At 67.4% G+C, this 57274-nt stretch carries 56 protein-coding genes (2 of these 56 cut by a window edge); 37 read left to right on the forward strand and 19 right to left on the reverse strand.

Translation table 11 applies throughout. The features are described from left to right. From murG to AA983_RS06560, 13 genes are all read left to right on the forward strand, one after another. Positions 1-150: the end of an undecaprenyldiphospho-muramoylpentapeptide beta-N-acetylglucosaminyltransferase gene (murG, locus tag AA983_RS06500; RefSeq protein ID WP_047311438.1), read on the forward strand. It extends 954 nt beyond the left edge of the window; the window shows 150 of its 1104 coding nt (coding positions 955-1104); its start codon lies off the left edge, out of view; its stop codon occupies positions 148-150. Between the two features lie 2 nt (positions 151-152). After that, entirely contained in the window at positions 153-1589 is a 1437-nt protein-coding gene (murC, locus tag AA983_RS06505; protein ID WP_047311439.1) for a UDP-N-acetylmuramate--L-alanine ligase, read from the forward strand. Between the two features lie 232 nt (positions 1590-1821). Next, positions 1822-3153: a cell division protein FtsZ gene (gene ftsZ, locus AA983_RS06510; RefSeq protein ID WP_047311440.1), complete on the forward strand. Its 1332-nt coding sequence runs from the start codon at positions 1822-1824 to the stop codon at positions 3151-3153. A 15-nt stretch (positions 3154-3168) separates the two neighbouring features. After that, the gene (pgeF, locus tag AA983_RS06515; protein ID WP_047311441.1) at positions 3169-3909 is read left to right on the forward strand and encodes a peptidoglycan editing factor PgeF; all 741 of its coding nucleotides are present in this window, start codon (positions 3169-3171) and stop codon (positions 3907-3909) included. Beyond that, the gene (locus AA983_RS06520) at positions 3906-4631 is read left to right on the forward strand and encodes a YggS family pyridoxal phosphate-dependent enzyme (protein WP_197078977.1); all 726 of its coding nucleotides are present in this window, start codon (positions 3906-3908) and stop codon (positions 4629-4631) included. Before pgeF ends, AA983_RS06520 begins: the two co-directional genes overlap by 4 nt. 72 nt (positions 4632-4703) lie before the next feature. After that, positions 4704-5207 (forward strand): cell division protein SepF, encoded by a 504-nt coding sequence (locus AA983_RS06525; protein WP_047311443.1) that lies wholly within the window; start codon positions 4704-4706, stop codon positions 5205-5207. A 103-nt stretch (positions 5208-5310) separates the two neighbouring features. Continuing rightward, positions 5311-5589 (forward strand): YggT family protein, encoded by a 279-nt coding sequence (locus AA983_RS06530; protein ID WP_047311444.1) that lies wholly within the window; start codon positions 5311-5313, stop codon positions 5587-5589. Between the two features lie 94 nt (positions 5590-5683). Then, the gene (locus tag AA983_RS06535; RefSeq protein ID WP_047311445.1) at positions 5684-6808 is read left to right on the forward strand and encodes a DivIVA domain-containing protein; all 1125 of its coding nucleotides are present in this window, start codon (positions 5684-5686) and stop codon (positions 6806-6808) included. Positions 6809-7047: 239 nt separating this feature from the next. Beyond that, positions 7048-7470 (forward strand): TraR/DksA family transcriptional regulator, encoded by a 423-nt coding sequence (locus tag AA983_RS06540; protein ID WP_047311446.1) that lies wholly within the window; start codon positions 7048-7050, stop codon positions 7468-7470. Next, entirely contained in the window at positions 7443-8042 is a 600-nt protein-coding gene (gene lspA, locus AA983_RS06545) for a signal peptidase II (RefSeq protein WP_197078978.1), read from the forward strand. The genes AA983_RS06540 and lspA overlap by 28 nt, the downstream gene beginning before the upstream one ends. Beyond that, positions 8039-8968 carry an RluA family pseudouridine synthase gene (locus AA983_RS06550; RefSeq protein WP_047311447.1) on the forward strand — a complete coding sequence of 310 codons (930 nt, stop codon included), beginning with the start codon at positions 8039-8041 and terminating at the stop codon, positions 8966-8968. Before lspA ends, AA983_RS06550 begins: the two co-directional genes overlap by 4 nt. Before the next feature lie 127 nt (positions 8969-9095). Beyond that, the gene (dnaE, locus tag AA983_RS06555; RefSeq protein ID WP_047311448.1) at positions 9096-12644 is read left to right on the forward strand and encodes a DNA polymerase III subunit alpha; all 3549 of its coding nucleotides are present in this window, start codon (positions 9096-9098) and stop codon (positions 12642-12644) included. A 23-nt stretch (positions 12645-12667) separates the two neighbouring features. Further along, positions 12668-14794, forward strand: coding sequence for a S9 family peptidase (locus AA983_RS06560; protein WP_047311449.1), 2127 nt, complete (start codon positions 12668-12670; stop codon positions 14792-14794). Between the two features lie 9 nt (positions 14795-14803). On the opposite strand, the gene AA983_RS06565 is transcribed toward AA983_RS06560, so the two are convergent. From AA983_RS06565 to glnA, 4 genes are all read right to left on the reverse strand, one after another. Further along, the gene (locus AA983_RS06565; RefSeq protein ID WP_047311450.1) at positions 14804-15607 is read right to left on the reverse strand and encodes an alpha/beta hydrolase; all 804 of its coding nucleotides are present in this window, start codon (positions 15605-15607) and stop codon (positions 14804-14806) included. Continuing rightward, entirely contained in the window at positions 15604-16077 is a 474-nt protein-coding gene (locus tag AA983_RS06570; RefSeq protein WP_047311690.1) for an SRPBCC family protein, read from the reverse strand. The genes AA983_RS06565 and AA983_RS06570 overlap by 4 nt, the downstream gene beginning before the upstream one ends. Positions 16078-16121: 44 nt before the next feature. Further along, positions 16122-16955, reverse strand: a complete 834-nt coding sequence (locus tag AA983_RS06575) for an alpha/beta fold hydrolase (protein WP_231579553.1) — start codon at positions 16953-16955, stop codon at positions 16122-16124. Positions 16956-17224: 269 nt separating this feature from the next. Continuing rightward, positions 17225-18649: a type I glutamate--ammonia ligase gene (gene glnA, locus AA983_RS06580; RefSeq protein ID WP_047311452.1), complete on the reverse strand. Its 1425-nt coding sequence runs from the start codon at positions 18647-18649 to the stop codon at positions 17225-17227. 251 nt (positions 18650-18900) lie between these two features. Here glnA and AA983_RS06585 point away from each other — a divergent pair, with 251 nt between their 5' ends. Then, positions 18901-19317, forward strand: a complete 417-nt coding sequence (locus AA983_RS06585) for an RDD family protein (RefSeq protein ID WP_052946949.1) — start codon at positions 18901-18903, stop codon at positions 19315-19317. A 78-nt stretch (positions 19318-19395) separates the two neighbouring features. On the opposite strand, the gene AA983_RS06590 is transcribed toward AA983_RS06585, so the two are convergent. From AA983_RS06590 to lipB, 3 genes are all read right to left on the reverse strand, one after another. Then, the gene (locus tag AA983_RS06590) at positions 19396-20172 is read right to left on the reverse strand and encodes a DUF4191 domain-containing protein (RefSeq protein WP_047311454.1); all 777 of its coding nucleotides are present in this window, start codon (positions 20170-20172) and stop codon (positions 19396-19398) included. A gap of 5 nt (positions 20173-20177) precedes the next feature. Beyond that, positions 20178-21203 carry a lipoyl synthase gene (lipA, locus tag AA983_RS06595; protein WP_047311455.1) on the reverse strand — a complete coding sequence of 342 codons (1026 nt, stop codon included), beginning with the start codon at positions 21201-21203 and terminating at the stop codon, positions 20178-20180. 88 nt (positions 21204-21291) lie between these two features. Next, positions 21292-21933, reverse strand: a complete 642-nt coding sequence (gene lipB, locus AA983_RS06600; protein ID WP_047311456.1) for a lipoyl(octanoyl) transferase LipB — start codon at positions 21931-21933, stop codon at positions 21292-21294. Between the two features lie 140 nt (positions 21934-22073). On the opposite strand from lipB, the gene AA983_RS14760 reads away from it, so the two are divergent. Further along, complete coding sequence (locus tag AA983_RS14760) at positions 22074-23606, forward strand: serine/threonine-protein kinase (RefSeq protein WP_052946950.1); 1533 nt, start codon at positions 22074-22076, stop codon at positions 23604-23606. Here AA983_RS14760 and AA983_RS06610 read toward each other — a convergent pair. The 3 genes from AA983_RS06610 to AA983_RS06620 form a co-directional block, all read right to left on the reverse strand. Beyond that, on the reverse strand, positions 23584-24507 hold the full coding sequence (locus tag AA983_RS06610) for a TIGR01777 family oxidoreductase (RefSeq protein ID WP_047311457.1): 924 nt from the start codon (positions 24505-24507) through the stop codon (positions 23584-23586). The genes AA983_RS14760 and AA983_RS06610 overlap by 23 nt on opposite strands. Positions 24508-24540: 33 nt before the next feature. After that, on the reverse strand, positions 24541-26409 hold the full coding sequence (gene sucB, locus AA983_RS06615; protein WP_047311458.1) for a 2-oxoglutarate dehydrogenase, E2 component, dihydrolipoamide succinyltransferase: 1869 nt from the start codon (positions 26407-26409) through the stop codon (positions 24541-24543). Between the two features lie 201 nt (positions 26410-26610). Beyond that, a complete protein-coding gene (locus AA983_RS06620; protein WP_047311459.1) occupies positions 26611-28095 on the reverse strand; it encodes a leucyl aminopeptidase in 1485 nt (494 codons plus the stop codon). A 117-nt stretch (positions 28096-28212) separates the two neighbouring features. Between AA983_RS06620 and gcvT the strand changes: the two genes are divergently transcribed. After that, entirely contained in the window at positions 28213-29316 is a 1104-nt protein-coding gene (gcvT, locus tag AA983_RS06625; protein WP_047311460.1) for a glycine cleavage system aminomethyltransferase GcvT, read from the forward strand. A 90-nt stretch (positions 29317-29406) separates the two neighbouring features. On the opposite strand, the gene AA983_RS06630 is transcribed toward gcvT, so the two are convergent. Continuing rightward, on the reverse strand, positions 29407-29994 hold the full coding sequence (locus tag AA983_RS06630) for a DUF937 domain-containing protein (protein WP_047311461.1): 588 nt from the start codon (positions 29992-29994) through the stop codon (positions 29407-29409). 78 nt (positions 29995-30072) lie between these two features. Between AA983_RS06630 and AA983_RS06635 the strand changes: the two genes are divergently transcribed. After that, positions 30073-30255 (forward strand): hypothetical protein, encoded by a 183-nt coding sequence (locus AA983_RS06635; protein ID WP_047311462.1) that lies wholly within the window; start codon positions 30073-30075, stop codon positions 30253-30255. Between the two features lie 4 nt (positions 30256-30259). Here the strand turns inward: AA983_RS06635 and AA983_RS06640 are convergent, their stop codons facing one another. Beyond that, positions 30260-30862, reverse strand: a complete 603-nt coding sequence (locus AA983_RS06640; RefSeq protein ID WP_082128768.1) for a DUF3043 domain-containing protein — start codon at positions 30860-30862, stop codon at positions 30260-30262. A 72-nt stretch (positions 30863-30934) separates the two neighbouring features. On the opposite strand from AA983_RS06640, the gene AA983_RS06645 reads away from it, so the two are divergent. The 10 genes from AA983_RS06645 to AA983_RS06695 all read left to right on the forward strand — a co-directional run bounded on the left by AA983_RS06645 (position 30935) and on the right by AA983_RS06695 (position 40542). After that, positions 30935-32302, forward strand: coding sequence for a dipeptidase (locus tag AA983_RS06645; protein WP_255352617.1), 1368 nt, complete (start codon positions 30935-30937; stop codon positions 32300-32302). Positions 32303-32316: 14 nt separating this feature from the next. Then, positions 32317-33012 (forward strand): M50 family metallopeptidase, encoded by a 696-nt coding sequence (locus AA983_RS06650; protein WP_047311693.1) that lies wholly within the window; start codon positions 32317-32319, stop codon positions 33010-33012. Positions 33013-33127: 115 nt separating this feature from the next. Continuing rightward, complete coding sequence (gene erpA, locus AA983_RS06655) at positions 33128-33490, forward strand: iron-sulfur cluster insertion protein ErpA (RefSeq protein WP_047311464.1); 363 nt, start codon at positions 33128-33130, stop codon at positions 33488-33490. A 329-nt stretch (positions 33491-33819) separates the two neighbouring features. Beyond that, positions 33820-34806 (forward strand): carbohydrate kinase family protein, encoded by a 987-nt coding sequence (locus AA983_RS06660; protein WP_047311465.1) that lies wholly within the window; start codon positions 33820-33822, stop codon positions 34804-34806. Continuing rightward, positions 34803-35495, forward strand: a complete 693-nt coding sequence (aat, locus tag AA983_RS06665) for a leucyl/phenylalanyl-tRNA--protein transferase (RefSeq protein ID WP_047311466.1) — start codon at positions 34803-34805, stop codon at positions 35493-35495. Before AA983_RS06660 ends, aat begins: the two co-directional genes overlap by 4 nt. A gap of 76 nt (positions 35496-35571) precedes the next feature. Beyond that, on the forward strand, positions 35572-36501 hold the full coding sequence (gene coxB, locus AA983_RS06670; RefSeq protein ID WP_082128770.1) for a cytochrome c oxidase subunit II: 930 nt from the start codon (positions 35572-35574) through the stop codon (positions 36499-36501). Next, complete coding sequence (gene ctaD / locus AA983_RS06675; protein ID WP_047311467.1) at positions 36501-38225, forward strand: cytochrome c oxidase subunit I; 1725 nt, start codon at positions 36501-36503, stop codon at positions 38223-38225. Before coxB ends, ctaD begins: the two co-directional genes overlap by 1 nt. Then, positions 38222-38623, forward strand: coding sequence for a cytochrome c oxidase subunit 4 (locus AA983_RS06680; protein WP_047311468.1), 402 nt, complete (start codon positions 38222-38224; stop codon positions 38621-38623). The genes ctaD and AA983_RS06680 overlap by 4 nt, the downstream gene beginning before the upstream one ends. A 469-nt stretch (positions 38624-39092) precedes the next feature. Beyond that, positions 39093-39602: a DUF6318 family protein gene (locus tag AA983_RS15990; protein ID WP_369798766.1), complete on the forward strand. Its 510-nt coding sequence runs from the start codon at positions 39093-39095 to the stop codon at positions 39600-39602. Between the two features lie 385 nt (positions 39603-39987). Beyond that, positions 39988-40542, forward strand: a complete 555-nt coding sequence (locus AA983_RS06695; RefSeq protein ID WP_047311471.1) for a hypothetical protein — start codon at positions 39988-39990, stop codon at positions 40540-40542. Between the two features lie 76 nt (positions 40543-40618). Here the strand turns inward: AA983_RS06695 and AA983_RS06700 are convergent, their stop codons facing one another. The 4 genes from AA983_RS06700 to AA983_RS06715 are packed head-to-tail and all read right to left on the reverse strand — an operon-like array spanning position 40619 to position 44991. Beyond that, positions 40619-42349: a cytochrome bc complex cytochrome b subunit gene (locus tag AA983_RS06700; protein ID WP_047311472.1), complete on the reverse strand. Its 1731-nt coding sequence runs from the start codon at positions 42347-42349 to the stop codon at positions 40619-40621. Beyond that, the gene (locus tag AA983_RS06705; RefSeq protein ID WP_047311473.1) at positions 42346-43455 is read right to left on the reverse strand and encodes a ubiquinol-cytochrome c reductase iron-sulfur subunit; all 1110 of its coding nucleotides are present in this window, start codon (positions 43453-43455) and stop codon (positions 42346-42348) included. The genes AA983_RS06700 and AA983_RS06705 overlap by 4 nt, the downstream gene beginning before the upstream one ends. Before the next feature lie 50 nt (positions 43456-43505). Continuing rightward, positions 43506-44285, reverse strand: a complete 780-nt coding sequence (locus AA983_RS06710) for a c-type cytochrome (protein ID WP_047311474.1) — start codon at positions 44283-44285, stop codon at positions 43506-43508. A 52-nt stretch (positions 44286-44337) separates the two neighbouring features. Beyond that, positions 44338-44991 (reverse strand): heme-copper oxidase subunit III, encoded by a 654-nt coding sequence (locus AA983_RS06715; RefSeq protein WP_082128771.1) that lies wholly within the window; start codon positions 44989-44991, stop codon positions 44338-44340. A gap of 216 nt (positions 44992-45207) precedes the next feature. Here AA983_RS06715 and trpD point away from each other — a divergent pair, with 216 nt between their 5' ends. Both trpD and AA983_RS06725 read left to right on the forward strand, forming a co-directional pair. Further along, positions 45208-46263 (forward strand): anthranilate phosphoribosyltransferase, encoded by a 1056-nt coding sequence (gene trpD, locus AA983_RS06720; RefSeq protein WP_047311476.1) that lies wholly within the window; start codon positions 45208-45210, stop codon positions 46261-46263. A 19-nt stretch (positions 46264-46282) separates the two neighbouring features. Continuing rightward, on the forward strand, positions 46283-46564 hold the full coding sequence (locus AA983_RS06725; protein WP_047311477.1) for an Lrp/AsnC family transcriptional regulator: 282 nt from the start codon (positions 46283-46285) through the stop codon (positions 46562-46564). Positions 46565-46571: 7 nt separating this feature from the next. Here the strand turns inward: AA983_RS06725 and AA983_RS06730 are convergent, their stop codons facing one another. Next, positions 46572-48299, reverse strand: a complete 1728-nt coding sequence (locus AA983_RS06730; protein WP_052946987.1) for a DEDD exonuclease domain-containing protein — start codon at positions 48297-48299, stop codon at positions 46572-46574. 227 nt (positions 48300-48526) lie between these two features. Between AA983_RS06730 and AA983_RS15170 the strand changes: the two genes are divergently transcribed. Together AA983_RS15170 and AA983_RS14765 are read left to right on the forward strand one after the other, a co-directional pair. Continuing rightward, positions 48527-48697 carry a hypothetical protein gene (locus AA983_RS15170; RefSeq protein WP_182434805.1) on the forward strand — a complete coding sequence of 57 codons (171 nt, stop codon included), beginning with the start codon at positions 48527-48529 and terminating at the stop codon, positions 48695-48697. A 23-nt stretch (positions 48698-48720) separates the two neighbouring features. After that, positions 48721-49530: a hypothetical protein gene (locus AA983_RS14765; RefSeq protein ID WP_052946952.1), complete on the forward strand. Its 810-nt coding sequence runs from the start codon at positions 48721-48723 to the stop codon at positions 49528-49530. 22 nt (positions 49531-49552) lie between these two features. Here the strand turns inward: AA983_RS14765 and AA983_RS06740 are convergent, their stop codons facing one another. Continuing rightward, positions 49553-51343: a long-chain fatty acid--CoA ligase gene (locus AA983_RS06740; protein ID WP_047311478.1), complete on the reverse strand. Its 1791-nt coding sequence runs from the start codon at positions 51341-51343 to the stop codon at positions 49553-49555. Between the two features lie 111 nt (positions 51344-51454). Here AA983_RS06740 and AA983_RS06745 point away from each other — a divergent pair, with 111 nt between their 5' ends. The 4 genes from AA983_RS06745 to AA983_RS06760 all read left to right on the forward strand — a co-directional run bounded on the left by AA983_RS06745 (position 51455) and on the right by AA983_RS06760 (position 54633). Continuing rightward, a complete protein-coding gene (locus AA983_RS06745) occupies positions 51455-51922 on the forward strand; it encodes an SRPBCC family protein (RefSeq protein WP_047311697.1) in 468 nt (155 codons plus the stop codon). Positions 51923-52013: 91 nt separating this feature from the next. Further along, on the forward strand, positions 52014-52979 hold the full coding sequence (locus tag AA983_RS06750; RefSeq protein ID WP_047311479.1) for an ROK family glucokinase: 966 nt from the start codon (positions 52014-52016) through the stop codon (positions 52977-52979). Then, complete coding sequence (locus tag AA983_RS06755; protein WP_047311480.1) at positions 52976-53962, forward strand: ROK family glucokinase; 987 nt, start codon at positions 52976-52978, stop codon at positions 53960-53962. The genes AA983_RS06750 and AA983_RS06755 overlap by 4 nt, the downstream gene beginning before the upstream one ends. Further along, entirely contained in the window at positions 53959-54633 is a 675-nt protein-coding gene (locus AA983_RS06760; protein ID WP_052946954.1) for an endonuclease/exonuclease/phosphatase family protein, read from the forward strand. The genes AA983_RS06755 and AA983_RS06760 overlap by 4 nt, the downstream gene beginning before the upstream one ends. Before the next feature lie 6 nt (positions 54634-54639). On the opposite strand, the gene AA983_RS14770 is transcribed toward AA983_RS06760, so the two are convergent. Then, positions 54640-55203: a hypothetical protein gene (locus tag AA983_RS14770; RefSeq protein ID WP_052946955.1), complete on the reverse strand. Its 564-nt coding sequence runs from the start codon at positions 55201-55203 to the stop codon at positions 54640-54642. Positions 55204-55370: 167 nt separating this feature from the next. On the opposite strand from AA983_RS14770, the gene AA983_RS06770 reads away from it, so the two are divergent. Both AA983_RS06770 and AA983_RS06775 read left to right on the forward strand, forming a co-directional pair. Next, positions 55371-56288, forward strand: a complete 918-nt coding sequence (locus AA983_RS06770; protein ID WP_082128773.1) for a 1-acyl-sn-glycerol-3-phosphate acyltransferase — start codon at positions 55371-55373, stop codon at positions 56286-56288. A 61-nt stretch (positions 56289-56349) separates the two neighbouring features. Then, positions 56350-57274, forward strand: partial view of a class II 3-deoxy-7-phosphoheptulonate synthase gene (locus tag AA983_RS06775; RefSeq protein ID WP_082128774.1) — the 5' portion only. Its footprint extends 449 nt past the window's final position; the window shows 925 of its 1374 coding nt (coding positions 1-925); its start codon is at positions 56350-56352; the stop codon falls past the right edge of the window.

Genomic DNA, 57274 nt, shown 5'->3' on the forward strand with positions numbered 1-57274 from the left:
TGGATCGACGAGAACCTCGTGCCGCTCGTGCGTGACGAGGAGCGCCTCGCGGCAATGCGCCGCGCAGCCGCCGGTCAGGGCCACGCCGATGCCGCGGGCAAGCTCGTCGACCTCGTTGAGGACGCCGCCTCGACGTCGAAGGGGGCATGAGCATGGGCAACGGTGTGAACGAGAGGTTCGACTTCTCCGAGTCCCTGCCCAACCTCGCCGACGTCCCGCACGTGCACATGATCGCCGTGGGCGGCTCAGGTATGTCCGGCGTTGCGAGGCTCTTCCTGGCTGATGGTGTGCAGCTCAGCGGATCCGACAACGTGGAGCTCCCGGTGCTCGACGACCTGCGTGCCCAGGGTGCTCGTATCGCTGTCGGGTACGCGGCAGCGAACGTCGCCGAGGTGCCGGACGGCGCCGTGGTCGTCGTCTCGAGCGCGATCAACGAATTGAACCCCGAACTCGTCGAGGTGCGCCGCCGCGGCCTGCGTGTCCTCCACCGTTCGCAGGGTCTGGCCATGCTCATGCAGGGCCGCCGCGGTCTCGCCGTCGCCGGCGCGAACGGCAAGACGACGACGAGTGGCATGGCCACCGCAGCGCTCACCGCGCTGGGGGAGAAGCCGTCGTTCGCAATCGGCGCCAACGTGGCCGGCCTCGGCGTCAACGCGGCACCGGGGGAGGGCGACGTGTTCGTCGTCGAGGCCGACGAGAGCGATGGTTCCTTCGTCGTCTATCACCCGGACGTCGCGATCGTGACGAACATCAAGGACGATCACCTCGACTTCTACGGCACGTCCGCGAACCTCGCGAAGGCGTACGAGATCTTCGCGGCAACCATCGCGACCGACGGTCTTCTCGTGGCCTGCGCCGACGACGACGGCAGCCGCGCGCTGGCGGACGAGCGTCGCGAGGCGGGAGCGCGCGTGCTCACGTACGGGCGCAGCGACGACGCGGATGTGCGCATCGTGAGTGAACACGGTGCCGGATTTGCCTGGGGTGCTCGTGTGGCACTTCCCGGCGGGCGGGAGGTCGATCTTGCTCTCGAGGTGCCCGGCGCACACAACGTCCTCAACGCCACCGGCGTCCTCACGGCCCTCGTCGAGGGGCTGGGCATCGATGCCGAGCGCGCGGCGCACTCGCTCAGTGCCTTCCGCGGAACGTCGCGCCGCTTCGAGCCCCGCGGCGAGGCCGCGGGCGTGCGGGTCGTCGACGACTATGCCCACAATCCCGGCAAGCTCGAAGCGCTCGTGCGCACCGCTGACGCCCTCAAGGAGTCGGGCCGGCTCTTCGTCGTGTTCCAACCGCACCTGTACTCGCGGACGCAGAACGCCGCTCTCGGTCTCGCGGAGGCGCTCGACGGTGCCGACCGTGCTCTCGTCCTCGACGTGTACGGGGCTCGTGAGCAGCCGGTCGAGGGTGTCTCGGGTCGCCTCATCACCGATGCGATGACGTCGGGTGTCGCGACGTTCACGCCGACGGCCGACGATGCGCTCGCCGTGCTTCTGGAGGAAGTTCGCTCGGGTGACCTCGTCGTGACCGTCGGCGCCGGGGACATCACGCACTTGGGCCCACGCATCCTCGAGAGCCTGGAGCGGCGCTAACCCTCAACTTGATGATGAGACCCTCTTTCCCCGTCGTGACGGGGAAAGAGGGTGTTTTCATCACGAATGTCCGGGGGAGTGGGCCACGGCGGCGGATCGCATTGTCGTGCGCGGGCGAACCCGGAATCCGCAGGTAACGTTCAACGGGATGTTGAAGTGTTCGCCAAGTGGTCGACGGTTCGCGTAGCATCGAGTTCGCATACCCGCACCCGCGTTCGAAAGGCCCCTCCCCGTGGCAACTCCCCAGAACTACCTGGCCGTCATCAAGGTCGTCGGTATCGGCGGCGGTGGCGTCAACGCCATCAACCGGATGATCGAAGTCGGGCTCAAGGGAGTCGAGTTCATCGCGATCAACACCGACGCCCAGGCGCTGCTCATGAGCGATGCAGACGTGAAGCTCGACGTGGGCCGCGAGCTCACGCGCGGTCTGGGCGCCGGCGCCGACCCGGAGGTCGGCCGCAAGGCCGCCGAGGACCACGCCGAGGAGATCGAAGAGGTCCTCAAGGGCGCCGACATGGTCTTCGTCACTGCGGGTGAGGGTGGCGGTACCGGTACCGGTGGCGCCCCCGTCGTCGCGAAGATCGCCAAGGGCCTCGGTGCGCTGACCATCGGTGTCGTCACGCGTCCGTTCACGTTCGAGGGCCGTCGCCGCGCCAACCAGGCCGAGCTCGGCATCAACGCGCTGCGCGAAGAGGTCGACACCCTCATCGTCATCCCGAACGATCGCCTCCTGTCGATATCCGACCGCGCCGTGTCGATGCTCGACGCGTTCCGTTCGGCCGACCAGGTTCTCCTCTCGGGTGTTCAGGGCATCACCGACCTCATCACGACGCCGGGTCTGATCAACCTCGACTTCGCCGACGTCAAGTCCGTCATGCAAGGCGCCGGTTCGGCCCTCATGGGCATCGGTTCGGCTCGCGGCGAGGACCGTGCGGTCCAGGCCGCGGAGCTCGCGATCTCCAGCCCGCTGCTCGAGGCGAGCATCGACGGTGCGCACGGTGTGCTCCTGTCGGTCCAGGGTGGCTCCGACCTCGGTCTGTTCGAGATCAACGAGGCCGCGCGCCTCGTGCAGGAGGCCGCCCACCCGGAGGCCAACATCATCTTCGGTGCCGTCATCGACGACGCCCTCGGCGACGAGGTCCGCGTCACCGTCATCGCGGCGGGCTTCGACGGCGGCGCTCCGCAGAAGCGCTCGGACGAGTCGCAGCGCTCCGGTGGCAACGCCGGTGGCGGCGCTCAGCGTCAGCAGCAGTCGTCGATGACGCAGGCGCCGTCCGCGGCCCCGGCTCAGCAGACGCAGCAGCCGGCGGCCCCCCAGACGATCCAGCCGGCCACGGTGCCGGGTACGACGTCGGGCCCGACGCGCGTGTCGGCTCCGCCGGCGCGTCAGCAGCACGGCCAGGAGGCCGGTCAGGACAACTCGCGTCAGTCCGGCTCCGAGCAGCGTCAGGGCAGCTCCGCAGCGGGCACCCAGACGCAGGGTCAGCAGCAGGTCGCGCGTCCTCCCAAGGAGGTCACCTTCGAGGACCGTGACGACCTGGACGTCCCCGACTTCCTCAAGTGAGAAAGGCCCCGGTCGATGTTCTACTGGCACGACCGGCGTGACCTGCCGCAAGGCAACCTGGAACGGTGCTTCACCGACTCCCTCTCGGGAGTCAGCGAGGCGCCGTTCTCGGCGTTGAACCTCGGCCTTCACGTCGGTGACGATGAAGCGCACGTTCGCGCGAACCGTGACCTCCTGTCCGCGGAACTCGGGGGCGATCCCATCGCCTGGATGAACCAGGTCCACGGACGCGATGTCGTCGAGGTGACACCCGATTCGCTCGGGGAGGTCCACGCCGTCGATGCCATGGTCACCAACTCGTCGGATCTCGCGCTCGCGGTCATGGTGGCGGACTGCGTCCCGGTTCTCCTCGAAGATGCCGAGGCAGGTGTGCTCGGCGTTGCTCATGCCGGGCGCCCCGGCATGCTCGCGGGCGTCGTGCCCGCGGCTGTTGCTGCTATGCGTGACCTGGGGGCCACATCGGTGCGCGCCACGCTCGGCCCGTCCGTGTGCGGACGCTGCTACGAGGTGCCGCAGGAGATGTACGACGGTGCTCGGACGCAGTACCCCACGAGCGCTGCGATCACGCGTTGGGGCACCCCGGCCATCGACGTCGCCTCCGGTGTGGCGTCACAACTCGCCGAGCTCGACGTGCCGTTCGAGTGGATCGCCGGGTGCACCGTCGAGGACGAGCGGCTCTTCTCCTACCGCCGTGACGGTCGGACGGGCCGCTTCGCCGGTGTCATCGTCCGCCGAGACGGATCGGAGGCGGCGTGATCGAGGTTGACGACGAGCGTCGGGCGGAACTCGCCACCCGGCTCGAGCAGGTGCGTGAGCGCATCACGTCGGCCACCCGGGATGCGGGGCGCGACGAAGAGCCGACCCTTGTCGTGGTGACGAAGTTCTTCCCGGTCTCGGATCTCGTCGCGCTCGCCGAGTTGGGCGTCACCGACGTCGGGGAGAGCCGCGAGCAGGAACTGCACGAGAAGGTCGACTCGCTGCGTGAAGAGCGCCCCGATCTTCTCAAGGCTCCGACCCGGCACTTCATCGGCCAGTTGCAGAGCAAGAAGGCCAAGCGCGTCGCCTCGCTCGTCGACGTCGTGCAGTCCCTCGACCGGCCCAAGCTCGTCCCGCTGCTCGACGCTGCGGGTGGGGAGCGCGACACGCCGCTCGAGGTTCTCCTCCAGGTTGATCTCGAGGAGCACTCGCAAGGACGTGGGGGCGTGGCGCCCGCTGAGCTCGCTGCTCTGGCCGACGAGGTGGCTCAGGCGTCAGGGGTGACGTTGAGCGGCCTCATGGCCGTTGCTCCGCGCGGTGAGGAGCCTGAGCGCGCTTTCGAGCGGCTTGCCGCCGTGCGCGAGAGCTTCCTCGCAGACCACCCCGCGGCGCGCGTGTTGTCGGCGGGGATGTCGGGCGATCTGGAGGCCGCGGTGAAAATCGGCGCGACACACCTGCGTGTCGGTAGCGCAATACTCGGTTCACGCCCTGCTGCCAGGTAACTTCGAACGCGACACCGACGAGCACGTGGTGCCCTTCCGCAGGGGCCAGGGCGGACCAAGGAGCAAGAAGTTATGAGTGGCGCACTGCGCAAGACGATGGAATACCTCGGCCTGTCCGACACCGACCCTCATGTAGCCCGGAACGTCGACGCCTATGGCGACGAGTACGACGCCGCCTACGACGAGCGTGACCCGGAGACGTACGAGGCGTACGAGCGTCGCACTCCCGCCGAGGTCACGCCGCTGCGGCCCGAGGTGGCCCACCACGACATCCCGGACATGGAGGCCTCGAGCATGAGCCGCATCACGACGATCCACCCTCGCACCTACAACGAGGCGAAGGAGATCGGCGAGGCCTTCCGCGACAACGTTCCGGTCATCATGAACCTCTCGGACATGGACGACACGGACGCCAAGCGACTCGTCGACTTCGCCGCCGGCCTCGTCTTCGGCCTGCACGGCTCGATCGAGCGCGTCACGAGCAAGGTCTTCCTCCTGTCCCCGGAGAACGTCGAGGTCTCGACCTCCGGCCCCGAGGTCGCCAAGGCGACGCGAGGCCTGTTCAACCAGAGCTGACACCCGGCGTCCGACGTCGGTGGGGCCGCGTCTTCCCGAACCGGGAAGGCGCGGCCCTGCTCGTACGTTGACCCAATCGACCCGATGACCATGCGGAGGAAACATGGACGTTGTTCGCCACTCCGTGGCCACGTTGCTCGATCTGTACTTCGTCGTGCTCATCGCACGACTGGTCTTCGACTGGATCCAGCTCTTCGCGCGCGAATGGCGCCCGAAGGGACCGGTTCTCGTCGTCGCGGAGTTCGTCTACACGTTGACGGACCCGCCCCTGAAGGCCATCCGGAAGGTGGTTCCGCCCCTGCGTTTGGGAGGCATCGCCCTCGATCTGGCCTTCATCATCCTGGCCCTGGCTGTGCAAGTGGCCGCGAATCTCATAGGGTGAGCGTAGGAGTATTGTCGATTGCCCGGCTTCCGTGCCGGGCATGATCCGTAGCCACAGGGCGTGCCCGTGGCTCGAGCGTTACTGAGGTGAACACATGGCGCTGACGCCAGAAGACGTCGTGAAGAAGGAGTTCTCGAAACCCAAGGGCTTCGGGCGCAGCGGTTACGACGAGATTCAGGTCGACGACTTTCTCGACGAGATCGTCGTCGAGTTGCGCCGACTGAACGCTGAGAACGACACCCTGAGCGACAAGCTCGACGACTGCCGTCGCGGGCAGGGCGGGGCCGAGTCCGACGCCACGATGGCCGGGCAGCCCGCTACGCGCGGTGCTGCAGCCGTCCCGGCGCTCACGCCGGTTGCCGGGGGGCAGGGCTCGTCAGACGCGGACAAGGCCGAGATCGAGCGCCTCAAGGCCGAACTCGCCAAGGCCCGTGAGACGTCGTCCACGTCGCAGCAGCCCGTCAAGAGCGACACGTCCGGTTCCGACGCCCTGAACAAGCAGGTCGGCGATCTGACGAGCGAGCGCGACGCGGCGAAGGAAGCTGCGGAGACCGCTCGTCGTGAGGCGGCCGCGGCTCAGTCCGAGCTCGAGGCGGCGCGCAAGCGGGTCAGTGAACTCGAGAACGAACTGCGCTCGACGAAGAACCAGCAGCAGAACGACTCGGCCGCCCTGGCGGCCCCGAGCGACAACGGCGCAAAGGCGGGTGCTGGCGACGCCGCGGGCGTCCTCGCCCTCGCCCAGCGTCTGCACGACCAGCACGTCAAGGACGGCGAGAACGAGCGCGACCGCCTGCTGAGCGAGGCGAAGGCCCACCACGAGAAGGTCGTCGGGGAGGCCAACTCGAAGAGCGAAGAGCTCCTCAGCTCGGCCAAGAAGCGCCACGACGAGCTCGTGACGACCGGCCAGAAGCAGCATGACGACCTGGTCAGCAAGGGCCAGAAGCAGCACGACGACCTCGTGAGCAAGGGCCAGAAGCAGCACGATGACCTGGTGCGCACCGGTACCGAGAAGTCGACGAGCCTCGTGTCGGAGGCCGAGGAGCGCCGTAAGGGCATCCTGGCCGACCTCGAGACCCGCCGCACGTCGCTCACCGGCGAGATCGACCGCCTCAAGGGCTTCGAGACGGACTACCGTTCGAACCTCAAGGGTTACCTCAGCGAGCAGCTTCGCAAGCTCGACGAGAAGGGAACGCAGTCGCCCGCCGACAAGCGTCAGTGATCTCGTGACGAGGGGCCCCGACACCACCCGGTGTCGGGGCCCCTCCTCATGTCCGGCACCCGGGTAGCGACGGGCGTGACGGCCAGTTCCCCACGCCGGGGTGGATTACTTGTCGGTTAGGCGAATTCGTCGGCGGATCACGCACGAAGCCTCAACTTGTGCCCTATCCTCTGACCTTAATCAGGCTCGCTCGGAGCATCGTGCGCCGGGCGAGCCACCACCAAGGGGAAGAGAAGACGATGGCAACCAAGGACGCTGCGGCTTCGGCGCAGGATCTGGCCGTGAAGGCCGAGGAAGAGCCCTGGACCGACGCTGAGCTGGCCGAGGTGCGCGAGGAACTCGAGGCTGAGGTCGCGCGCGTGCGAGCCGAACTCGAGAGCCTGGCCAGCGACCTCGAGGGGCTGCTGCGCAACCCGGGTGACGGCGCCGGCGATGACGAGGCCGACGTGGGTAACGCGAACTTCGAGCGCGAGCACGAAATCTCGCTGGCCCGCAAGTCCGCCGAGGTGCTCGAACAGAACGAGAAGGCCCTGGCCCGCATCGACGACGGCACCTACGGCGTGTGCGAATCGTGCGGCGGCGCGATCGGCAAACTTCGACTTCAAGCCTTCCCGCGTGCGACCCTATGCCTGTCATGCAAGCAGAAGCAGGAGCGTCGCTGAGTTCCGCGACCACACCCGACCACCCTCGAACGCCCCGCGGGGCGTCGACGAGGCACCTCGCCGTCCTCGGCCTGGCGGCAGCCACGGCCTACGGCATCGACCAGGCGACGAAGGCGTGGGCGCTCGACGCCCTGGCCGACGGGCACCCGCGTGAAGTGATCGGGTCGTTCCTGCGATTCCAGCTCACGCACAACCCGGGGGCTGCCTTCAGCCTCGGCACGAACTCGACGATCTTCATCACCGCGATCGCGGTAGCCGTCGTCATCGCGGTGCTCGTCACGGCGCGCAAGCTGCGCAGCACGGGCTGGGCTCTCGCGTTCGGTCTCATCGTCGGGGGAGCGGTGGGCAACCTCACCGACCGCTTCTTCCGTCCGCCGGGCGGCGGCAAGGGGTACGTCGTCGACTTCCTCCAGCTGCCGAACTGGCCGATCTTCAACGTGGCCGACATCGCGATCTCCACGGCTGCGGCCCTCGTCGTCGTGCTGACGTTCCGCGGCGTCGGCCTGGACGGCATCCGTGACCGTGATCGAGAGAGCGAAACCGAGAACGACGGGAACGAGGACGCAGCATGAGCGAGGTCAAGGCACTTCCGGTCCCCGAGGGTCTCGAGGGTGAACGCGTCGATGCGGCCATCGCCCGGCTGCTCGGGTTCTCGCGGACTCGGGCGGCGGAGCTGGCTGCCGAGGGCGCCGTGAGCGTCGACGGCAAGGTCGTCGCCAAGTCCGAGCGTGTGAGCGCCGGCTCCTGGCTCGAGGTGACGATGCCCGAGCGCACCGGCCCTCGCGAGGCCAAGCCCCGCGTCGAGGCGATCCCCGGTATGCGCATCGTCCACGACGACTCTGAGATCGTCGTCGTCGACAAGCCTGCGGGCGTCGCAGCCCACCCGAGCGTCGGTTGGGACGGCCCCGACGTCGTGGGCGGTCTCGCCGCCGCCGGTTACCGCATCTCGACGTCCGGTGCGCCCGAGCGTCAGGGCATCGTCCAGCGCCTCGACGTGGGCACGAGCGGCCTCATGGTCGTGGCCAAGAGTGAGCGCGCCTACACGCTGCTCAAGCAGGCGTTCCGCGACCGCACGGTCGACAAGACCTACCACACCCTCGTTCAGGGGCTCCCGGACCCGATCGAGGGCACGATCAGCGCGCCGATCGGGCGTCACCCCGGCCACGACTACAAGTTTGCCGTGATGAACTCCGGCCGAGCTTCGGTCACCCACTACGAGCTTCTCGAGGCCTTCCGCTCGGCGTCGCTGCTCGAGGTTCACCTCGAGACGGGGCGCACGCACCAGATTCGCGTGCACTTCTCCGCGATGCACCACCCGTGCGTCGGCGACCCGCTGTACGGCAGCGACCCCAAGCTCGCCAAGACCCTGCGTCTGGACCGCCAGTGGCTGCACGCCGTCGAGCTCGGTTTCGAGCACCCAGGCAGCGGTGAGCACGTGACGTTCACCTCGCCGTACCCCGAGGATCTGGCGCGCGCGCTCGACCTCATCAGGGGCTGAACAACACACTTGCCCGTGTTCGCGGGGGTCGCCACGAGGGTCGTGCGCTCGTGGTCGATCCGCCGTGAGCGAACGCGGCGCTCAGCGCACAGGCGGTTGTCGGTGGCCGGTCGTAGACTCATCCCCGATGTCCAGTCAGTCGCGCAGCTTCGTCCACCTGCACAACCACACCGAGTACTCGATGCTCGACGGTGCAGCCCGTATCGATGACATGTTCGCCCGTGCCCAGGAGTTCGGCATGCCGGCGATCGCCACCACCGACCACGGGTACCTCTTCGGTGCCTACGAGTTCTGGTCGAAGTCGCGCAAGTACGACGTGAAGCCCATCATCGGGCTCGAGGCCTACCTCACGCCGGGTACGCACCGCACCGACCGCACGCGTACGACCTGGGGCGAGCGCGGCCAGGAGGCCGACGACGTCTCGAACCGTGGTCTCTACACGCACATGACGTTGCTGGCGAAGAACAACGACGGCATGCACAACCTGTTCCGCATGGGTTCGCAGGCCTCACTCGATCAGGTCTACTCGAAGTACCCGCGCCTCGACCGTGAGTTGCTGCAGCAGTACGGCAAGGGTCTCATCGGCACGACGGGCTGCCCCTCGGGCGAGATCCAGACCCGCCTGCGCCTCGGGCAGTACGACAAGGCCGTCGAGGCGGCCGCCGAGTTCCGTGACATCTTCGGCGAGGGCAACTTCTACTGCGAGCTCATGGAGCACGACCTCGACGTCGACATCGAACGTCGGGTGCGCAGCGACCTGCTCAAGCTGGCGAAGGACCTGGGCCTACCGCTGCTCGCGACGAACGACCTGCACTACACGAACAAGGAGGACGCGGTTCACCACGATGCGCTGCTGTGCATCAACTCCGGTTCGCGTCTGACCGACCCCAACCGCTTCAAGTTCGGCTCGCACGAGTTCTACCTCAAGTCGGCCGACGAGATGCGTCACCTCTTCCGCGACCACCCGGACGCGTGCGACAACACGCTGCTCATCGCCGAGCAGTGCGAAGTCTCCTTCACCGAGGGCGAAGGCCGCTACATGCCGCGCTTCCCGTGCCCCGAGGGGGAGGACGAGACGTCGTGGTTCATCAAGGAGGTCGAGAGCGGCCTCAAGCGGCGCTTCCCCGAAGGGGTGCCGGACTACGCGATCAAGCAGGCTCGCTACGAGCAGGACGTCATCGTCGGCAAGGGCTACCCGGGCTACTTCCTCGTCGTCGCCGACTTCATCAACTGGGCCAAGGACAACGGCATCCGCGTGGGGCCGGGGCGTGGTTCGGGTGCAGGTTCGATGTGCGCCTACGCCATGGGCATCACCGACCTCGACCCGATCCCGCACGGTCTGATCTTCGAGCGCTTCCTCAACCCCGAGCGAAAGTCGATGCCCGACTTCGACGTCGACTTCGACGAGCGCCGGCGCTCCGAGGTGATCCGTTACGTCGTCGACAAGTACGGAGACGACCGCGTCTCGTACATCGTCACGTACGGCACGATCAAGGCGAAGCAGGCCGTCAAGGACGCCTCGCGCGTCATGGACTTCCCGTTCACCGTCGGTGAGCAGATGACGAAGGCGATGCCCGCCGACGTCATGGGTAAGGGCGTGCCGCTCGCGAAGATGTACGACACCGAGCACGCGCGCTACGCCGAGGGCGGCGAGTTCCGCGCGCTCATCGAGTCCGACCCGATGTTCAAGAACATCTTCGACGCCGGTGTCGGCCTCGAAGGGCTGAAGCGTCAGTGGGGCGTGCACGCGGCCGGCGTCATCATGTCGAGCGAGCCGCTCATGGACGTCATCCCGATCATGCGGCGCCTTCAGGACGGGGCCGTCATCACGCAGTTCGACTACCCGAGCTGCGAGACGCTCGGCCTGGTCAAGATGGACTTCCTCGGTCTGCGAAACCTCACGATCCTCGACGACGCCCTCAAGAACATCCAGGCCAACCGCGACGAGGAGGTCGACCTCGACGCGCTGAGCAAGGACATGACGGACGCGCGCACGTACGACCTGTTGGCGCGGGGTGACACGCTCGGTGTCTTCCAGCTCGACGGCGGCGGCATGCGCCAGCTGCTGCGTCTCATGCAGCCGGACAACTTCGAAGACATCTCCGCTGCTCTCGCGCTCTATCGTCCGGGCCCGATGGGCGCCAATGCCCACACCAACTTCGCGCTGCGCAAAAACGGGCGCCAGCCGATCGACTACATCCACCCCGAGCTGACGGACGCCCTCGAGCCGATCCTCAACATGACCTACGGCCTGATCATCTATCAGGAGCAGGTCATGGAGATCGCCCAGAAGCTGGCCGGTTACACCCTCGGCAACGCCGACCTGCTGCGTCGAGCCATGGGTAAGAAGAAGAAGGAAGTGCTCGACGCCGAGTACGTCAACTTCGAGAAGGGCATGCTCGACAACGGCTTCTCCGTGGAGTCGGTGCAGACGCTGTGGAGCATCCTCCTGCCGTTCTCCGACTACGCGTTCAACAAGGCGCACACGGCCGCCTACGGGCTCGTGTCGTACTGGACCGGCTACCTCAAGGCCAACTACCCGGCCGAGTACATGGCCGCGCTCCTGACGAGCGTGCGCGACGACAAGGACAAGTCGGCGCTGTACCTCAACGAGTGCCGACACATGGGCATCAAGGTGCTGCCGCCCGACGTCAACGAGTCGATCGGTAACTTCGCCGCTGTGGGTGAGGACATCCGCTTCGGTCTCGAGGCGATCCGTAACGTCGGTTCGAACGTCGTCTCCGCCATCGTCGCGACGCGTGAGGAGAAGGGACGCTTCACCTCCTTCGAGGACTTCTTGCGCAAGTGCCCGGCGACGGTCCTCAACAAGCGCACCGTCGAGTCGCTCGTCAAGGCCGGCGCCTTCGACGACCTCGGCCACCCGCGTCAGGGCCTCGTGCAGATTCACGAGTCGTACGTCGACGCCCTCATCGAGGAGAAGCGCAAGGAGGAACACGGCCAGGATTCGCTGTTCGCCGGCTTCGGTGACGACGCGCCGGGCATCGAGTTCGCGGCCCTACCGCAGATTCCGCCGATCGAGTGGGACAAGCAGACGAAGCTCGCGTTCGAGCGCGAGATGCTCGGCCTGTACGTCTCCGACCACCCGTTGTTCGGCATCGAGGCTGCGCTGTCACAGTTCTCGGACACGTCCGTCGCAAAGCTCCTCGGTGAGGACTCGCTGCCCGACGGGGCCATGGTGACGATTGCCGGTCTCATCACGGGTCTGCAGGTCAAGCGCACGAAGAAGGGCGACCTGTGGGCCATCGCCACGGTCGAGGACATGGACGGAGCCATCGAGTGCCTGTTCTTCCCCTCGACCTATGCCACGGTCTCCACGATGCTCAGTCAGGACGTCGTGTGCGCCGTCAAGGGCCGCGTCAACCGTCGTGACGAGTCGGTCGCGCTCAACGCGATGGAACTCACGCTGCCGGAGCTCACGGACGGCCCACGCGGCCCGGTGACCCTCCACTTGCCCTATGCCCGCGCCACGCAGGGCCTCGCCGAGCGGCTCAAGGAGGTACTCGGCGAGCACCCCGGCATCACAGAGGTGCATCTGCGCCTCACCCGGCCGGGTCGCACGCTCACGGTCAAGCTCGACGACAGTCTGCGCGTCAACGCGACTCCGGCCCTGTTCGGCGACCTCAAGGCGCTGCTGGGCCCCGCCTGCCTCGGCTGAGCCGACGACGAAGAGAAGGAAACATGACGACGAACGGCCCCAGCGCACCCCAGGCGAAGCGGGTGCCGCACGAGCGCATCCACCACGGCGACGTCTTCGTCGACGACTACGAGTGGTTGCGCGACAAGTCCGACCCCGAGGTCATCGCGCACCTCAACGCGGAGAACGGCTACACCGACGCCGTCCTTGCGCCACAGCAGGAGTTGCGCGACCGGATCTTCGCCGAGATCAAGGGGCGTACCAAGGAGACGGATCTGTCGATCCCGGTGCGTGACAAGGACTGGTGGTACTACGCCCGCACGGTGGAGGGCCAGCAGTACGGCATCAGTTGCCGAGCACCGTACCGCGAAGGCGACAGCCGTCCTGTGCCGACGCCCGAGGCGTCGCTTCCGGGTGAGCAGGTGCTCCTCGACGGCAACGTCGAAGCGGAGGGCAAGGACTTCTACTCGGTCGGTGGCCTGGCTCTCAGCCCCGACCAGAACCGTCTCGCGGCGCTCATGGACTTCGAGGGCGACGAGCGCTACAAGATCAGCGTGCGCACGATCCCCACGGGTGAGGTTCTCGAGGAGAGCGTCACCGGGGTCGGCTACGGCCTCGTCTGGGCCGCCGACGGTGAGTCGTACTACTACACGCGCGTCGACGAGGCGTGGCGGCCCTTCCAGGTGTGGCACCACGTCGTCGGTGAGGACCCGAGCGCGGACACGCTCCTGTTCACCGAGGAGGACGCCTCGTACTGGCTCGGCATCGGGGGAACGCACGACGACCGGTGGCTCGTCCTGTCGCTCGGTTCGAAGGACACCGCGGAATTCCACCTGCTCGACCTGCAGGACGTCGAGGCAGGTCTGCGCGTCGTTCAGCCGCGCACTCCGGGGCTCGACTACGACATCGAGATCGACGGTCAGCGCCTCTACATCGTGCACAATCGCGACCGCGTCGACTACGACGTCTCCTGGGCGCCCCTCGCGACGCCGGGAATCGAGCACTGGCAGCTCCTCCTCGAAGGAGGAGAGGGCGAGCGCCTCATGGGCGTCTCCGCGTTCCGCGACTTCGTGCTCGTCGGGCTGCGTTCCGGTGGCCTCGCCACGGTCAAGCTGCTGCCCAAGGAGGGCGACGGTTTCGGCGTCCTACGTGACCTGCCGTTCTCCGGCGAGCTGATGTCCGTGGGCGTCGGCGCCAACCCCACCTACGAGGCGACGACGCTCATGGTGGCCACCGAGTCGTTCGTCGAGCCGCGCTCGGTCTACGACTGGGACACGACGACCGACGAGGTCACGCTGCTCAAGCGCCGTGAGGTGCTCGGTGGCCACGAGCCGTCCGACTATCAGCAGCACCGTCTGTGGGCCACGGCCCCGGACGGGGCGCAGGTGCCGATCTCGCTCGTGGCGCACAAGGACGTCGCGGCCGACGGCACCAACCCTGTACTCCTCTACGGCTACGGCTCCTACGAGTCGTCGATCGATCCGTACTTCTCGGTGCTACGTCTCAGCCTCCTGCAGCGTGGTGTCGTCTTCGCCATCGCCCACGTGCGTGGCGGTGGTGAGATGGGCCGTTCCTGGTACCTCGACGGCCGGTTGGAGCACAAGAAGAACACGTTCGATGACTTCGTCGCGTGTGGGCGTCACCTCGTCGACACGGGTTGGGCTTCGCCGGATCGCCTCGCTGCAGAGGGGGGTTCCGCCGGTGGTCTGCTCATCGGCGCGGTGATCAACGAGGCGCCGGATCTGTTCTGCGCGGTCGTCACGCAGGTGCCGTTCGTCGATGCCCTGACGACGACGCTCGATCCGTCGATGCCGTTGACGCAGGGGGAGTGGGAGGAGTGGGGCAACCCGCTCGCCGACGCCGAGGTGTACGCGTACATGAAGTCCTACGCGCCGTACGAGAACGTGCGTGCCGAGCGCTACCCGGCCGTGCTCGCCACGACGAGCCTCAACGACACGCGCGTGTTCTTCGTCGAACCGGCCAAGTGGGTGCAGCAGCTGCGTCGCACCGTGACGAGTGACCAGAGCGAGCGTCCGATCCTGCTCAAGACGGAGATGGTGGCCGGCCACGGCGGTGTGAGCGGCCGGTACGAGTCGTGGAAGGAAGCCGCGTTCGAAACGGCCTACCTGCTCGATCGCCTCGGCGCGACGCAGATCGTGTACGGCGGCTGACGCGGGGCGTCAGCTCGCCGGAAGGCGGAAGAACACGCGGGCTTCGTCCGCGATGCGCTCGACGAGGTGGCTCTCGCTCACGAGACCGTGACCCACGGCCTCGAACTCGAGGAGCCGGGACGGCACGCGGGCTCGCGTGCAGGCGGCGTGCAAGGTTCTGGCTTCGGGAGCGAGGCTGTCGTCCGTGCCGACCGCGACGAGGGTGCGTGGCAACCGACGAGCGTCCTGGTCGAGGCGAAGCCCGGCGTGTTCGTCGCCCAGCCATTGGGCGAACGCGTGGCTCATGAGGCCGGAGTCGGGTCCGGCCGGCGCGTTCGGAGCGAGCGAGCCGAGCGTGAGGTCGAGGTTGGGGTTGGTGAGCAGCAGACCGTCGACGCACTCGGGCCATTCCTCACCGGCCCGCGCTGTGGCGACAGCGAGTGCGCCACCGGCCGAATCGCCCGCCAGAACGCTCACACCGGTGTTCTCTTCCCTCATTACCGCCTGCACGGCCGCGATGGCGTGAGCAAACGTGTTCTCGGGGGCGAGGGGGTAATCGATGGCGATGACCCCGTGGGCCAACCGCATCGCGAGCAGGCGGCAGTACCCGTCCTGGAGCTCGACGTCCCCGAAGAGGCCGTAGCCGCCGTGGAGGAAGAAGAACGTCGTCGCGGAGGCGTGGATGGTACTGGGCAGGTAGCGACGAACCCGGACGCCGGCGACCGAGTCGTCCGCGATCTGCCCGTCGAAGGCTTGCCCCACCCGTTGTGCGGCCCGCGCCCGCGCTCGGCGACGCAGTTCGCCGATGTCGTACAGGCGCGCACCGTCGTTCATGCGCTCGGATCGGCCTTCGACGTTTCGACACTCGCCTTGATGCGCTTGAGCGTGGCGTTCATTCCGGCGGCGAGGTTGGCCTCGAAGTCGGCTTCGCCACCGAGCACCTTGTCGATGAGGACGCGCGAGATCTGGGTGGTGCCGCGAGTGGGAACGTCACGTCGCTCGACGAGGCGGGTGCGCTCACCCTCGGGAACGAGCGTTAAGCTCCACTCCGTGTTGTTGTCGAGCACGCGGAAGGCGACACGCTGCTGGTGGCTGAAGTCGGTGACCTTGGACCGAGTGGGCCACCACAGCTTGCCGTCACGGTTGACGTTGAGCATGAAGGTACCCTGACGAATCGGTCCGCGCGCGATGACCTTGCGGCACTGGGGCGACCACTGCGGCATCCGGCGTAGGTCGCTGACGACCTCCCAGACACACTCCACAGGAGCATCGATGATCACATCGGATTCAAGATTCTCAGCCATGAGGCCACCGTAGCGCGACGCCAAGAACGCTCGCCTCGGATCGGTTACCGCGGGCTAGTAGGAGTTCCTTCGGCTCGGCGCAAGATGACGTCGGCAACCGCTGCCGGGCACTGGCTCGGGAGCCAGTGATTCGCCCCTTCGAGGACGACGAGCTCGTACGGTGCCTCGACGTGGTTGCCGCAGGCTCGAACGCCCGCCTCGTCGATGAAATCGTCGCCGGTGCTCCACACCATCGTCGTGGGAACCCGGACCGCTGGGCAGCTCTGACTGGAGAAAGGCAATCCGCGGTACCACCCGAGACCGCCGGGCAACGCGCCGTCATCGACGATCTCGGTGCGGAAGCGGGCAACCTCGTCGGGCGTCATGCCACCCGCGCGCATCGCCCGGTCCATGACGCCTCCCGCCCGACGTGCGAGGAGCTCGGGGACCTTCGGGAGCTGGAAGGCTCCCATGTACCAGGAGCGCGCGAGCTGACGCCCGCGCATGGCGCGCAGGAACGCTTCGGGGTGGGGGACGGAGATCGCCGTGAGGGTGCGGATCCTGTCGGGATGGTGCGCGGTCACCGTCCAGGCCACCGCGGAGCCCCAGTCGTGACCGACGAGGTGGACGGGTGCGTCGAGCGTGTCGATGAGCGCCACGACATCCTGGGCGAGCCGCGGCATCGCGTAGTCACGACGCCGCCGCGGGCGAGCGCCGGGGGAGTAGCCACGCTGATCCGGAGCAATCGTCCGATAGCCGGCCTCGTTGAGGCGCGCCGTCACTCCTCGCCACGACGACGCCCGCTCGGGAAATCCGTGAAGCAGCACGACGATCTCGCCGTCCAGCGGCCCCTCGTCGACGACGTCGAACGTCAGAGCGTCGTTAAGGAAACTCGTCACCCGAGAAGAAGACATGGAGCCCAGACTGGCACGGCTCCGAGCCGTCTTGGGCGGGTTCTGTAGACGTTGCGCGGCGTATGTGACGCCGAACGTCTACAGAATGGGGGGCGGCTGCGGGGCATAGGTGGGTTTGCTTGCTGTGGAAAGGTCGACACAGATGACGATGTTTTTTACGACATCTGACCCCGCTCGACTACGGCCGGAGGCCCCGGCGCGGCGCTCGCATTCGCTCGCACCGCATCGGGGCCTCCAACCTTCGTCTCCCAGGATCAGATGTCGTAGTACATCTCGAACTCGTGCGGGTGCGGACGGAACCGGATCGGGTCGACCTCGTTGAGGCGCTTGTACTCGATCCACGTCTGGATGAGGTCCTCCGTGAACACGTCGCCCTCGAGCAGGTACTCGTGGTCGGCCTCGAGCGCGTCGAGAACGGCCGGCAGCGACGCCGGAACCTGCTCGATGGCGTCGTGCTCCTCGGGCGGAAGCTCGTAGAGGTCCTTGTCCACCGGCTCCGGCGGCTCGATGCGGTTCTTGATGCCGTCCAGGCCCGCCATGAGCTGCGCCGCGAAGCACAGGTACGGGTTCGCCGAAGGGTCCGGCACGCGGAACTCGACACGCTTCGCCTTCGGCGACGTACCCGTGATCGGGATACGCACACACGCCGAACGGTTACGCGCGGAGTACACGAGGTTCACGGGAGCCTCGTAACCCGGCACGAGGCGGTGGTAGGAGTTCATCGACGGGTTCGTGAACGCCAGCAGCGACGGAGCGTGCTTGAGCAGACCACCGATGTACCAGCGGGCGATGTCCGACAGGCCGCCGTAGCCGCGCTCGTCGTAGAACAGCGGCTCGCCGTCCTTCCACAGCGACTGGTGCGTGTGCATACCCGAACCGTTGTCACCGAACAGCGGCTTCGGCATGAACGTCGCCGACTTGCCGTTCGCGAACGCCGTGTTCTTGATGACGTACTTGAACTTCATGACGTCGTCGCCCGACTGCAGAAGCTCGTTGAACTTGTAGTTGATCTCCATCTGGCCGGCGGTGCCGACCTCGTGGTGGCTGCGCTCGACCTCGAGGCCCACCTCGGCCAGACGCAGGCACATCTCGTCACGCAGGTCGGCGTAGTGGTCGACCGGGGGAACGGGGAAGTAGCCACCCTTGTAACGGGTCTTGTACCCGAGGTTGCCACCCTCCTCCTCGCGGCCCGTGTTCCAGGCGGCCTCGATGGAGTCGATGTAGTAGTAGCTGGCGTTCTGCTTCGTCTCGAAACGGATGTCGTCGAAGACGTAGAACTCCGCCTCCGCGCCGAAGAACGCCGTGTCGGCGATGCCCGTCGACTTGAGGTAGGCCTCGGCCTTGGCCGCGATGTTGCGCGGGTCGCGCGAGTACTGCTCGCCCGTGAACGGATCCACGATCGAGAAGTTGATGATGAGCGTCTTTTCCTTGCGGTACGGGTCGACGAACGCCGTCTTGAGGTCCGGCACGAGCTTCATGTCCGACTCGTGGATCGCCTGGAAACCGCGGATGGACGAGCCGTCGAACATCTGGCCCTCTTCGATCGCGTCGGCGTCGAAGCTCTCGGCCGGGATGTTGAAGTGCTGCATGACCCCGGGGAGGTCGCAGAATCGGATGTCGATGAACTTGACATCCTCGTCCTTGATGAATTTCAAGGCCTCGTCAGCGGTCTGGAACATTGATCCTCCTGATCGGATGGGCGAGACCGGTCGGCGTCGCACCGCGTGTTCACCACGACAGTAGTCGGGGGGAGTTTCCCTCTCGTGGCTTCAATGTTTCAGCGGTGTTACACACGTGCCGATCTGTCGAAGTGTCCGGGACGCGTCCCGGACACACGGATTAAACCTATCGGTAGGCACGGCCCTAGGGTTGTAGCAACACAGATCGTGCCTCACAGTGCGAGACGATCATGTCCGGAAAAGGAGAGACGATGACGAGCCCCGAGGCCCACACCGACCCCGCCGCAGGGCGCCCCGTCGAGGGGCCGGGTTCACTGGGACGCTTCCTTCCCCGTATCGGCGCACTGCTCATCGACTGGTTCCTGTGCTCCCTGATCGCGGCGGCATTCCTCGACTACCGCTGGGGCGGCTCCGGCGCCGAGGGGTTCAAGCCGCTTTTCGTCTTCGCGATCGAGAACTTCCTGCTCGTGAGCACCATCGGCATGACGATCGGTCACCGCATCTTCGGGCTCGTCGTCCAGCGTCCGGATGCAACGCCTCCCGGTCTGGTCTCCGGCGCGGTGCGCACCGTCCTGCTGTGCCTCGTCGTACCCGCCGTCGTCACCGACGGTTACGGACGAGGACTGCACGACAAGATCGCGGGAACGCTCATCCTGCGCACTCGCTGACGCGTCGCCGCCTGCTGAACGACGAAGGCTCCTTCCCCGAGCGGGGGAAGGAGCCTTCGTCACGTTCGAATCGAGCGGTCAGCGTCCGCGCATGGCCGCACGGTTGACGCGCGCCTTGTTCGGGTCGACGCCGGCGGGCACCCCCGGCCTGAGTCCGCCGAGGGCACGCAGACGCTTCGTCACCTGGCCGGACTCGTCGTCGGTGAGCACCTTGGGGAGCTTCTGCATGTCCTTCGTCAGACGCTCGACGGGGACGGCCTCGTCGTCCGTGCCGACGCGGATCGTGTGCACCGGAACCTCGGGACCGAGCACGCGGCTCGTGCGCTTGCTCTCCTGAGCGAGGAGGCGGGTTGCGCCGCCCTTGGGGCCCTCGGCCACGAGCACGACGCCCGGCTTGCCGACGGCGCGGTACACCATCGCGGCGCTCGAGAGATCCTTGACCTGACGGCTGCGACCCATGTCGGCGCCGACCGGCTCCTGCTCGACGAACCAACCGCGACGAAGCGACGACATCGCCGCCGCGCTCGCACCCGGCTGACCCGAGATCGACTTGTAGATCGCCGTGTTCGCACGGCGCGCCAGCACCACCATCGCCGCGAGCAGACCGAACAGCAGCCCGAGGATGCCGAAGTAGATCGGGTGGCCGAAACCGAAACCGATCGCGAGGAACACGAGGAAGACGAGGGCGAAAGCCCCCACCATCCACGGGATCAGCGCCGGGTCGTTCGCGCGCGTCGTCTCGAAGACCTGCTTGAACTGCGACGAGCGACCGGGAGCCTTGCTCGCTCCCGCCTCACCGCGACCGCGCCGGAAGCGTGACTTCTTGGGCTCGTTCGAGCCGGAGGATGTTGCCATGCCGATCAGGATACGTCGGAGCGCGTGCGCTCGACCAACGACGCCGCCTCCTGGCGGGCCGGGGACGATGCCGCTTCGGCGAGGTGCTGGAGGTTCTCCGGCAGGGCCTGGCCGCGCTTGGCCATGACCTGTGCGTAGAGGCGTCCGGCGCGGTACGACGAACGCACGAGCGGGCCGGCCATGACGCCGGAGAAACCGATCTCCTCCGCGCGGTCACTCCAGTGGACGAACTCCTCGGGCTTGACCCACCGGTCGATCGGGTGGTGCAGCTTCGAAGGACGCAGGTACTGCGTGATCGTGATGATGTCGCAGCCGGCCTCGTGCAGATCCTGCAGGGCCTGGTCGATCTCGTGCTCCTCCTCACCCATGCCGAGGATGAGGTTCGACTTCGTCACGAGTTCCTGCTCGCGCGCCATCGTCAGCACCTTGAGCGACTTCTCGTAGGTGAAGGCCGGGCGGATGCGGCGGAAGATGCGCGGCACCGTCTCGAGGTTGTGTGCGAACACCTCGGGGCGTGCATCGAAGACCTTGCCGACGAGCTCCGGCACGGCGCCGAAGTCGGGAGGGAGGATCTCGACGCCCGTGTTGGGGTTGAGTTCGTGGATGAGACGCACGGTGTCGCCGTAGAGCTGCGCAGCGCCGTCCTTGAGGTCGTCGCGGGCCACACCGGTGACGGTGGCGTAGCGCAGGCCCATCTCGCGCACCGACTCCGCGACACGGCGCGGCTCGTCGAGGTCGAGGGGACCGGGCTTGCCGGTGGCGATGTCGCAGAAGTCGCAACGACGCGTGCAGGTGTCACCACCGATGAGGAACGTGGCCTCGCGGTCTTCCCAACACTCGAAGATGTTCGGACAGCCGGCTTCCTGGCACACGGTGTGCAGGCCCTCGCCCTTGACGAGCTTCTGGAGCGAGTTGTACTCCGGGCCCATCTTGGCGGTGGTACGGATCCAACTCGGCTTGCGTTCGATGGGGGTCTCGGCGTTGCGCGCCTCGACGCGCAACAGACGACGGCCTTCGGGCGCGACGGTCAAGACACTGACTCCTTGCGGTGGTTTGGCATGGCCTTTCCAACACAACAGCCTACGCCTGCCGGAACTTCCCGAGCGACTTCGAGAGTCGTCACGAACGACGCCGGGGCGACAGAAGATCCGGCAGACGCGCCTCGACGAGGGGAAGCACCTCACGCACAGGCACGTCGCGGCCGAGTTCCTTGCTCAGGGTGGTCACGCCCGCGTCGGAAATGCCGCACGGAACGATGGTCTGCGTCCAGCCGAGATCGCAGTTCGCATTGAGGGAGAAACCGTGCATCGTGGCGCGCTTCGAGACGCGCACGCCGATGGCGCCGATCTTGCGGTCGGGACCCTTGTCGTCGGCGAGCACCCAGGTACCTGTGCGGCCCTCGACGGTGGTGGCCTCGACCCCGAGGTCAGCGCACACACCGATCATGAGCTGCTCGATGCGGCGCACGTGCGCCACGACGTCAATGGGGATGGGCAGCGCGAAGATCGGGTACCCGACGAGCTGACCCGGGCCGTGCCACGTGATCTTGCCGCCGCGGTCGACGTCGACGACGGGCGTGCCGTCGAAGGGACGCTCGTGCGCCTCGGTGCGCTTGCCGGCGGTGTAGACGGGGGTGTGTTCGAGCAGGAGAACCGTGTCCTCGCCACCCGCAACGACCTCGGCGTGAATCTCCCGTTGTTTGCTCCAACCGGCCTCGTAATCGACGAAATCAGGATCGAAGCCGAGGTGGATGACGCGCATGAGGGGAGCCTACGCCCGGGCTTATGACAGGGCGCTCGGAGGGGGCTGTGGATAACTTCTGCGCCGCTCGCCGCGATCTTGGCAGGCTGAAAACGGCGACCCGATCGGGCGTCAGATCGCAACGGAGCAGGGAGGCCGTCATGACACAGGAGCCACGGCTCGAGGGTTACACGGTGGAGGAGTTCATCGGTGCGGGCGGCAGTGCAGATGTCTGGCGCGTCATCGCACCCGGTGGTGCGAGCCTCGCGGCGAAGGTGTTCCGCGAGGCCGGTGAGGCCTCCGGACGCGCCGAGTGGCGCAGCATGCGTCGTCATGCCGGGGACCACGTCGTGCCGGTTGTCGACTTCCTCCGCGACGACGACGGGCGCAGCGTTCTGCTCATGCCGTACCTGCCGGGCGGGAGCTTGCACGACGTCGTCGTCGGTCGCGGCGGACTCACGGCGGGGGAGTGCGTGACGGCACTCGCGCCCATTGCAGGAGCGCTCTCGCGCATTCACGACGGAGGGTGCGTCCATGGCGACGTCACCCCGCGCAACGTCTTGTTCGACGATGTCGGGCGACCGTTGTTGAGCGATCTCGGTGCGTCACGCGTGGCGGCTCTGCCCGGCGAGGCCGAATGGGGCAGCGCAGGTTTCGTCGCCCCCGAGGTTCTTGAAGGCCATGCTCCTGCGGCGTCGAGCGACGTGTTCTCCCTGGCTGCGGTGGCGTGGTTCGCGCTCGTCGGCGAGGCGCCCGCGCCCGCGTCGCTTCGGCCGCCGCTGAGCGAACTCGTGCCCGACGTCCCGGAGCCCCTGGAGCGCCTTATCGCGGCCGGTCTGGCGCTCACTCCCTCGGCTCGCCCTTACTCCGACGACATGGCTCGCAAACTTCTCGAGGCTGCCGACCCGGTGGCTGTGCCCGTCGATCGGGCGGTGCCACGAGTGGCCGGGGCGGATGCGCCGGCCGAATCGATCACACGTCGTCTGCGGGAGGAAGCGCAGAAGCGACAGCTCGCCGAAGGTCCCGAAACGCGTCGCGAGGTGAGCCGGAGTCGTCGTTCCGGGGAGCGGGCGCAGGGCAGAACACCGCTGCTCGTCGGCGCCCTGGTGTTGGGCGTGACGCTGGTGGCCGGAGCCGCTCTGTGGCCCACGGATGATGCTCCCGATTCGGTGGAGGCTCCGGCACGAGGCGCCGCGGCGGAACACTCGCCGTACGCCGCGCGGGGCGCAACCTCCGAGCCGAGAGCGACGACGTCGACGGCGCGACCCTCGGCCTCCGGCAAGGCGAGCACCGCCTCGAAGGACTCGTCGAGTGCCATCTCGCGCCCACCGACCCGCGGCGAGGTGGAGGCACTGCTCGCATGTCGCGCCGAGGCATGGAACACCGTCGATCAGCGCCGGCTCGAGCGATGCCTGGCGCCGAAGTCGCCGGCGCTGACGAGCGACAGCGCGGCCCTACGCCAAGCGCAGCGTGACGGCATCGTCTATTCGGGGGTCTCCTACCGCGTCGCGAGCTACACCCCCAAGAGAGGCGCTGCCGGTACGGCCGGAGCCACCGCAACAGTCACGCGCTCGGGCTACACGGTGACCCATGGCAACGACCGGTCGCGCAGGGCGAGTCAATCCACTCAGGTGGAGCTGCGCCTCGTGAGCGATGCCGGGCAGTGGCGGATCAGTGAGTGGAGTGGTCGCTGAGATCGGCCGCGAGGCGGTCGAGGACCTGATCGAGGTTGGAATCCATCCATGTGAAGCCGGACGCCTGCAGGACGGCCGGGCGCACTCTCGTCGAGGCGGTGAGCTGGGTCGACATCTCGCCCAGAACTGCGCGCAGTGCGAACTCCGGCGCCGGCACCACGGCTGGGCGGCGCATCGAGCGACCCAGCGCCTTGGCGACACCGGCCTGGCGGCACGCGAGTGGCGCCGCGAGGTTGACCGGTCCCGTGATGTCCGGGTGGTCGATGAGGTGGGCCAGGGCGCGCACTTCGTCACGCAGGCTGATCCAGCTCCACCACTGACGACCGGAGCCCAACGGGCCGAGCACGCCGAACTTGGCCGGAAGCGCCATCTGGGCGAAGGCCCCGCCCTGTGCGGAGACAACGAGCGTCGTGCGGGCGAACGCGACGCTGTGACCGTCGCTCGTAACCCGCTCGGCACACCCTTCCCAGTCGACGACGAGGTCGGCCAGGAAGTCCGACCCGGCTGACGAGGTCTCGTCGAGGACCTCCTCGCCGCGGTCGCCGTAGAAACCCATCGCCGAGCCGGAGACGAGGCGCTTCGGCGTGCAGTGGGCCAGCGCCTCGACGAGCGTCGTCGTCGTGTCGATGCGAGAGTCCCGTAGGGCTTTCTTGTACGAAGCCGTCCACCGATGGTCCCAGATGCCGGCACCCGCGAGATTGACGACGACATCGACATCGTTCAAGGCGGCGGCCAACTCGTCCACCGGTTCACCGGGGGCGGGCAGCGCGACCTCGTACGGCGGCACGGGGTGCCTGCGCACGAGTCGCACGACAGTGTCCCCGCGTTCGCGCAGAAATGCAGACAGCGCACCGCCGATCAATCCGGAGGAACCGGTGATGGCGATGCGCTGCCTGGTCATGGCTTCAGGTTAAGCCGTCGGACCGCCTGAGGGTCACACCTCGAAGGCGCCCTCTTCCAGACGGGCCTTGACGGCCGAGAGGAAGCGACCGGCGTCCGCGCCGTCGACCACGCGGTGGTCGTAGGTGAGGACGAGGTACATCATCTGGCGGACCGCGATGGAGTCGTTGCCGAACTCGTCCGTGACGACAACCGGGCGCTTCGTCATCGCGCCGGTGCCGAGGATGGCGACCTGCGGCTGGTTGATGATCGGCGTGTCGAGGAGCGAACCGTTCGAGCCGATGTTGGAGATGGTGAACGTGCCACCACCCAGCTCGTCCGGCGTCACCTTGTTGTCACGCGTACGCGCGGCAAGGTCGGCGATCTTCTTCGCGATGCCGGCGATCGACAGGTCACCGGCGTCCTTGACCACCGGCACGAGCAGGCCGCGCGGCGTGTCAACCGCAATGCCGATGTGCTCGGCGTTGTGGTAGACGATGTTCTCGCCGTCGACCGAGGAGTTGACCTGCGGGAACGCCTTGAGTGCCTCGACGACCGCCGTCGTGATGAACGGCAGGTAGGAGAGGTTGACGCCCTCGCGGGACTTGAAGTTCTCCTTGTTGCGCGCACGCGTGGCGGCGACCTTGGTCATGTCGACCTCGACGACGGCCGTGAGCTGCGCCGACGTGGCGAGCGACTCGACCATGCGCTGGGCGATGACCTTACGCAGACGCGACATCTTCTCGGTCGTGCCGCGCTTGGCCTGGGCCTCGGCGGACGCCTGGGGAGCGGCCTGCGGCGTGGCCGAAGCTGCGGGAGCAGCGGCAGCCGACTCCTGTGCGGGGGCGGGTGCCTCTTCCTTGGGCGCCGAAGCGGCCTTGGCGGCGTCGAGGACGTCCTGCTTACGGATACGACCGCCGACACCGGTGCCCTTGATGGACGACAGGTCGATGTTGTTCTCGGCCGCGATCTTGCGCACGAGCGGCGTGACGTACGTGCCGGAGTTGTCGACCTTCGTCGAGGCCTCCTGCTGCTTGTCACCCTGGTCGCCGGAGAAAGACTCCTTGGCGGGAGCCTCCTGCTTCGGCTCTTCCTTCGGCTCGTCCTTGGCCTCGGGAGCCTTCTCGGGTTCGGAGGTCTCGGACTTGTTCTCGGCAGCCTCGACGGCCTCGTCCTGCTTCTCGGAGTCGACGGACTCCTGCGGCTGCTCGGCCTTCTCCTCGGACTCGGCCGAGTCGTCGGACGAACCGGACGACGAACCGCCCGCCTCGCCCCCGATGACGGCGAGGTCGGCGCCGACCGGCACCGTCTCGTCCTCGGAAACCAGGATCTTCGTCAGCTTGCCCGCCACGGGGGAGGGAACCTCGGTGTCGACCTTGTCCGTGGAGACCTCGAGCAGCGGCTCGTCGACGGCGACGTCGTCGCCCTCGGCCTTGAGCCAGCGCGTGATGGTGCCCTCGGTGACGGACTCGCCGAGCGCCGGCATCGTCACCTTCTCGCCACCGGAGACCTCGCCGCCGCCGGAGGAGGCAGCTTCCTGCTTGGGCTCTTCGGACTTCTGCTCGTCGTCGGAGGACTTGGACTCCTTCTCGGAGGAGGTCTCCTCAGCAGCTTCCTCGGTCTTCTCCTCGCCCTTGTCCTCGGCCTCGGCCGAGTCGTCGGAGGAGTCGGAAGCGCCGGAGGCCTCACCGTCGCCGACGACGGCGAGGTCAGCGCCGACCGGCACCGTCTCGTCCTCTTCGACGAGGATCTCCTGCAGCGTGCCGGCAACCGGGGACGGAATCTCGGTGTCGACCTTGTCCGTGGAGACCTCGAGCAGCGGCTCGTCAACGGCAACGGTGTCACCGACGTTCTTCAGCCAACGGGTCACGGTGCCTTCGGTCACCGACTCGCCGAGGGCCGGCATGGTCACGCGGTCAGACATGGGTGGAGGTCTCCTCAATCCAAATTGCACGTTTGGGGTCGCGGATGAAGTTGTCGACTCCGGGGGCGGGTCGCGAAACGGGCTCCCGATCAGACCCCATCTTGTCACTGTCGAGCGAGGTTGCGGAAACCCGGGCCAGTACCCGTCAGTAGGAAGTTGGGCTTCCTCGGAACGGCCCGGGTTCGCGCGGGGAGGGCCGCGTCAGGACGCGGCGACCTCGAGCAGCGTGCGCACGGCAAAGCCGGTGCCGCCCTTGGGGGTGAAGCCGTAGGCGCCGCCCTCGTTGAACGCCGGAGCGGCGATGTCGAGGTGCACCCAGTCGATCTGCTCACCGTTCTTCTCACCGACGAACTCCTTGAGGAACATGGCGGCCGTGATGAGTCCGCCCATGCGCTCGCCGGTGTGCTTGAGGTCGGCGACCTCGGAGTTGATGCTCGGGCGCAGGTGGTCGAGCAGCGGCATCGGCCACATGTGCTCGCCCACGCGGTCGGAGGCGGAGATGACGTCGTCCCGGACCTCGTCGTTGTTGCCGACGACCGCGGCCGTGCGGTTGCCGAGAGCGAGCACCGCAGCGCCCGTGAGGGTGGCGATGTCGATGATGAGATCGGGCTCCTCGGCGCTGGCGTAGCAGAGGCCGTCGGCCATGACGAGGCGACCTTCGGCGTCGGTGTTGTCGATCTCCACCGTCGTGCCGTCGTGCATGCGGATGACGTCACCGGGGCGCTGGGCGTCGGCGCCGGTCATGTTCTCGGCGAGGCACAGGTAGCCGGTGACGGCGACCGGCAGTTCGAGTTCGGCGGCAGCTTCGACGAAGGCAGCGACGGCGGCGGCGCCGGCCATGTCGCACTTCATCGTCACCATGCCGTTGGCGGGCTTGATGCACAGGCCGCCGGAGTCGAACGTGATGCCCTTGCCGACGATCGAGATGTGGCGCTTGGCGTTGCTCGGCTTGTACGTGAGGGTGACCAGACGCGGCGGGCGCGCCGATCCGCGCCCGACGCCGATCAGGCCGCCGCACTCGGCCTTGGCGAGGGCCTTCTCGTCCATGACGGCGACCTTGACCTTCGAGCTCGCGAGGCGCTTGCGCACGATCTCGGCGAACGAACCGGGGTAGAGGTCGAGCGGCGGCATGTTGACGAGGTCACGGGCCCAGTTCTGCGCATTGGCGCGGATCGTCGCGTCGGCGACGGCCTGCGTCAGGCCCTTCTCCTTGGCGTCGGCGACGAGGATCTTCACGTCGTCGACGGGCTTCGTCGGCTCCTTCTTGTACTCGCCGTACACATAAGCGCCCAGGAGGACGCCCTCGGTGACGGCGCCGACGGCCTCGGCGTGGCTCGCGGGGAAGGCGAAGACGGCGCTCTCGACGTCCGCGAGCGCGCGGGCAGCGCTGCCGGCGGCGTCACGCTGCGCGCCGACGTCGGTGAGGGCATCATCGCGCTCCTGGCCGGAACCGACGGCGAGCACGACGCCCTCGGTGCCGGCGATACCGGCGAGGCGCACGACCTCGTCGGCGCTCGCTTTGGCCTTGAGGGTGCCGAGGGCGGCGTTGACGGCCTTCACGGTCTCGGCGGAGACGCCCTGCGGGTCGACGACACGGGCTCCGTCCTTCGACTTCGCGGTGAGGACGACGAGGACGTCGGCCTTGGACGCGGCGGTGGCCTTGTCGCTGAGGTTCACGGTGGTCACGTGAAGTGCCTTTCTCTTGCGAATGATCGACCCGCGAGGGGTCGCGAAACTGCTCCTCGTCGACCCTAGCGGCCCCATCCGCCCCGGACGATCGTCCGGGGCGATAGGTTCGGCTGTATGAGTGAAGCGAAACTGTCCCCGCTCGACGAGCGTCACCGCGCCCTGGGGGCCAAGATGGCCGACTTCGGTGGGTGGGCCATGCCGATCGAGTACCCCGGCGGCGGCGTCGTGCGCGAGCACACGGCCGTGCGCGAGCGTGTCGGCATCTTCGACGTCAGCCACCTCGGGAAGGCGACGGTCCAGGGCGAGGGGGCCCTCGACTTCGTCAACGTATGCCTGTCCAACGACCTGCGCAAGATCCAACCCGGCAAGGCTCAGTACACGATGTGCTGCGACGAGTCCGGCGGCGTCGTCGACGACCTCATCGTCTACGTCAAGGCCGAGGACGACCTGTTCCTCATCCCCAACGCCGCCAACACCGCCGAGGTCGTGCGTCGTCTCGCCGAGGCCGCCCCGGAGGGCATCACCGTGCGCGACGCGCACGAGGAGTTCGCCGTCCTGGCCGTTCAGGGGCCCAAGTCGGACGAGGTCGTCTCGGCGCTGGGCCTGCCGGTCGACCACGACTACATGAGCTTCGACGAGGCCGAGTGGGAGGGCCGCCCGCTCACCGTCTGCCGCACCGGCTACACGGGTGAGCGCGGCTACGAACTCGTCAGCCGCTGGGAGGACGCCCTCGCCCTGTGGGACGCACTCCTCGAAGCAGCCGCTCCCTACGAGGGCCTGCCCTGCGGGCTCGGCGCTCGCGACACGCTGCGCACCGAGATGGGCTACCCGCTGCACGGTCAGGACCTGTCGCTCGACATCACGCCCGTCCAGGCTCGCGCCGGCTGGGCCGTCGGATGGAAGAAGGACTCCTTCTGGGGCAAGGACGCGCTCACGAAGGAGAAGGCCGAGGGTCCGCGTCGCATTTCGCGCGGCCTCAAGCTGACCGGTCGCGGCATCCCGCGTGCCCACTGCGTCGTGCGCAGCACCGAGGGCGAGGAACTCGGTGAGGTCACCTCGGGCACGTTCTCGCCCACGCTCGGCCAGGGCGTCGCGCTCGCGCTGATGCTCCCGGACGTCGCCGAGGGCGACACCGTGGCCGTCGACGTGCGCGGTCGACTCCTCGAGGCTGTCGTGACGAAGCCGCCGTTCGTCGAGGTCCAGACGCGCTCCAACTGACCCCGCGCCGACGCCGTTCGGCGCACTCACGACGAAGCGGCCGCTCCCCTCGCCAGGGGAGCGGCCGCTTCGGTGTGATCGGCGCCGGCGTCAGATACGCGTGCCGCCACCGAGGACGTTGCCGAGGATGTCGCCCCAGTTCGGGCCCGCCGGCTGCTGGGGCTGAGCCTGCTGACCCGCCTGACCGGTCGGCTGGGCACCCGGCACGGAGCCACCGAGAACGCCCGAGAGGATCTGCGTCAGGATGTCGGCGCTGGAACCGGCGCCAGCCGAGGCGTTGGTGCCCGCGCCTCCACCGAGAACCCGCTTGGCAAGGTAGGAGATGACGATCGGCGCGATGATCGGTATGAGTCGTCGCACGAGGTCGTTGCTCGTGCCCGGCAGACCGCCGAGCTGGTTGACGACGGCGTCCTGCTGGTCGCCGAAGACGTGCTGGGCGATCTTGGCGCCGTCGTCCGTATTCACCTCGTCGAGCGTGGGGGAGGAGTCGACGTGGCCGCCGAGCGCCTCGAGCAGGGCACTCTGCCCGCCGGGGTGCTGAATGTTGGCCTCCATACCGCCGAGGAGGGCAGGCACGACGCTGCGCACGGCGGCCTCGGTTTCCTCAGGGCTCGCTCCCACCTGCTCGGCGAGCTGGTCGATCGGAAGCTCGGACAGGATCTCGGACGTAGCGGACATGTGCGTCTCCTTCGAAGATCGGTTTCTCCGTCACCCTAGTGCCGCCGTCGACGCGGCACGGCTCGTAGGCTCACAGGCATGGACGAGTGGAACTGGACCAGTGAGACGTCCGCCCGTGTCGGCGGCCCCTTCTCCTCCCAGGAGGACGCCGAGGCCTGGCTGTCGCAGGCATGGCGAGACCTCCTCGACGAGGGGGTCGAGGAGGTCTCGCTCATGAATGGTGAGGAGGCCGTCTACGGGCCGATGCCGCTGAACGCCTGAGGTGTCAGTCGATCTTCTCGCCGCGCTTGACGGCGGGCCGGGGGAAGCGGCCGCGGCGGATCTGCATGGCGCGCATGATGGCGTAACCGGCGCCGCCGCGCGGTGCCGCACCGAACTTCTGGATGAGGCGCTTCTTCGTGCTGCGCCACATGAAGATCGCGTCGAAGAGGGCGATGAGCAGCACGGCCCACACGATGATGAGCCCGAGAGACTGGATCGACGGGTTCGGCACGAACATGACGATGACCGCGACGAGCATGAGCGGGAGGGCGATCTCACCGATGTTGAGGCGTGAGTCGACACGGTCGCGGATGTAGCGCTTCTCCGGGCCGCGGTCGCGGGCGGGAAGGGCGCTGTCGTCGCCCCGCTCGGCTGCGGCGCGCTGGGCGAGGCGCGCCTCGCGGGCACGCTGCTTGTTCGCCGCTTTGGCGGCCTTGCGGTCGGTCTCCACGAGGGGGCGGCGACGCGCGGCCTCTTGATCCTTGCGCTTGGGCGTCGGGCGGTTCTTGGCGCCCGGACGCTCCTTCACCGGGGGAACGGGGGTTTCCCCGGTGAAGGCTTCGACGCGTGTAGCGCCCTGGGTCGTGGTCTTGTCTCGTCCGAACACCCGATCATGGTAGGTCACCCTCGGCGCGCGGGATCGGACGACTCGCTCGCCGCGGACGATACCGTGGCCGGTGTGAACACGAATGACACCGTCGTCGACCTCGAGCAGCTGCGCGAACGCGTCCGTTCCCTCATGCCGAAGGTCGTCGAGGACCTCAAGGATCTGACCCGCATCCCGAGTGTTTCGCTCGGCTCCTTCGACCAGACGCAGGTTGCTCGTTCGGCCGAGGCCGTCGCCGAGCTGCTCGCTGCGGAGGGCATGGACGTGAAGGTGGTGGCCGAGGGAGGACGCCCCGCCGTCATCGCCCACAAGAGCGGCCCGGCCGGAGCCCCGAAGGTTCTCATGTACGCCCACCACGACGTGCAGCCGCCGGGCGCGGACGCCGATTGGGACACGCCGCCGTTCGAGCCGACCGAACGCGCCGGTCGTCTCTACGGTCGCGGCGCGGCCGACGACAAGGCCGGTGTCATGGCGCACCTGGCCGCAGTGCGCGCGTGGGGAGACGACCTTCCCTGCGACGTCACCCTGTTCATCGAGGGGGAGGAGGAGATCGCCTCCGACTCTCTGCCCGCCCTGCTGGAGAAGTACGCCGACGAGTTGCGCTCCGACGCGCTCGTCCTCGCCGACTCCGCGAACTGGGCCGTCGGCACGCCTGCCCTCACGACAACGCTGCGCGGCACGGTGCGCGCGGTCGTCACCGTCCGCACGTTGAAGCACTCGGTTCACTCGGGGATGTTCGGCGGAGCCGCGCCCGACGCCCTCACGACGATGTGCCGCCTCATGGCGGAGTTGCATGACGCAGAGGGCAACGTCGCGGTACCCGGTCTCGATGCGTCCGAGGACACCGAGATCGAGTACGACGCCGACCAGCTGCGCTCGGACGCCGGCATGCTGCCCGGCACGCAACTCATCGGCTCGGGTCCGCTCACGTCTCGCCTGTGGCTCAAGCCGAGCATCACGGTCATCGGCATCGACGCCCCGGGCGTTGACGTCGCGAGCAACACCCTCACCGCGAGTGCGCGCGCCAAGCTCTCCCTGCGCGTCGCGCCGAGCCAGGATCCGCAGGCGGCCTTCGACGCGCTGGAGAAGCACCTCGAAGACGCGGCGCCGTGGGGCGCCGAGGTCAACGTCGAACTCGACGAGTTGGGCGCGGGCTTCTCCGCCGACGCGAACGGACCGGTCTACGAGGAGGCGCGTGCCGCCTTCGCGGACGCCTGGCAGAACGAGCCAGTGGACGTCGGCATCGGCGGTTCCATTCCCTTCGTGTCCCTCTTCGCCGAGATGATGCCCGACGCGGCACTCCTCGTCACGGGCGTGGAGGACCCGGACACGCGCGCACACGGCGCCAACGAGTCGCTCCACCTCGGCGAGTTCGAGAAGGTCTGCCTCGCCGAGACCGTGCTCCTGCAGCGGATCGCCCGACGCCTCGGATCTGAGTGAACCTCCACTCGAGCGTGAGCCTCACCCTCGCCCCCTCCGCGGTGGACGAGGGTGAGGCTCTCCTGTGGGTGGCCCTCGTCGTCGGGGTCGCCCTTGCGCTCGTGCCGTCGACGTATCGGTGGGGTCGCCATGGGGTCACAGCCGTCCACGAGGCGGGGCACGCGCTTGTCGCGCTGCTCGCCGGGCGACGGCTTCGTTCGATCCGACTCAACCGTGACTCCTCGGGAGAAACGGTGAGTGTCGGACGTTCCGGCGGCCCCGGTGTCGTCCTCACCCTCCTCGCGGGCTACCCGGCGCCCTCCCTCGTCGGGCTCAGCGGGGTGTGGGCCGCCCGACACGACCACGTCGAGGCCTGGGTGCTCGTGCTCCTCGTCGTGCTCGGAGGGACGCTGTTCCTGCTGCGCAATGTCTTCGGCGTCGTCGTCATGCTCGCCGTGCTGGCCGGTCTCGTCGCCCTGCGCCGCTGGGCCGAACCCGAGCAGGCGCTCGCGGCGTGCGCGCTCGTGTCCGCCTTTCTGCTCGCCGCCGGTCTGCGTGGGGCACTCGAACTTTTCGCCTCCCGTGTCGGAGCCAACGACGCCTCCGCGCTCGCCCGAGCCACCCATCTGCCCGCAGCTTGGTGGAAGACGGCCTTCGTCGCTGTGGCCCTGGCTGCCGCAGTCGCAGGCGCCTGGGCGCTCGGCCTCCAGTGGCCCGCGGCTTCCGGATGACCACCCCGGCGGGCGTACAGTGGTACACCGGGAACAGGCACGCGCGTGCCGCTGTTGCCCTACACACGGCCTGGAGACCACCAGGACCGAGGACGTGAGAGAGGATCGATCCACGATGACTGTGGAGACGAACACCCAGACCGAAACCGCTACGCACGGCGTCAACCTGAGCGACGTCGCGGCCTCCAAGGTGAAGAGCCTGCTCGAGCAGGAAGGACGCGACGACCTGCGTCTGCGCGTCGGCGTCCAGCCCGGCGGGTGCTCCGGCCTGATCTACCAGCTCTACTTCGACGAGCGCACCCTCGACGGTGATCTCGTGCGCGACTTCGACGGTGTCGAGGTCGTCGTCGACCGCATGAGCGCGCCCTACCTCGAAGGCGCCTCCATCGACTTCTCCGACACCATCGAGAAGCAGGGCTTCACCATCGACAACCCCAACGCCGGCAGCTCCTGCGCCTGCGGCGACAGCTTCAGCTGATCCTTCCCTCGCTGCGTTGTCCGGTCTGAACCCCTCGCAAGCTCGAAGTTCAGCCTCGGTGCGACACAGCTTCGGGCACGACGCGCGAAAAGCCCACCCCTTGTGAGTTCGCAAGCTCACTCCCACCGGGGTGGGCTTTTCGCGCGTCGTGGCGTCCGCTTCCAGCGTGGTCCTGTTCGTGACGAGGGCCGGACCGGATTCGTCCGAGGGCGGTCGCTCGTGCGGCAAACGCGCGTTCGGTCGGCCCGGGGGCGTCTCAGTGCGCGTCAGTGTCGGCGAGTTTCGACGACGTGGGCGCCCGTCCGCACACCCGCGATAGGTTGGCCCACGTGAAGATCGCAGTGACGGGTTCCATCGCAACCGACCACCTCATGACGTTCGACGGGCGCTTCGCCGACTCGCTCGTCGTCGAGCAACTCGACAAGATCTCGGTGTCGTTCCTTGTGAACGACCTGCAGATCCGGCGCGGGGGAGTGGCCGGCAACATCGCCTTCGGCCTGGGCAACCTGGGCCTCCGCCCCGTCCTCATCGGCTGCGTCGGCGCTGACTTCGCTGATTACGGCTCCTGGCTCGAGCGCCACGGCGTCGACATTTCCGAGGTGCGCACGTCGGAGACGCACCACACCGCACGTTTCGTGTGCACGACCGATCGCGACATGGCCCAGATGGCCTCGTTCTACCCCGGTGCGATGTCCGAAGGGCGCGAAGTCGAGATCGGCCCCATCTCCGAACGCCACGACGGCTTTGACCTCGTTCTCATCGGCGCCCACGACCCCGAAGGCATGCGCCGCAACACCGAGGAATGCCGACGTCGCGGCCTCCCGTTCGTCGCCGATCCCTCGCAGCAGCTCGCCTTCGCCGATGGCCCCTTCATCCGCGAGATCATCGACGGTGCCGACTACCTGTTCACCAACGAGTACGAGTCGCACCTGACCGAGCAGAAGACCGGTTGGAGCGGCGAGGAGATCCTTGAGCGCGTCGGTGTGCGCGTCGTGACGAAGGGCAAGGACGGCGCCACCATCCTGCGCAAGGGAGAGGAGCCGATTCACGTCGACGTCGCCGCCATCTCGGGGGCCGTCGACCCGACGGGCGTCGGCGACGCCTTCCGCGCCGGATTCCTTGCCGGGCTGTCGTGGGAGCTCGACCTCGCCCGATGCGCGCAGGTCGGCTCGGTCCTGGCCGCGCACGTCATCGAGACCGTCGGCACCCAGGAGTACGTCCTGCGCACCGAGACCTTCCTTGAGCGTCTGCGCGCGGCGTACGGCGACGATGCCGTGGCCGACGTCCAGGCGCACCTGAGCTGCCGTCGTCCTTGAACCCACTCGACTTCACGAGCGAGTGGGATTTCTCGCTCGCCCGTTTCGACCTCGACGACGACCTCGTCGCGCTGGGCGCCGACCTCGCCCCGGGCACGATCGTTGTGGCCTACGCGCACGGTGTCTTTCCCATGGGGCTGGGGGAGGGCGGTGCCCCACCGATGGGGTGGTGGTCCCCGCAGGAGCGGGGCGTCCTGGAACGCGACGCCTTTCACGCCTCCCGGTCACTGCGTCGTTCGGCACGCGCCTTCGAGGTGAGCTTCGACCGCAACTTCGCGGGCGTCATCGCAGGGTGCGCCGATCCTTCCCGCGACGGCGCTTGGATCACGTCCGAGATCGCGGCCGCGTACACACGCCTGCACGAACTCGGGGTCGCGCACTCCGTCGAGGTCTGGGACGACGGTTGCCTCGTCGGGGGCCTCTACGGTCTGGCCATCGGAGGGCTGTTCGCGGGGGAGTCGATGTTCCACCGCGCGACCGACGCCTCGAAGGTCGCTCTCGGCGCGCTCGCGCACGCCGTCTACGAGCGTGACGACGTGCCGAGGCTCATCGACGTCCAGTGGCGCACGCCGCACCTCGGCAGTCTCGGGGTCACGGAAATCGCACGTGACGCGTACCGTGCTCGGCTGCCCCAGCTCGTCCACGCCCCGCCGATCGCGGCGTTCGGCGGCTCGGGTCGCGGCCGTTAGTCAATCGTTAACGCCAGGTATCGACCCCCACCCTCAGCGCCACCTGTGCCTGGGATAAGGTTTTACCGTGCCTGGTTTGGATCTGCGGAAGGTGGACGCTGTGCGTCGGCCCCTTGAAAAGACGAGCCCAGCGCGGCGTCGTCGGATTGCTGCTGTCGGTCTCGGTGGAGCTGCGCTGCTCCTGTCGGCGTGTTCGCCGCGCGTTGAGCGCGGTTACCTGCCGCACGGCGTCACGAAGAACGCCAACGAGGTCATCGACTTCTGGCTCGGTACTTGGTACTGGACCTTGGCTGTCGGTGTCCTCGTCTGGGGCCTGATCTTCTGGTGCATCGTGCGCTACCGCCGTCGCAAGAGCGACACCGGTTTCCCGGCGCAGATGCAGTACAACGTGCCGCTGGAGATTCTCTACACGGTCGTGCCGATCGTCATGGTCGCCGTGCTCTTCGGCAAGACCGTGGGCCTGGAGAACAAGCTCCTCGACACGTCGCAGAAGCCTGACGTCACGATCAACGTCGTCGGCAAGCAGTGGAGCTGGGACTTCAACTACGCCGACGAGAAGGTCTACGAGACCGGCGTCATGGCGGACATGAAGGCCGGCAAGCCGGGCGCCGAGAAGGGTCTGCCCACGCTGTACCTGCCCGTGAACAAGCGCGTCGAGTTCGTGCTCACCACGCGTGACGTCATCCACACGTTCTGGGTGCCGCAGTTCATGCAGAAGCTCGACATGATCCCGAGCCGCGTGAACCGCTTCGCCGTCGACACGACGGAGGAGGGCACCTTCAAGGGCAAGTGTGCCGAGCTCTGCGGTGCGTACCACTCGCAGATGCTCTTCAACGTCAAGGTCGTCTCCCAGGAGGAGTACGACAAGCACATGGACGATCTGCGCAAGCAGGGCAAGACGGGCTTCCTGTCCAACTCGCTCAACCGCGCCAGCGTCAACCCGAAGGACCAGCAGTTCCTGCCGGACGGCCTGGACTCGTCCGACATCGTCAAGGAGGGCAAGTAATGGCATCCGTCGCTACCCCAGCGGCTGGAACCGCGGAGCGCCCCGATGGTCGGCGCCCTGAGGACTTCCACGCAGGCCGCACGGTTGTGAAGTGGATCACGACGACCGACCACAAGGTCATCGGCAACCTCTACTTCATCACCTCGTTCATCTTCTTCCTCATGGGCGGCGCCATGGCGCTGGTCATCCGCGCTGAGCTGTGGGAGCCCGGCCTCCAGGTCGTGGACAACCCCGAGCAGTTCAACCAGATGTTCACCATGCACGGCACGATCATGCTGCTCATGTTCGCGACGCCGTTGTTCTCCGGCTTCGCCAACGCGCTCATGCCGCTGCAGATCGGTGCTCCCGACGTCGCCTTCCCGCGACTCAACATGTTCGCGTACTGGCTGTACCTCTTCGGCAGCCTCATCGCAGTCGGCGGCTTCCTGACGCCGCAGGGTGCGGCCTCGTTCGGTTGGTTCGCCTATGCGCCGCTGTCGAACTCGACGTTCAGCCCCGGCCTCGGTGGAAACCTCTGGGTTTACGGCCTCGCGCTGACCGGTTTCGCCTCGATCATGGGTGCGGTCAACTTCGTCACCACCATCGTGTGCATGCGTGCGCCGGGTATGACGATGTTCCGCATGTCGATCTTCACGTGGACGGTGCTCATCACCTCGATCCTCGTGCTCCTCGTCTTCCCGGTTCTCGCCGCCGCTCTGTTCGGCCTCGGCCTCGACCGCACGATGGGTGCGCACGTCTTCGACTCGGAGACCGCCGGTGCCATGCTGTGGCAGCACATGTTCTGGTTCTTCGGTCACCCCGAGGTCTACATCATCGCGCTGCCGTTCTTCGGCATCATCTCGGAGATCCTGCCGGTCTTCTCGCGCAAGCCGATCTTCGGTTACAAGACGCTCGTCTTCGCGACGATCGCCATCGCGGCGCTCTCGGTCTCGGTGTGGGCTCACCACATGTACGCCACCGGCCAGGTGCTCCTGCCGTTCTTCGCGGTCATGACGATGCTCATCGCCGTTCCGACCGGCGTGAAGTTCTTCAACTGGATCGGCACGATGTGGGGCGGTTCGCTCACCTTCGAAAACCCGATGCTGTGGGCCCTCGGTTTCCTCGTGACCTTCCTCTTCGGTGGTCTCACGGGTGTCATCCTCGCCAGCCCGGCGCTGGACTTCCACCTGTCCGACTCCTACTTCGTGGTCGCGCACTTCCACTACGTCATCTTCGGCACCGTGGTGTTCGCGATGTTCGCCGGCTACTTCTTCTGGTGGCCGAAGTTCACGGGTCGCATGCTCAACGAGACCCTCGGCAAGATCCAGTTCTGGATGCTCTTCGTCGGCTTCCACATGACGTTCCTCATCCAGCACGTCCTGGGTGTCGAGGGCATGCCGCGTCGTTACGCGGACTACCTGCCGGAAGACGGCTTCCAGTTCATGAACCAGGTCTCGACCGTCGGTTCGTTCCTGCTCGGCGCGTCGATGATCCCCTTCCTCTACAACGTGTACATCACGTGGAAGAAGGCGCCGATCGTCAGCGAGGACGACCCGTGGGGCTTCGGCGCGTCGCTCGAGTGGGCCACCTCGTGCCCGCCGCCGCGTCACAACTTCAACAGCATCCCGCGTATCCGTTCCGAGCGTCCGGCGTTCGACCTGCACCACCCCGAGGTCGGTGTCTTCTCGGTGCTGCCTTCGCCTGAGACGGTCAACCAGCTCGACCGAAAGGGCACCAACGCATGAAGACTTCGGCCAAGCTCTTCCTCTACCTCGGAATCTTCTACGTTCCGCTGATCTTCATCTACGGTCACTTCACGGAGTGGTCCGAGCCGGTCGGCGCCGTGGGTCTGGCCCTCAGCGCCGGGTTCGGCCTCATGATCGCGGGTTACTTCGCGATGACCGACCGCAAGATGGACCTCGACCCGAGCGACAAGCCCGAGGGCGAGATCAACGAGGTCTCCGGTGAGGTCGGCTTCTTCTCGCCGTACTCGTGGTGGCCGCTGTGGCTGGCCGCGTCGATTTCACTCCTCGCCCTCGGCCTGGCCGTCGGTTGGTGGATCGTCTTCGTCGCCGCTCCGCTGGTCGCCCTGGCCGTCGTCGGTTGGGTGTTCGAGTACTTCAGCGGAGAGCACGCGATCTGATCGCTTCCTCGCAAACGAAGGGCCGTACAGTTCTTAACTGTGCGGCCCTTCGGCATGCCTGGTCGCGCGAGCAAGTGTGAAGCGGCGTCGGCCTCGTACGAGCTGTGGGTTTGAGGTCAGAAGCGCGCTGAAGGGTGGCCTGCGAAATCTGACCAAAAACTTACCGTTCGTTTCGGCCACCTCGTGACGATGCCGGGTGAGACTCGACGAGTCCCATCAACTCGTGGAGGTTGTCATGTCCGAGCGGTTCACGCACCGTGAAGTCGGAGGAGATGCTGCGCCGCTCAACGGCGGCACTCCGAAGGGGAAGCGGCGAGGGCAGCCCGCGCCGGTAGCGCTGTGGGCCTCTGCCGCGCGCGGACGCGCTTTGGGCCGATGGGCGACGGCGTGCTGCGCTGCGGTGGTGCTCGCCGGGTGCAGTGGGGAATCGGCGCCGACCGCGTCAAGCGGGGACGTGGCACCGTCCGACATGTCTCGAATCGCCTCCGGAAACGCATCGTCCTCCAAGACGACCAGCGCACCATCGAGTACGTCATCGAACACGAATGGCCAGAGCCGTGAGTTCGTCGTCCCGGACGCAGCCAAGGCCCACACCCACGAAGGTGCCAAGGCTTATGCACGCTTCTACTTGGAGACGCTTGGGTCCTTGGACCGGACGCCGAGGACTGGGGTGATACCAAAGTTGTCGACTTCCGCGTGTACATCCTGCGCTAAACAAGAGGAGACCATCGCCTCCTTCGTCAAGACCAATAAGCGGGTAGAAACCAAAGACTTCAAGATTGGTTCGACCACGGTCCGCCCGGACTCGACGGAGGATTCCGTAGTCATCCAGGTCCGACACTCTGATGGGGGCGCTACCGAGTTCACTCGAGGCAAGAAGACTGCTAACTTCCCGCCGACGAATAGCCATATCGAGGTACGAACGGACTGGGACGGCAGGTCCTGGAAGGTGGGTGAGCAGGGAGTTGTCGCGGACTAGTCGTGTTCTCATACTGGGGGTTATGGGCGGGAGCCTGACCCTTTCAGCCGGTGCGGCTAACTCCGAAGCCGCTGAGGGGTGCCAACGGGCACAGGTCGCCTGTACGGGGCGCGGTGGGGTCACCGTGGTTGTGAAGGTGCCCGGTTCCACTCGCTCCGGAGCTCTCGCACCCCGAAAATCTGCCTCCCGGGTGGCGGTTGCTCGTCGACCGGGAAAGGCCACGCCTATCGTTCGGGCTGCGTCTAACCTGCCAAGAGGAGGACCTATGTGGCGCGCCTTAGATGCGCCGCTTGGTGAGGGCACAACCGACGGCCTCCCCATGATCGCTCAGGACCCGTGCGCTGTAGCTGATGGCGTGGCGAAGTATTCATGCGTCCGTACGAGGATGAGCGGCGTTGAGGCGGGCGTTGACTTCGCTGCGCCTGCGGTGCCCGCTGCCGCACCTCAGGGCGAGACAGTCACCCAGGTGGCTGTTCCGACCTACACGCCGGAAGAGGCTGCTGCTCAAGCCTGGACCACGCAGATCTTCACGAAGCCGGGCGTGGACATCCAGCCCGTCGGCAACACGACTCTGACTGGTCTGCCGACCTACTTCCGTGCCGCCTTCGGAGCCGAGGGGCTCGCACCGGGGGAGAGCGTCACGACGACGGTCCTCGGTCACACGGTGACCATCCGTCCTGCCAGCGCTCTCTACACCTACCACTACGGCGACGGAACGAGTCACGGACCCACCCCCGATGCCGGCGGCGTCTACCCCTCAGGTGCGGTGACGCACACCTACGCTCGCAAGGGCGTCGTCAACACTCGCATCGATGTGACGCTGACCGGGGAGTTCAGGATTGGCGGGGGAGCGTGGCAACCCATTCCTGGTTCGACGACGGTGGCGGGAACCCCAGAACAACTCACCGTCGCCGTTCTTCAGTCCCGTCTGCATCACTGAGACTTATCGCAGACGAAGGAGGGCCCGATCGGCTGTTGCCGATCGGGCCCTCCTTCGTGTGGTGCAGCGAACTGACTCAGCGCTGACCCGTCTCCTCGGAGCCACCGTGAAGTTCACCGACGAACTCATCGGACTTCGCGTCCTCGAGGACCGCAGCCTCAAGCTCGTCGTGGTCACCGTGGTGGTGAGCCGCTTCGAGCTCCGCAGGCGTGACGGGGGCGATGCGGTCACGGAAGTAGAAGTTGGTCCAGCGGTTGCGACGCTTCGCCTTCTTCAGCTCCTTGCCCTCAAGGCCGGAGGTGTCGATGTTGCTCGGGGCCTGAGCCTCGTAGCCGACCAGACGCCAGCGGGTGAACTCGTCGACCTCCTCGTGCGCCTCGAAGAAGCGGCCCTCGGGGGTGCGGACGATGCGACCCGACTCACGGCCGTGCAGCACGAGGTCACGGTCGTGACGCTGCAGGCTGAGGCAGATGCGCTTCGTCACCCAGAAGGCGATGATCGGGCCGAAGATCACGAGGAAGCGGAACAAGTACGTGATGTCGTTGATCGACATGTGCAGCTTGATCGCCATGATGTCGTTACCGGCCGCGAACATGAGCACCGCGTAGAACACCGCGAAGCCCATACCGATGGCGGTGCGCGTCGGAGCGTTGCGCGGACGGTCGAGCACGTGGTGCTCGCGCTTGTCGCCGGTGACCCAGTTCTCGATCCACGGGTAGATCGCGATCATGCCGAAGAAGATCGGCAGCAGGGCGATCGAGCCCGGGAAGATGTTCATGCTCCAGGTGTGGCCGAGAGCGACGAACTCGAGGAAGCCGGGAAGCAGTCGCAGCGCACCGTCGGCGAAGCCCATGTACCAGTCAGGCTGCGAACCGGCGGTCACCTGCGTCGGCTCGTACGGACCGTACGCCCAGATGGCGTTGATGCCGACGAGGCTCGAGATGAGAGCCGTGATGCCGAAGACGATGAAGAAGAAACCGCCGGCCTTGGCCATGTACACCGGCATGAGCGGGAAACCCACGACGTTCTTGTCCGTGCGACCCGGGCCGGGGTACTGCGTGTGCTTGTGCACGACGAGCAGGATGAGGTGAGCCGCGAGCAGCGCCACCATGATGGCCGGGATGAGCAGGATGTGCAGCGAGTAGAAGCGGGGGATGATCATCTCGCCGGGGAAACCGCCGCCGAACAGACCGTACGAGATGTACGTACCGACGATCGGCGTGGAGAGGATGAAGCCCTGCATCGCTCGGATACCCGTACCGGACAGGAGGTCGTCCGGGAGGGAGTAGCCCATGAAGCCCTCGATGATGGCCAGCATGAACAGCAGGGTTCCGATGACCCAGTTGATCTCACGCGGCTTGCGGAAAGCACCCGTGAAGAACACGCGGAACATGTGCATCATGATCGACACGACGAACAGCAGAGCCGCCCAGTGGTGGAGCTGACGGATCAGCAGACCACCGCGGATGTCGAACGAGATGTCGAGGGTCGAGGCGAACGCCTCGGACATCTGGATGCCCTGCAGCGGCACGTACGAGCCGTTGTAGGTGGTGTGGCCCATCGACGGCACGAACCAGAACGTGAGGAACGTACCGGTGATGAGCAGGATGATGAAGGAGTACAGCGCGACCTCACCGAGCATGAAGCTCCAGTGATCCGGGAAGACCTTCTTCATGAGGAAGCGCACGCCCTTGGCGGCGCCGCTGCGCTCGTCGATCCAGTTCGACACACCCGCCAGGCCGCCCTTGGGGTCCTGACGCTGCGTCGTCGGAGCGTGCGAGTCGCGCGCGGAAGCAGCGGTGCTCACGACTTGAGTTCCTTCCCGTTGTCTTCCCAGAAGCTCGGTCCGACCGGGCGCTTGAAGCCCTGGTCAGCCACGAGGTAGCCCTCGTCGTCGACAGAGATCTTCAGCTGCGGCAGCGGGCGCTTGGCCGGGCCGAAGATGACCTTGCAGTCGTCCGTCATGTCGAACGTGGACTGGTGGCAGGGGCAGAGCAGGTGGTGCGTCTGCTGCTCGTAGAGGCCCACCGGGCAACCCACGTGCGTGCAGATCTTGGAGTAGGCGACGATGCCGTCGACACCCCACTGACGCTGACGCTCCGACTTGATCTTGGCCTCGTCGAGACGGACGAGGATCACGGAGGCCTTCGTCTTCTCGTTGAGAGGGTGCTCGGTGTCGTTGACACCCTCGGGCAGGACGTGGAAGACCGAGCCCAGCGTCACGTCGGACGCGCGGATGGCGGTGCCTTCCGGGTCACGCATGAGACGACGGCCGCGCCCGTTGATCTTCGTGTCCCACATCGTCTTGACAAGGTCGAGCTTCGGCATCGGGCCCAGGCCACCGAGGAGGGGGAGGGCGACCGGCACGGCGAACAGGCCGAGCGCGCCACCGAGCGTCCACTTCAGGAGCGGGCGACGCTTGAGCTGAGCAGCCTCGGCGCCACCGGTCATGATGTTGGCGGCGGCTTCCCAGGCCTCGTCGTCCGACTTCAGCTCGTGACGCTCTTCGATGACCTCTTCGTCCGGCATGATCGTCTTCGCCCAGTGGACGGCACCGAGGCCGATACCGAGCAGCGACAGCGCCAGCGTGAAGCCGAGAACGAAGTGAAGCGCCTTGGTCGGGCCGACGAACGGGATCGTCATGACCGAGTTCTTGTCGATCGCGAAGTAGGCCACGACGAACAGCACCGTGGCGAGCATCGACATGATGAACAGGGTTGCGACCTGACGCTCGGACCGCTTGGCAGCAGCCGGGTCCTCGTCACCGAGACGGTGGACGTGCGCCGGGAGGCCGGGGTTCTCGAAGCGGTCGGGAAGTGCGCCCGTGCCCTCGATGTGCCCGTCGTTCAGGCTGACCGGAGCGTAGTCCGACGAGCCCTCACCCGGGTGCGCCGAAGCGCCGGATTCATTCATGTTCTTGCGATTCCTGTCTGACGAGTCAGATCCGAAACGGGGAAACTTCATCAGGCCGCCTTACGTCCGAGCCACACGGCCACACCGATGCACAGGCCGATACCGAACGTCCAGGCGAACATGCCCTCCGTCACCGGGCCGAGAGCACCGAGGTTGTGACCGCCCTCAGCAGGGTCGTTCTCGACGTGCTTGAGGTAGGTGATGATGTCCTTCTTGTCCTGCGGCGAGAGGTTGGTGTCGTTGAACACCGGCATCGACTGCGGGCCCGTGACCATGGCCTCGTAGATGTGCTTGCCGCTGACCGACATCAGGGTCGGGGCGTACTTGCCTCGCGTCAGGGCGCCGCCCTGGCCGGAGGCGTTGTGGCACATGGCGCAGTTGACGCGGAAGAGCTCGCCACCCTTGGCAGCGTTGCCGCCCGGGGTCGTGTACTCCTTCTCCGGAACGCTCGGGCCGGGGCCCAGGCTCTGGACGTAGGCAGCCATCTGCGCGATCTGCTCGTCCGAGAACTGGACGTTGTTGCGCTGGGCCTGCGTGTTCGGAGCCGCGAGCGGCATGCGGCCGGTGCCGACCTGAAAGTCGACCGACGCAGCGCCGACGCCGACGAGCGACGGGCCGGAGGTGGTGCCGGTGGCGTTGGTGCCGTGGCAGGTGGAGCAGTTCGAGAGGAACAGCTGCTTACCGGCCTTGACGTCCTCGGCGCTGGCGCCGGCAGCCTTGGCGGTCTTGGGCGCGAACGCGGCGTAGAGGCCACCGGTCACCACGAGGGCGAGAAGCAGCACGACGAACAGGGCAGCCGGGTGTCGGCGGCGGGCGGCGAGAGTGCTCACGAGAACATCCTGTCGGCGGTCGGGAAAATGATGCGGCGCGGTTCGTGGCGCATTACTTCAGGAGGTAGATGGTGGCGAACAGTGCGATCCAGACGACATCGACGAAGTGCCAGTAGTAGGACGTGACGATGGCGCCGGTGGCCTGGTGGTGGCTGTAGTTCTTCGACGTGAAGGTACGGCCGATGATCAGCAGGAAGGCCAGGAGACCCAGGGTCACGTGGATGCCGTGGAAGCCGGTGGTGATGTAGAACATCGAACCGTAGGCGTCACTGTCGAGCGAGATGCCCGCCTCGTGGAGCTCGGAGTACTCCAGCACCTGGCCGGACACGAAGATCGCGCCGAACAGGTAGGTGAGGGAGTACCACTCGCGCATGCCCCACTTGCCGACCTCGAGAAGCTTGCCCGTGCGGTGCGGGATGCCGTGCTCGGCCTTGAACACGCCGAGCTGACACCACACGGACGAGATCACGAGGACCGTCGTGTTGATGGCCGCGAACGTGACATTGAGGTGATGCGTGCGGTCATGCCACAGGTCACCTGCCACGGAGCGGATCGTGAAGTACATCGCGAACAAGCCGGCAAAGAACATGAGTTCGCTTCCGAGCCACACCATCGTGCCAACGGCAGTCAGGTTGGGTCGGGTCGCCGGTCCGTGCCCGGCGGGGATGCCGTGTTCGCTCGTCTGAGCTGTAGTTGCGGTCGCCACCCGGACATTATGTCCTGCCCATTCCCCGATCGCGCACGCGGCCCCCCGAAGAGACACACTTTTGTTACTTCCGCTGTGAGAGCACTGGGTTTCGCACGGGTTCGAGCTGTGGGTGTGATGCGCGTCGTTCCGCGCATCGGGAGGCGGCACAGGGTGAGTCGGCGGCGGGCCTAGAGTTGGGGAGAACCCGTCGTCCGACACCAGCGAGGTATCGCAATGCAGTGGCCGCAACTCGTCTCACATCTCGTGCGAGGTGAGGACCTCAGCTATGAGCAGGCTCGCGGGGCCATGGGCGCGATCATGTCCGGGGAGGTCTCGCCCGTCCGGATGGCTGCCTTCCTCGTGGCTCTTCACTCCAAGGGCGAGACCGTGCAGGAGCTTCAGGGCCTCGCGGACGTCATGGTCGAACACGCGCGCGCTCTCGAGGTGCCGGGCCCGACGCTCGACATCGTCGGCACCGGTGGCGACATGGCACACACGGTGAACATCTCGACGATGGCGTCCCTCGTCTGTGCCGGCGCCGGGGTGCGAGTGGCCAAGCACGGCAACCGGGCCAGTTCCAGTTCGACGGGCACCGCGGACGTCCTGGAGGCTCTCGGCGTCGATCTCACGACGGAGCCCGAGCGTCTGCAGGCCGAAGCGCTCGAGGCCCCCATGACCTTCCTCTTTGCGCAGCTTTTCCACCCCGCCATGCGTCACGCGGCGACGACACGCCGTGAACTCGCCGTTCCGACGGCCTTCAACTTCCTCGGTCCGCTGACCAACCCTGCGCGCCCTGCCGTGGCCGCGGTCGGGTGCGCGAACAAGGCGATGGCCCCGGTCATGGCGGGCGTGTTTGCCGAGCGAGGCACGGATGCGGCCGTGTTCCGCGGTGACGACGGACTCGACGAGCTCACCTTGGCCACGACCTCGACGGTGTGGTGGGTGTTCGACGGCGCGGTGGAGGAGCACGTGCTCGGACCGCAGGACGTCGGGCTCGAAACGGCACCGCTGGAAGCCTTGCGAGGAGGCCAGGCGGACGAGAACGCCGAGGTCGTGCGCCGTCTGCTGGCCGGCGATCACGGTCCGGTGCGTGACGCCGTCCTGTTCAACGCGGGGCTCGCGTTGGCCCTGACGGAGCAGCAGGCGAGCGGTGAGCGCTTCGGTGGACGTGGCGATCTTGCCGAGGCGGTGCGAGCCGGCGTCGCCCGGGGCGCAGAGGCCATCGACTCCGGTGCTGCTGCCCGAGTTCTCGACGGTTGGGTCGAACGTTCCCGCTCGGCGTCGCGCTGACGATGGCTACGGTGTACCCGTGATCACCGCAATTGTTCTCATCGAAGCCGAGGTCTCCCGCATCCCCGAGGTGGCCGCGGAGCTGGCCGATCTCGACGGCGTCGACGAGGTGTACTCCGTGACAGGCGGCGTCGACCTCATCGCCATGGTGCGCGTTCCCTCCTACGAGGACCTCGCGCCCGTCATCTCCGATCGCATCAACAAGGTCACCGGCGTGACGGGCACGGACACGCACCTCGCGTTCCGCACCTACTCCAAGCACGACCTCGAGGCCGGTTTCGATCTCGGCCTCGACGGCTGAGAACCCGTCACGAAGCGCGCTCGTCCTCCCACGCGAGTTCGCGAGCGCGCTCGACGAGGGGATCGAGCCGTGACAAGGCGCCGCCGGCACCGCCCACGGGGCTGACCCACGGGAGATTCGAGTCGACCACGCGGGTTCCGGGGCGCTCGAGCCAGCGCAGCACGACGTCGGTCTCCTCTGGGAGTGTCTCGTCGGTGGGCGACACCGCTTCGGCGAAGAGGGCGAGTGACTCGATGACCGGGCGCGGATCTTCGCCGCGATTCGCGTGTGCCGACCCGGCTAGTCGCCCGTATCGGACGACGGCGAACTCCCAGCCTCCGGCGGCGCGTGGCCGCGCAGCGACGAAGTGGGGGTTCTCGACGAGCGGGGCGCGCCGCTGGTGACGATCGGTGCCGCGCAGCATCTCCACGAGGGCGTCGCGCGTGGCGCGGGCCTCTTCGAAGCGTTCGTCCGTGGCCAGGCGAGCGAGACGTCGTTCGAGATCGGAGACGAGCGTCGAGGTGCCGGACTCGAGCTCCTGGCGCAGCGCCGTCACGATCGGCGCGTAGGCCTCCGGTGTGAGTTCGCCGAGGCAGGGGGCATCGCATCGGTCGATCTCGGCGAGAACGCACGGGGGCGCGCCCTTGCTCGAAATCGGTTGAGTGCACTGGCGGATCCGGCGCACGTCGTGGATGGCGTCACGCGCGGCGCCGGCCGCGGTCTTCGATCGGAACGGGCCCACGTAGAGGGCCTCGTCGTCGCGTCGGGAACGGACGACGGACAAGCGGGGGAAGCGCTCGTCGGTGACCTTGAGCCATGCGGCCTTCTCGGGCCGGGCGGAGCGCCGATTGAAGCGAGGGCGGAACTCTGCGATCAATCGGATCTCGCGCACATGAGCTTCGAGCGCGGTGGCGCAGGGGATCGGCGTGACGGTGTGCGCGAGGTCGACCATGAGGCCCATTCCGCGCCGCTTCTCGGACGCCGTGAAGTAACTCTTGACTCGACGTTTAATGTTTCCCGACGTGCCGACGTAGAGCGGAACGCCCTGCTCGTCCTTGAAGACATAGACGCCCGGCGCCTCGGGTAGGCCGTCGGCCATCGTCGCGCGACGGCGACGCGCAGCGGGCACCTTGGCGCCGAAGACGATGAGATCCTCACGGGACGTCACACCGAGTGAGCCAGCGCGGGCGAGGAGAGCGTGCAGCACGTCGACCGTGGCTCGCGCGTCGGCGAGAGCGCGGTGATTGGGCGTCGTGTGAGCACCGAAGTGTGCGGCCAGGGTTCCGAGGCGATGGTTGCGCACCTCCTCGCGTGGGACGAGGGCGCGAGCGAGCTTCACCGTGTCGACGACGTCGGGGGCCGGCCAGTCGATGGCGTGGCCGGCGCACGCCGCCTTGAGGAAACCGACATCGAATCCGGCGTTGTGGGCCACGAGAACGCTGTCATGTCCGAGGAACTCGAGGAAGGCCGGCAGAACCCCCGCGATGCGTGGGGCGTCGTACACCATACTCGTCGTGATGCCGGTGAGTCGCTGGATCTGGACGGGGATCTCATGGCCGGGGTCGACCAGCGTGGCGAACTCTCCCAGGATCTCGCCGCCGCGCACCTTCACGGCGCCGATCTCGGTGATGCCCTCGGCTTCGGGGCGCCCGCCCGTCGTCTCGAGATCGACCACGACGAACGTCACGTCGACGAGGGGCGTGCCGAGGTCACTGAGCGACGTCTGCACGCCCGTCTGCGCTGTCGAGATCTCCATGCTCCGCACGGTAGATGCCGGCACCGACAACCCCTTGCTCCTCGAGGCTCAATGGCGCCGGCCAACGGGCGAATTCCGCTGAATGGCGGGGTTGTCGGTACCCGCACCTACCGTCGTCGTCACAAGCCGATCGCATGGGCGAACGGCCGCGAGAACCAACCGAAGGGGGCATCATGCTCATCTCGTGCAACTCCTGCCCGGTGCGGGGTCGCGCTTGCGACTCATGCGTGGTCACGACCTTCCTCGGGCTGCCCGAACCGGCCCTCGGCGAACCCGAGTGGGAGGCCGAGGACCACCGGGTGCTCGACACCCTGTGCGCCTCCGGCCTCGTGTCCGCCCACGACGCGGCGGACGCGCGTCTCGAGCGCGCGCCGTTCGGTCTTCAGGTGGCCGTCTGAGACGCGCCCTCTAGGGTTGGCGCATGCCGTCCCGCCGCCGCGTTCTCGGGTTGCTGCCCGTCGTCCTCGCCGCGGCATGCTCTGGTGGCGACGGTGACGCTCGCGACGCGGAGTCGCCGTCGGGGTCAGGAGGCGGTTCGTCGAGGCAGACGATGCGCCTCGAGACGCCGCTCAGCTCGATCGACCTGTCGGTGACCGAGGGAAGCGCATCGGAGTGGGCGGATCGTGTGAAGCGTGCGGCAGGCGACGTGGCCACGATCTGGGGTAAGGCCCAGGGGAGCGTGAAGGTCGCGGTCGTCGACGATGCCGCCTTCGCCGCGGCTGCTGACGGGCTCGACGGTTCGACGGCAGCCGTGACGACGAGCGACGGGCGCGTGCTCGTCTCGCCCAGCGCGGCGAGCTCGCTGACCGACATCGGGCGACAGGTCGTCATTGCCCACGAACTGGCGCACGTGCGGTTGCGGCACTTCGGTTCCGATCGCACAGCGCTTTGGCTCAAGGAGGGTGCTGCGGAGTGGACCGCAACCCCTGATCAGGCGCCGAGGCTCCCCGCGCGTTGGCCGAATCTTGCGGCAGCCCACAACGCGCGGCAGGAACACTTCACCGGTCCACCGCCGGCGCAGCAGTTCCAGCGTGACGCCCGCCTGGGGTACGAGTGGTCCGCGGCCTACGTCACCTACCTGGCCGACGTCGCGGGTGCGCCCGCGCTCAAGCGCCTCGTGCAGTCGCGCTCGGACGAGGAGCATGCCAGCTCATCGGCCCGACAACTCCTCCCCGACAGTGCCGAGTCGTTCGCCGCATGGCTGGATCGGGCGCTGAACTCCGGTAGCTGAGGCGCGAACCGCCGAGGCGGGCTCAGGCGTAGAGCTCGTCGACCTGCTCGGCGAAGTCCTTGAGCACGACGTGACGCTTCACCTTGAGCGACGGTGTGAGGTGCCCTGAAGCCTCCGTGAGGTGTTCCGGCAAAACCGTGAACTTGCGGATCGACTCCGCGCGCGACACGAGTTGGTTGGCCTTGTCGACCGCAGACTGCAGCGCTTCGAGCACCTCGGGGCGCGTGCGTGCCTGCTCGGGGTCGAGGTCGGCGACGCCGTGCTCGTTCGCCCACGCTGGCAGCGCCTCCTCGTCGAGGGTGAGCAGCGCCGTGATGAACGGGCGGCCGTCACCGACGACGACGGCTTCGGCCACGAGGGGATCGGAGCGCAGGGCGTCCTCGAGGCGCGACGGGCTGACGTTCTTGCCGCCCGCGGTCACGATGAGGTCCTTCTTGCGGCCGGTGATCGTGAGGTAACCCTCCTCGTCGAGCGAGCCGAGATCGCCCGTGCGGAACCACCCGTCGACCTTCGCCTCTGCGGTCGCGTCAGGGTTGCCCAAGTACTCGCGGAAGACGTTGATGCCCTTGACGAGCACCTCGCCGTCCTCGGCGATCCGCAGGCAGACGCCAGGGCATGCCGGGCCGACGGTGCCGATCTTGAGTCGCTCCGGCGGGTTGACCGACGCCGGTGCTGTCGTCTCCGTCAGGCCGTAGCCCTCAAGGACGGGAAGGCCGATGCCGTTGTAGAAGTGGGCGAGGGAGGCGTCCAAAGGCGCGCCACCGGAGATCGAGTACCGGAGCTCGCCGCCGAACGCCGCGCGCAGCTTCGCGTAGACAAGACGATCGAAGACCGCGTGCTTGGCCCGAAGGAGCAACGAGGGGCGCCGTCCCGCGTTCGTGGCCTGGCTGTACTTCGTCGCGACGTCGGCGGCGGTGTCGAACACGCGACCCTTGCCGTCAGAGACAGCGCGCTGACGCGACGCGGCGAACACCTTCTCGAACACCCGCGGCACCGCGAGCAGGTACGAGGGGCGGTAGGTCCCGAGGTCGTCGACGAGGGTGGTCATCGACGTGTGCCCCAAACGGGTTCCGGAGGCGATCGCCACGTACTGGATGAGGCGCGCGAAGACGTGCGCGAGCGGCAGGAACAGCATCGTGCCGTTGTTGTCCTCGCCGTTGACGAGCGCGTCCATCCGGGCCAGGGCGTTCTGCGACAGCGCAACGAAGTTGCCGTGCGTCAGCACGCAGCCCTTCGGGCGGCCGGTCGTGCCGGAGGTGTAGATGATCGTCGCCATGCTCTCGGCGTCGAGGCTGTCGCGTCGTGCGCGCATCTCGGCATCACTGACATCGCCGGCACCCTGACGCAACTCGTCGAGGTGTCCGCCGTCGATCTGCCAGACGTCACGCAGGGCCGGGCACTCGTCGCGGACCGTGGCGATGCTGCGGGCCATGTCGACGTCCTCGACGATGGCGGCGATCGAGCCGGAGTCGCGAAGGATCCAGGAGATCTGGTCGGCCGACGACGTCTCGTACACCGGCACGACGACGGCGCCGGCAGTGAGCAGTGCGAGGTCGACGAGTGTCCACTCGTAGCGGGTGTGGCTCATGAGGGCGACGCGGTCGCCCGGTCGCACGCCCGACGCCATGAAGCCCTTGGCCAACTGCTCCACCTCGGCGAGGAACTCGCGGTGGGTGATCTCACGCCACGTGGCCCCCTCGCGCACGGCGTAGCCGACCTTGTCGCCTCGCTGCGTCGCGTTCGTCGTGAGCAACTGCGGAAGACTCGCTTCCTCGCGGACGGGAACGAGCAGAGGTTCGCAGCTCTCCTGCATGGCGACCTTTCGTCTGAGGCGTGGGGTGGCGGGGTGGACTGGCGTCCGAATGCCGCGCCCAGCCTAGCGGCTTGCTCGAAAGGTTCCGCGCGCATGCCCTACTGTCGCGACATGGGTGAGCACACGAACGCGACTCGGGTGATGTCGGCAGATCCGGAGACGGTGCTGGCCACCGTCGTCGACATCGAGGCCTACCCGAGGTGGACATCGCAGATCACACGGGCCGAGGTGTTCGCGTTGGATGCGGCGGGCATGCCGAGCGACGCAGAGCTGAGGATGGACGCCGGGCTGCTCAAGGACGTCCTCCGGCTGCGCTACCGCGTGACGAGGCGGGGCCCGGAAGCGGAGGTCGCGTGGACACTCGTCGCGGCGCAGCAGCTACGGAGCCTGGAGGGTTCGTACCGCATCGTGCCGGCGGCTCAGGGGTGCACCGTCACGTACACGTTGAACGTTGATCCCGGCATTCCGATCATCACAGCACTACGCCGCAAGGCTGAGGCAACGGTCGTTTCGGTGGCGCTGGACGACTTGGCGCGTGAGGTCGAGCGCCGAAACACGGAAAGGACGCACCGCGAGTGACGGCGAGGCGATTTGGCCACCGTCGTGGAGCCGTTCAGGATTGGTGGCACGTGCGGTCGCCCGAGTGGCTCCGCGGGATGAAGGGCACAACGTGAGCGTGAGCATCGGTATCGACATCGGCGGAACGAAGATCGCCGGCGGTCTCGTCGACGCCGAGGGCCGACTCGTCGAGCAGGCACGCCGTGACACGCCCGCGCAGGACGCCGAGGCCATCATCACCGGCACGGTCGACCTCATCCGGGAGCTTGCCGAGAAGGCGCGAGCCCATGGTGACGAGACGCCCAAGGTGGGGGTTGCGTGCGCCGGTTACATCGATCGTGAGGGGGCGACGGTCCTTTTCGCACCGAACATCGCGTGGCGCCACGAGCCGCTGCGCGCCCAGCTCCAGGAGGCCACCGGTCACGACGTCGTCATCGAGAACGACGCCAACGCCGCCGGGTACGGGGAGTTCCGCTACGGCGGCGGCAAGAACGTCGACGACATGGTGATGATCACGCTCGGCACTGGTGTCGGCGGAGGCATCGTGCTCGGCGGCGAGGTCTTCCGCGGCAGCCACGGCGTCGGCGCCGAGATCGGCCACATGCGCGTCGTCCCGCACGGACACCTCTGCGGCTGTGGCAACCGAGGTTGCTTCGAGATGTACGCCAGCGGCAGCGCGCTCGTTCGCGACGCGCGGGCCCTCGTCGACGAGGGGACTCCGCAGGGAAAGCGTCTGCGTGAGTTGTGCGACGGCAAGCCGGAGAACCTCAAGGGCGTTCACGTGACGCAGGCCGCCCAGGAAGGTGACGAAGCGGCCGTGGCTCTGCTCGCCGAGATCGGACGCTGGCTGGGCGAGGGCGCCGCGTCGCTCACGGCGATTCTCGACCCGCAGCTCTTCGTCATCGGGGGAGGCCTCGCCGAGGCGGGCGACCTCGTCCTCGAGCCCGCACGCGTCGCGTTCGCCGAGGAGCTGACCGGCGGCGGGCACCGCCCCGCGGCTCGTTTCTGCGTCGCGACGCTCGGAAACGACGCAGGCGTCATCGGCGCCGCAGCACTGGCAAGGGAAGGACGCGCGTGAGTCTCGCGATCGGTATCGACATCGGCGGCACGAAGGTGGCCGGCGGTCTCGTCGACGAGGAGGGCAACGTCATCGCCCGCGCCCGTCGCGACACCCCACACCGCTCGACGAAGGCGGCGGTCGTCGAGGACTTGCTCGTCAGCGTCGTCGACGAGCTCGACGCCGTCGCGGAGCGCGACTCGCTCGGCGATGTATCCGCCGTCGGCATCGGCGCGGCCGGTTTCGTCGGAGCGGATCGCTCGACGGTCGTCTTCGCCCCGCATCTGTCGTGGCGCAACGAGCCGCTGCGCGAGAACTTGCGCGCGCGGTGCACGCACCCCGTCTTCGTCGACAACGACGCCAACACGGCGTGCTGGGCCGAGTGGCGCTTCGGTGCCGTGCGCGGTGAGAGCCACGTCGTCATGGTCAACCTCGGTACCGGCATCGGCGGTGCCGTGCTGTTCGACGGGGAGATCCAGCGCGGTCGGTACGGCATCGCGGGGGAGTTCGGCCACATGCAGGTCGTGCCCGGCGGCCTGCGCTGCGAGTGCGGAAACCGCGGCTGCTGGGAGCAGTATGCGAGCGGCAACGCGCTCGTGCGCGAAGCTCGCTCGCTGCTCGCCGCCGAATCGCCCATGGCTCACGACATCGCGGACACCCTCGGCGGCGACCTGACGAAGCTGACCGGTCCGATGATCACCGAGGCCGCCTCGGCCGGTGACGCCACCGCCGCGGAGCTTCTCGCCGAGATCGGCACGTGGCTCGGCACTGGCCTCGCCAACCTCGCCAGCGCGTTCGATCCGAGCGCCTTCGTCATCGGCGGTGGAGTCTCCGCCGCCGGTGACATGCTGCTCGGCCCGGCGCGTGAGGCCTTCCGCAAACAACTGCCCGGGCGCGGTTACCGCCCGGAGGCCCGCATCGCCCAGGCGCAACTCGGCAACGAGGCCGGCCTCGTCGGCGCCGCAGACCTCGCCCGCAGCGCCGTGAAAGGAAACGTGGCATGACGGTACGACTCATGAGCTACAACGTGCGGGGCCTCAAGGACGACCGGGCCGCGCTGCGCGAAGTCATCGAGCACGCGCGACCTGACGTGCTGTGCCTGCAGGAGATGCCGCGTCACCCGTTCTCGAACCACAAGGTCGCGGCCTTCGCCGAGAGCCTCGGCATGGTCTGGGGCGGCGGCAAGCGTCATCGCATGAGCACCGCGCTCATCACGTCGCCGCGCGTCGAGGTGCGTCGCAGCGGTCACGGCCTGTACTCCGTGCCGCGTCCGCAGGAGCCGCGCGGTTACGCATGGGCGGAGGTGGCGTTGCCAGGTGAGAAGCCGTGGGTCGCGATCAGCACGCACCTGTCGCTCTACGGAGCGTTGCGCGGTGGACACGCGCGTGAACTGCTCGGCGACGAGACCCTCGACCACACGTTGCCGTGGGCGATCGCCGGCGACTTCAACGAGCTCGAGAACGGCCCCGCCGGGCGCGAGTTCAAGCATCACGGCCTGCTCGACGCGGGCCCGCGCATCAACACGTTCAACGCGGCCGACCCGCACAAGCGCATCGACTTCATCTACGCCTCGCCGCAGCTGACGCTGACGGCCGTCGACATGTCCGCGGTCGAAGAACAGATGAAGGTCGCGACCGACCATCGCCCGCTCGTCGTCGACGCCGTCGTCGCCTGACGAGCCTCAGACGCGCGCCCCGTCGTCGTCATCGTCCTCGTCGCGTGACTTCGGCTGTCGGGCCACGGCCATGACGAAGCCGGCTGCGGTGATGAGCGCGGCGAGGCTCCACCACAGCGTTGCGGCGTTGCGGTCGAAGAAGAGCAGGTAGAGCAGCCACAACGGGCCCAGCACGAGGCAGCACAACATGACGATCGTTGCCGGGTCGTCGCTGTCGAGGGGCGTCGGCTCGGGTGGGACGAAGTCGTCGTCGTCCTCGAGTTCGGGAGCGTCCTCGAGAGGTCGATTCGTGTTCAGGTTCGGCAGCGAGGGCGCGTCGTCACGCAGCCGCCACTGGTCACGGAAACCCGGAACGGGGGAGTCGTCGTCCGTGGCCGACGACGACGCGCTGTCGCCGCGCGAGTTGTCCTTGGGTGGCTCGGCAAAGCCGTGGTCGAACCGGTGGCGACTCGCCGGGGGCATCTCATGAGGTTCGTCGCCAGAGGAATCCGACTGCGGCCGCAGGCTCTTGGCGATGGCCTCGAACTCCGCGTCCCAGTCGCGGGCCTCGTCGGGCTGCCGGTTCGTCATCGAACGCGGTTGCGGCGCGCGGGCGCAGCGCTGCCACGGAGATCGTCGAGGTGCATGCCCACATCCTGGCACGAGAGGGGCAACGCCGCGGCCCGGACAGGCTACGCGTCATAGATCACACCGACTAGAGTGACATCGGATTCTCACGCCCAACAGGAAGTTCTCCCGTGCTCTACTGGCTCCTCAAGCGAGTTCTCGTCGGCCCGGCGCTGCGAACGGTGTTCCGCCCGACCGTCGAAGGGCTCGAGCACGTCCCGGATTCGGGGCCTGCGATCCTCGCCATCAACCACCTGTCGTACTCCGACTGGCTCTTTCTGCCGCTCGTGCTCGACCGTCGCGTGACGTTCGTCGCCAAGTCCGAGTACTTCACCACGCCCGGCGTCAGGGGCCGCATGCAGAAGAGCTTCTTCTCGGGCACGGGCCAGGTGCCGATCGACCGCACGAGCGGTTCGGCGGCCGCGGGGGCACTCGCGACGGGCAAGCGGATCCTCGCTGAGGGCGATCTGTTCGGAATCTTCCCCGAGGGCACGCGTTCGCCGGACGGCCGCCTCTACAAGGGCAAGACGGGCGTGGCCCGGTTGGCGCTGGAAAGTGGCGCGCCGGTCATCCCAGTGGCACTCATGGACACCGACACGGTGGCCCCTCCCGGTGAGAAGTTCGGTCGTTACGCGCAGCCGCACGTGCGCTTCGGTGTTCCGCTCGACTTCTCGCGCTTCGAGGGTATGAGCGCCGACCGTTTCGTCCTGCGTTCGATCACCGACGAGATCATGTACGAGCTCATGCTCCTGTCGGGCCAGGAGTACGTCGACGAGTACGCCGCGTCGCGCAAGAAGTCCGTTGCCGAGAAGGCTCGCACCATCGGTGAGGGCGCGGTTCACGTGGCCAAGGAGATCCAGGGCAGCGCCACCTCCGTCATCGAGGACGCCGCCTCACGCCTGCCGCGCAAGAGCAGCGACGCCGACAAGGGCAAGAACGCGGACGCAGCCGCGTCAGCAGAAACCCCCGACTCCACCGGCGACGTGACCACGGAGGCGATTCAGCCGGTGGCCGAGGCGCCGGGTGAGGAAGCGAGCGAGCGCTCCTGACTCCGTCTCAGCAAAAGGGCTGAGATGCGCAGGATTGGACAGGGGTCATAGGCTTCGGAGGGTGAGTACCACCCCCGAAACCCAGACCATTTCGACTACGACCCGTCCCGTGGGCCTCGACTGGCCGGAGCTTCCGGCGAAGCAGCAGCCCACGTGGCCCAACGACGGCTCGCTCGAACGTGTTTCGGAGACCCTGGCCAGCTATCCGCCGCTCGTCTTCGCGGGCGAGTGTGACGATCTGCGCACCCGTCTGGCCGCCGCAGCCCGCGGCGAGGCCTTCGTCCTGCAAGGTGGCGACTGCGCGGAGATGTTCGCCTCGGCCACGGCCGACAACATCCGCGACCGCATCAAGACGATCCTCCAGATGGCGGCCGTCCTCACGTACGGCGCGAGCACGCCGGTCGTGAAGCTGGGCCGCATCGCTGGCCAGTTCGCGAAGCCGCGCTCGAAGGACACCGAGACCCGTGGCGACGTCACGCTCCCGGCCTACCGCGGTGACATGGTCAACGACTTCGCCTTCACCGAGGATGCTCGTCGTCCGAACCCGGACCGTCTGCTCCAGGCGTACAACACGAGCGCGGCCACGCTGAACCTCGTGCGAGCCTTTACGCAGGGCGGTTTCGCCGACCTGCGCAACGTGCACGAGTGGAACAAGGGCTTCATCGCCAACGCCGCGAACTCGCGCTACGAGAAGACGGCCAAGGACATCGACCGGGCGATGCGGTTCATGGCGGCCTGTGGTGCCGACTTCGACGCCCTCAAGGCGGTCGACTTCTTCTCCAGCCACGAGGCGCTGCTGCTCGACTACGAGCGTCCGCTGACGCGCACCGACTCCCGTTCGGGCCGCCCGTACGCCACGTCGGGACACATGCTGTGGGTCGGTGAGCGCACCCGCGAGATCGACGGCGCCCACATCGACTTCATCAGCCGTATCTCGAACCCGGTCGGCATGAAGGTGGGTCCCAAGGCCGACCCGGACGACCTGC

Origin of the sequence: Dermacoccus sp. PE3 (assembly GCF_001021715.1) — a bacterium.
GTDB classification, from domain to species: Bacteria; Actinomycetota; Actinomycetes; order Actinomycetales; family Dermatophilaceae; genus Dermacoccus; species Dermacoccus abyssi.

Bases quoted from the DNA above. Each gene is read 5' to 3' on its own strand.
- AA983_RS06745 (WP_047311697.1), top strand. From the start codon at position 51,455: ATGGGTGAGCACACGAACGCGACTCGGGTGATGTCGGCAGATCCGGAG.
- AA983_RS14765 (WP_052946952.1), top strand. From the start codon at position 48,721: ATGCCGTCCCGCCGCCGCGTTCTCGGGTTGCTGCCCGTCGTCCTCGCC.
- AA983_RS06705 (WP_047311473.1), bottom strand. From the start codon at position 43,455: ATGAATGAATCCGGCGCTTCGGCGCACCCGGGTGAGGGCTCGTCGGAC.
- AA983_RS06695 (WP_047311471.1), top strand. From the start codon at position 39,988: ATGAGCGGCGTTGAGGCGGGCGTTGACTTCGCTGCGCCTGCGGTGCCC.
- AA983_RS14760 (WP_052946950.1), top strand. From the start codon at position 22,074: ATGACACAGGAGCCACGGCTCGAGGGTTACACGGTGGAGGAGTTCATC.
- AA983_RS06590 (WP_047311454.1), bottom strand. From the start codon at position 20,172: ATGGCAACATCCTCCGGCTCGAACGAGCCCAAGAAGTCACGCTTCCGG.
- AA983_RS06525 (WP_047311443.1), top strand. From the start codon at position 4,704: ATGAGTGGCGCACTGCGCAAGACGATGGAATACCTCGGCCTGTCCGAC.
- AA983_RS15990 (WP_369798766.1), top strand. From the start codon at position 39,093: ATGTCTCGAATCGCCTCCGGAAACGCATCGTCCTCCAAGACGACCAGC.
- AA983_RS06535 (WP_047311445.1), top strand. From the start codon at position 5,684: ATGGCGCTGACGCCAGAAGACGTCGTGAAGAAGGAGTTCTCGAAACCC.
- sucB (WP_047311458.1), bottom strand. From the start codon at position 26,409: ATGTCTGACCGCGTGACCATGCCGGCCCTCGGCGAGTCGGTGACCGAA.
- glnA (WP_047311452.1), bottom strand. From the start codon at position 18,649: ATGTTCCAGACCGCTGACGAGGCCTTGAAATTCATCAAGGACGAGGAT.
- AA983_RS06610 (WP_047311457.1), bottom strand. From the start codon at position 24,507: ATGACCAGGCAGCGCATCGCCATCACCGGTTCCTCCGGATTGATCGGC.
- dnaE (WP_047311448.1), top strand. From the start codon at position 9,096: ATGTCCAGTCAGTCGCGCAGCTTCGTCCACCTGCACAACCACACCGAG.
- lspA (WP_197078978.1), top strand. From the start codon at position 7,443: ATGCAAGCAGAAGCAGGAGCGTCGCTGAGTTCCGCGACCACACCCGAC.
- AA983_RS06630 (WP_047311461.1), bottom strand. From the start codon at position 29,994: ATGTCCGCTACGTCCGAGATCCTGTCCGAGCTTCCGATCGACCAGCTC.
- AA983_RS06760 (WP_052946954.1), top strand. From the start codon at position 53,959: ATGACGGTACGACTCATGAGCTACAACGTGCGGGGCCTCAAGGACGAC.
- AA983_RS06540 (WP_047311446.1), top strand. From the start codon at position 7,048: ATGGCAACCAAGGACGCTGCGGCTTCGGCGCAGGATCTGGCCGTGAAG.
- AA983_RS06570 (WP_047311690.1), bottom strand. From the start codon at position 16,077: ATGGCTGAGAATCTTGAATCCGATGTGATCATCGATGCTCCTGTGGAG.
- AA983_RS06565 (WP_047311450.1), bottom strand. From the start codon at position 15,607: ATGAACGACGGTGCGCGCCTGTACGACATCGGCGAACTGCGTCGCCGA.
- trpD (WP_047311476.1), top strand. From the start codon at position 45,208: ATGCAGTGGCCGCAACTCGTCTCACATCTCGTGCGAGGTGAGGACCTC.
- AA983_RS06530 (WP_047311444.1), top strand. From the start codon at position 5,311: ATGGACGTTGTTCGCCACTCCGTGGCCACGTTGCTCGATCTGTACTTC.
- AA983_RS06560 (WP_047311449.1), top strand. From the start codon at position 12,668: ATGACGACGAACGGCCCCAGCGCACCCCAGGCGAAGCGGGTGCCGCAC.
- erpA (WP_047311464.1), top strand. From the start codon at position 33,128: ATGACTGTGGAGACGAACACCCAGACCGAAACCGCTACGCACGGCGTC.
- AA983_RS06740 (WP_047311478.1), bottom strand. From the start codon at position 51,343: ATGCAGGAGAGCTGCGAACCTCTGCTCGTTCCCGTCCGCGAGGAAGCG.
- lipB (WP_047311456.1), bottom strand. From the start codon at position 21,933: ATGCGCGTCATCCACCTCGGCTTCGATCCTGATTTCGTCGATTACGAG.
- AA983_RS06730 (WP_052946987.1), bottom strand. From the start codon at position 48,299: ATGGAGATCTCGACAGCGCAGACGGGCGTGCAGACGTCGCTCAGTGAC.
- AA983_RS06635 (WP_047311462.1), top strand. From the start codon at position 30,073: ATGGACGAGTGGAACTGGACCAGTGAGACGTCCGCCCGTGTCGGCGGC.
- AA983_RS06550 (WP_047311447.1), top strand. From the start codon at position 8,039: ATGAGCGAGGTCAAGGCACTTCCGGTCCCCGAGGGTCTCGAGGGTGAA.
- pgeF (WP_047311441.1), top strand. From the start codon at position 3,169: ATGTTCTACTGGCACGACCGGCGTGACCTGCCGCAAGGCAACCTGGAA.
- murC (WP_047311439.1), top strand. From the start codon at position 153: ATGGGCAACGGTGTGAACGAGAGGTTCGACTTCTCCGAGTCCCTGCCC.
- AA983_RS06680 (WP_047311468.1), top strand. From the start codon at position 38,222: ATGAAGACTTCGGCCAAGCTCTTCCTCTACCTCGGAATCTTCTACGTT.
- AA983_RS06585 (WP_052946949.1), top strand. From the start codon at position 18,901: ATGACGAGCCCCGAGGCCCACACCGACCCCGCCGCAGGGCGCCCCGTC.
- gcvT (WP_047311460.1), top strand. From the start codon at position 28,213: ATGAGTGAAGCGAAACTGTCCCCGCTCGACGAGCGTCACCGCGCCCTG.
- AA983_RS14770 (WP_052946955.1), bottom strand. From the start codon at position 55,203: ATGACGAACCGGCAGCCCGACGAGGCCCGCGACTGGGACGCGGAGTTC.
- ctaD (WP_047311467.1), top strand. From the start codon at position 36,501: ATGGCATCCGTCGCTACCCCAGCGGCTGGAACCGCGGAGCGCCCCGAT.